Raw genomic sequence first — 57,671 nt, 5'->3', positions numbered from 1 at the left:
GTAAATCATGACCCGTATCAATCGCACAAACAGCCATACGGTGGCCATCTGTTGCTACCGAACGTAAATGTTGGCTATCGGTTTCGAACAACATTCCATTAAGGTAATAACGCACATCTTGGTTTGCCATTGAAAACTGAGTGCTATCAATCAACTGACGCATACGACCTTGTTCAATGGTAAATTCAACTTCGCTTTGCCAATCTTCAATATTAGGAAAATCAGCCGCAGGCAATGTCGTTAGTGTGTAGCGACTACGACCAGAGCGGATTAACACTCGATCACCTTCATAGATAACCGCGATGGTTGCGCTATCAGGCAAACCACGACAAATATCTAAAAATTTACGTGACGGTACCGTAACAGCACCCGCTTCGAAATCGCCCTCTAATGCAACTTTAGCAATTAATTCGACTTCAAGATCGGTACCCGTCATCGACAAGCAGCCATTCTCAACTTGCAGTAAAATGTTACCTAAAATGGGTAATGATGGGCGACCACCTAATGCACCAGTCACCTGCTGCAAAGGTTTTAATAAATGTTCACGTTCAACAGTAAATTTCATATTAAGACGACAACGTTCTAATTAGGTTTGAATAATCTTCTTTAATATCGTGGCTTTCTTCACGTAACTGCTCAATCTTACGACAAGCATGGAGCACGGTAGTATGATCGCGACCACCAAAGGCATCGCCAATCTCAGGAAGACTGTGGTTTGTCAGTTCTTTAGCCAATGCCATTGCCATTTGACGCGGACGAGCAACACTACGCGAGCGACGCTTAGACAACATATCAGCCATCTTTATTTTATAATATTCAGCAACTGTTTTCTGAATATTATCAATCGTCACCAACTTTTCTTGTAGTGCTAATAAATCACGTAACGCTTCACGTACAAAATCAATCGTGATCGCACGGCCAGTAAAGTTAGCATTGGCAATCACACGATTCAACGCACCTTCTAGTTCACGGACATTGGAACGTAACCGCTTCGCAATAAAGAATGCCACTTCATCTGCCAGACGAATATTATGATCTTCGGCTTTCTTCATTAAAATAGCGACGCGGGTTTCTAGTTCTGGTGGCTCAATGGCGACGGTTAGTCCCCAACCAAAACGAGATTTTAAGCGATCTTCAACCCCATTAATTTCACGCGGATAACGATCTGAGGTCAAAATAATTTGTTGATTACCTTCTAACAATGCATTGAAGGTATGAAAAAATTCTTCTTGAGAGCGTTCTTTATTGGCAAAGAATTGAATGTCATCAATCAATAATGCGTCAACACTGCGGTAATAACGCTTAAATTCTTCGATGGCATTATTTTGTAGCGCTTTCACCATATCTTGCACAAAACGTTCAGAGTGCATGTAAACCACTTTGGCGTTTGGCTTTCGTTTAGCAATCGCGTTACCGACGGCGTGCAATAAGTGTGTTTTGCCTAAACCAGTACCGCCATATAAAAATAACGGATTATAAGCAGCACCAGGGTTATCTGATACCTGACGACAAGCAGCAAGACCTAATTGATTTGATTTACCTTCAACAAAATTATTAAAATTATGTTTAGGGTTTACATTAGAGCGATAACCACCAGGTGATTCTGTTTGTACCGGAGAAGGTGCTGGCTCATAGCGCATGGGCTCAGGCTCTACGCGAGGTCTTGATTGTGGCAACGTAAAAACAGGTGGTGCAAGAGGTTGCGGTGGTATAACAATGCGTTTACTACCGACCTCAAAATGCAGGCTCGGTGTATCAGTACCACAAAATTCATTAAGTAGACGATTGATATTATTGAGATATTTATCACGTACCCAATCAAGCACAAATCGATTAGGAGCAAATAATGTCAATGTATGATCATTTAACTCAGCCTGAAGCGGACGCAGCCACATGCTGAATTCTGTCGCAGGGAGTTCTTCCTGAAGGCGTTGAAGGCACTGCAACCATAGCGAAGATGACAAGGTAGACTCCACACTGAATAAACAAAACATAAAAGGAAGATAATTTTATACTCGCTGAACAAGGATCACCAGTAAAGAGATCGCAGATCCAGTGAATAAGATCGAACTTATGCACATAGATCCCACAATAAAATGCAAGATCAGCACAATTTAACCCACCTTTACCCACAACTATATTAACACAGCTACCACAAATATAAGTCTTTCATTCCCCGTTTAATGCTGTTTTTACTTAATAATGACCATTAAATCGCCATCCATTATCATCCACAGGGAAAACCTCACGCTGTGGGTAACCTTTTATAACAATCACCGTTTTTTCTATGCCTTAAAAGGCATGATATTAAGCCGCAATATGCCGCTAGCCAAACAAATGGTTATTTCAAATAACTGTTAATTATTATCTTTATGATTAAATATCGAGGTAGGATGGTTTCACCAAATAAAGCCCTATAAAGGTAAGGAAAATACCGAATGAAAAACTGGATAAAAACATTAGTGATCGCAGGTACATTATTTGCGAGTACAACCGCCAGTGTCATGGCAGCTACCACCGTCAAAGTGGGAATGTCTGGTCGTTATTTCCCGTTTACTTTTGTAAGTAAAGATAAGCTACAAGGGTTTGAAGTTGATCTTTGGAATGCGATCGGTAAACATAATGATTATAACGTTGAGTTTGTTACCGCCAGCTTTTCTGGTTTATTTGGTCAATTAGAAACGGGTCGTATTGATACCATTTCAAATCAAATTGCCATCACCCCAGCCCGCCAAGCCAAATTTTTATTTAGTCAGCCTTATGTTATTGACGGTGCACAATTAGTTGTTCGTAAAGGCAATAACACCATCCACTCAACGGCTGACTTAGACGGTAAAACGGTGGGTGTAAATCTCGGTTCAAACTATGCACAACTGTTACGTAATCTGCCTAATGCCGATAAAATTAATATCAAAACCTATGACAGTGGTATTGAACAAGATGTCGCTTTAGGACGTACCGATGCTTTTGTGATGGATCGTTTATCGTCAGTTGCAGTTATTAATACTAAACACTTACCATTACAACTTGCAGGCAAACCATTTGCGACCGTTGAAAGTGCATGGCCATTTTTAAATAACGCCAAAGGTAAATTACTCCAACAACAAGTAAATCAAGCCTTAGTCGCAATGCGTAAAGACGGTACGCTCGCAGCAATATCAAACAAATGGTTCCATACTGATATCACTCAATAATTAACGTTTTCACCATCGCAACCCTTGCTGTGGTGAATTTATTTATATCGCTTACACAGCTAGAATAACGGATCACCATTATGGGTTTTGATTTTGATTATATGTTGTCGTTGATTCCTATTTTGTTGAAATACCTGCCAACGACATTACTCATGGCCTCTATTGGTGCCATTTTTGCGCTTTTACTCGGTTTAATTATTGCTTTAATTCGTATTTATAAGCTGCCGTTACTCAACCCTCTAATTCAACTTTACATCAGCTTTTTCCGCGGCACCCCACTCTTAGTGCAACTATTTTTATTGTATTACGGCTTACCGCAAGTACTGCCAAATTTAGTCGGATTAGATGCATTTAATGCCGCTGTTATTGGTCTTAGTCTCCACTTTGCCGCTTACATGGCAGAAAGTATTCGTGCCGCCATTCTGGGTGTTGATCGTAGTCAACGTGAAGCCAGCCTTTCGATAGGCATGACAGAATCACAAACTATGTGGCGAATTATTTTACCGCAAGCAAGTCGTATCGCTTTACCTTCGTTAATGAACTATTTCATTGATATGATCAAATCAACATCGTTGGCCTTTACACTCGGTGTGCCTGAAATTATGGCAAAAGCCCAAATGGAAGCATCATCTAGCTTTAAATTCTTTGAGGCTTTTCTTGCTGTTGCCATTATATATTGGGGTGTAGTGATAGTGCTTACTCGCTTACAACAATTAGCTGAAACACGCTTAGATAGGGCTTACGTACGATGATTACTATAAATAAACTCACTAAACGTTTTGGCGAACAGACCATTTTTAGCGATATTGATCTCACCATAAAGCAAGGTGAAATTGTGGCGATTATTGGCCCATCAGGCACAGGGAAATCAACGTTTTTACGTTGTATTAATTATCTTGAAAGTGCCAATAGTGGCACCATTACCATTAACGATGCGAAGGTTGACTGCCTGCAACCTAAAAAAAGTGACATTTTAGCGCTTCGACGCCAAACCGGATTTGTTTTTCAAAACTACGCGTTATTTAATCACCTTACTGCGCAACAAAATATCAGTGAAGGTTTACGCATCGTTAAAGGCCTCGACAAACAACAAGCACAACAACGCGCACTGAATATTTTAACCGATATTGGCTTGGCTGATAAAGCCAATAGCTACCCCGCCGCCCTCTCTGGCGGTCAGCAACAGCGGGTAGGTATCGGCCGAGCAATGGCATTAGATGCTGAGCTACTATTACTTGATGAACCCACATCAGCACTCGACCCGTTGTGGGTCAATGAAGTGCTAAACTTAATAAAAAAATTGGCAGCACAACAACAAACAATGTTGATCGTCACTCATGAGTTACAATTTGCGCGTGAAGTCGCCGATAGAGTGATCTTTATGGCCGACGGTCAATTTGTAGAGCAAGGGCCACCAGAGCAGATCTTTAATCACCCTAACGATCCGCGATTGAAGGCTTTTTTGACTCAAATAGGGATCTAATAAGGATCCTTGAATTTCGCGCTGTAAAACGTATAATGCAGCGCCCGTCATTAGATGTGGGTATAATTATTGACTCTTTGTTAGTCAGTGATTACAATTCCGCCTCTTTGTTCGTGGTAATTGACCAATTATGGCCAATTACGTCTAACAAACTTAAAAACTGATCAGTTAATTTAAGGTAAAACCATGAAACGCACATTCCAACCTTCTGTTCTTAAGCGTAAGCGTAATCACGGCTTCCGTGCTCGCATGGCAACTAAGAACGGTCGTGCAACAATTAATGCACGTCGCGCTAAAGGCCGTAAGCGTCTTTCTAAGTAATCATCGACGATTATTTTGAATAAGTTCGCTTTTTCTCGGGAGTTACGTTTGTTAACTCCCGAACATTATAAAACTGTCTTCCAGCAAGCTCATCGTGCTGGCTCTCCCCACTTGACTATTCTTGCCCGTTCTAACGAACTTGACCACCCCCGTCTCGGTCTGGCTGTTCCAAAAAAACAGATTAAAACTGCTGTCGACAGAAACCGTTTCAAACGCGTTGTTCGCGAAAGTTTCCGTTTAAAACAACATCAGCTTCCAGCCTGTGACTTCGTAGTCATCGCAAAGAAATCAGCCAATGGGTTGAGTAACGAAGAACTATTTACGTTGTTAGATAAGTTATGGCATCGCCTGTCTCGCCCGTCGCGTGGCTAGTCGTAAGACTAGTCCGCTTTTACCAACTGGCAATCAGTCCTCTTCTTGGACCACGCTGTCGGTTCACCCCTACATGTTCTCAATATGCGATCGAAGCTGTAAAAACGCATGGAGCGCGAAAAGGTTGTTGGTTAGCGGCGAAACGTCTATTAAGATGTCACCCTTTAAATGACGGTGGTTACGACCCCGTTCCGCCAACCAAGCATAACGACAGAGAACATTAACCATGGGTTCCCAACGTAATATTCTGTTAATTGCCCTACTGTTTGTCTCATTCTTGCTATTTCAGCAATGGCATGGCGACAAAAACCCGCAACCAACGAAGCAGGGTGTAGAGCAACAAGTCAATAACAACAGTGGTATTCCATCACATTCAAGTGATAATCAACCACTGATTGACCAGAAAACCTCAACTAATTTAATTACCATTAAAACGGATGTACTGGAATTAACAGTCGATACGCTTGGTGGTGATGTTATCAATGCAAAACTACTTAAATACGACAACACCCTAGATTCTAAAGACCCATATGTTTTATTAAGTGATGCTGATGGCCGTGATTATGTCGCGCAATCAGGCTTAATTGGAGCAAATGGTTCTGATTCACCAGCACATGGCCGCGCACAATACGCTGTGACCGCGAAAAGCTTTGTGATGGCAGCAGATCAAAACGAACTGCGTGTACCAATGACATTCACTAAAGATGGCATTAGCTACATCAAAACATTCGTTTTCACACGCAACGATTATGCAGTTAATGTTGATTACACAATCGACAACAAAACTGACAAACCAGCAACGGTACAAATGTACGCGCAGCTGCGTCACCGCCTAGCAAGTAAAACTGGCGGCGGTATTAAAGGTATGGCAATGCACACCTACAACGGTGCCGCATATTCAGCTAACGATACTAAATACAAAAAATACAGTTTTGATGACATCAAAGAGAAGAACCTTAACCAGTCAGCAAATGACGGTTGGGTTGCGATTATGGAGAACTACTTCGTATCAGCATGGATCCCTCGTGATGGCAAAGACCAAACATCTCAACTCTACAGCAGCGATAACAATGGTATAGGCTATATCGGCGTACGTATGCCGTTAGAAACTGTGGCTGCTGGTCAAACAAAAGAAATCAAAGCAACATTATGGCTTGGTCCTAAGTTGCAAAAAGAAATGGCAGCAACAGCCACTAACCTAAACCTAACGGTTGATTACGGTTGGTTATGGTTCATTGCAAGTCCATTGCATAAATTACTTTCTTTCATTCACAGCATGGTAGGCAACTGGGGTGTAGCAATCATCATCCTAACGCTAATTGTTCGTGGTGCTATGTACCCACTAACAAAAGCACAGTACACCTCAATGGCTAAAATGCGCATGCTACAGCCTAAGATTCAGGCAATGCGTGAGCGTTTAGGTGATGACCGTCAACGTCAAAGCCAAGAAATGATGGAACTGTACAAAAAAGAAAAAGTAAACCCACTCGGTGGTTGTTTACCTATCATGCTACAGATGCCAATTTTCATCGCGCTATACTGGGCACTAATGGGATCAGTTGAATTGCGTCATGCGCCATTCTTCGGTTGGATTACGGATCTATCTGCACAAGACCCGTACTACATCTTGCCAGTCCTAATGGGCGTATCAATGTTCCTTATCCAGAAGAACAGCCCATCAACTGTAACGGATCCTATGCAGCAGAAAATCATGACCTTTATGCCGGTTATGTTTACTTTCTTCTTCCTATGGTTCCCTTCAGGCTTAGTACTGTACTGGTTAGTGTCAAACTTTGTGACTCTAATTCAACAAACCATTATTTTCCGCGCGTTGGAGAAAAAAGGTTTACACAGCAAAGCTAAATAAGCGGTATCTGTGAATAAGAGGCGACCTTAGGGTCGCCTTTTTTTATGGGGCCGATTAGGCGTAAACCCGCTCTGTGGTTTACAATCATCAAGTCATTTTTAAGCAAAGCCAAGGTTATGAATCAACATATCGATACTATCGTTGCACAAGCAACACCACCGGGCCGTGGCGGCGTCGGCATCATTCGCGTTTCAGGTCCTAAAGCGAAAGAAGTAGCCCTTGCCGTTGCTGGTCGTGAATTAAAAACCCGTTACGCTGAGTATCTGCCATTTAAAAATGAAGATGGTACTGCCCTTGACCAAGGGATCGCGATATTTTTTAAAGGTCCAAACTCGTTCACGGGCGAAGATGTATTAGAACTACAAGGCCACGGTGGCCCAGTATTAATGGATATGATGATCCGTCGCATTCTTAATATTGATGGTATTCGTCCAGCACGTCCGGGTGAGTTCTCTGAACGCGCCTTTATGAACGACAAACTTGATTTAGCCCAAGCTGAAGCCATTGCCGATTTAATCGATGCTAGCTCAGAAGAAGCCGCTAAAAGTGCCTTTAAATCACTACAAGGTGTGTTCTCAAACAAGATCCATGAATTAGTCGAAGCATTAATTCATTTACGCATCTATGTTGAAGCTGCGATTGACTTCCCTGAAGAAGAAATAGACTTTCTCTCTGACGGTAAAGTCAGTGGTGATCTCAATCGCATCATGGATCATCTTGCAGAAGTACGTAAACAAGCCAACCAAGGCGCTATCATACGTGAAGGCATGAAAGTCGTTATTGCTGGCCGCCCTAACGCCGGTAAATCGAGCCTATTAAATGCCTTATCAGGTAAAGACAGTGCGATTGTGACCGATATTGCAGGTACAACGCGTGATGTATTGCGTGAACATATCCACATTGATGGAATGCCATTACACATTATTGATACCGCAGGTTTACGTGAAGCGACGGATGAAGTCGAGCGCATTGGTATTGAACGTGCTTGGGCTGAAATTGAACATGCTGATCGGGTGTTATTCATGGTTGATAGCACCACCACTGACGCTACCGATCCCAAAGATATCTGGCCTGACTTTATTGAACGCTTACCAACAAATATGGGTTTAACCGTTATTCGAAATAAAGCCGAACTAACCGGTGAAGTCACGGGAATGAGTGAAACCAACGGTTCAACGGTCATTCGCCTTTCAGCGCGCACAGGCGACGGTGTGGACAACTTACGCGAACATCTAAAGCAATGTATGGGATTTGCTGGTACGACTGAAGGCGGCTTTATGGCGCGTCGTCGTCACTTAGATGCTCTTGAGCGTGCCACCGAACATTTAGTGATCGGTAAAGAGCAATTAGAAGGCTTTATGGCAGGCGAGATTCTGGCTGAAGAATTACGTTTAGCTCAACAGCACTTAAGTGAGATCACTGGTGAGTTTACATCGGATGATTTACTCGGACGTATCTTTACTTCGTTCTGTATTGGTAAGTAAATACTAACCTAATACATTAGTAACAAAAAAAACGCCATACATCTTTGATATATGGCGTTTTTTATTATTATTTAGCGTTAGGCATAGGATAATTTATGCTGATATATTCAGGTTCTTCAATACCTGAATGCTGATTCAATACTCGCGTTAAAGCAAAAAAGTAATTCACCAATAAATTACTAAATCGCGGTAATGTTTCAGGCACCTTCTTCCCCTCTGCATCAACTTTTACTAATTGACGAACCACTTTCTTGGACAAACTACGACATTGATGTAATTGCACCACAGCCCCCACCCCTCGTGGTAACACAAAGCGCTTATTCTTATCGGTCACTTGAGCACGGAAATAATGATAATCCGCTTTAAGTTTAATAATATCGGCCTCAAAAATACCGCATTTACCACGAATAGAGCCATTAAGATTGAAAATACGCGGTTGTAACCATGATAAAGATTGGCGTATTTCATCATCGGCTAACTGTGAAATAGTCAATCCAACATAAGTACATAATTCATCAGTTAATATTTCAAAATCACATAAAGAAGAATCTTCAAAAATAAACGGATAAGCAAGCTCGTCAATATCGCCTGAAAATTTTAATACCATTGCTTTGTTATTCCTCGACAAATAAGCCCAATTCTAACAGAAGACGGTCATTGACAGCGCTCAAAAAATCACTAACTATGTTCGCAAAATTTGCTTGCCAAAGATGATGCCAGCTTACCATTAGCAGCATATGGAAAATTATGTATCAACGACTTAAAAACTTATTTTTTATAGGCTGCTTATGCACCAGTACAGCCTGTTTGAGTGCCGAAACCTCATATCCAATAACCGTCATCGATGCCAGTCAGCAATCACTGACATTAACTAAAATACCCGCTCACATTGACTCTAAAAGCATGTTCAGTGATCAAGTATTAATGGCGCTATTACCATTACAAAACATCACCAGTTTAAGTCGCTTAAGTAAGGATCCGACTTATTCAATCATTGCCGATAAAATCCCAACGACCCTGCCATTACGCGACCTGAATGTTGAACAAATTATTGCTGAACACCCAGATTTAGTATTTGTCGCTAGTTGGAGTGATGGATCTAAAATAGCCCAGTTGCGCGCTGCAGGTATCAACGTTTTTGTCATTAAAACCGTTTATAGCCTCAAGAATATTGAAAAAAATATTTTATTAGTTGGCAAACTCATTAATCAAAATACAGCAGCAATCGCGTTAGTTGATAAAATGAACGATAAACTTAAACAACAAATTATTATTCCAGAAAAACAACTGACAGCCATTGAATACACGCCATGGGGCGCATCCAGCAACCATAATTCCACCGTTAATACGATTATTAACCAAGCACAACTCAACAATGTGATTGCGTATAATAGTGGCGATAAATTTGGTCAAGTCCCGATCGCTAAAGAGCAACTGTTAGCACTTAACCCTGATGTAATTATTATTCCTGGCTCAGATAGTGATGGCTTTAGACAACAGTTATTACACGATCCCGCATTACAAACATTAACCGCTATTCGTGATCGAAAAATTATTAGTTTACCGCACGCATTACGTTCAACTGATAGCCAATATATTGCAGATGCGATCATCTACCTTAATCATAAGGTTTATCAACCCCATGATAGTTCATCAATACAGTAAACCCGCCCAAGGATTGTTAGCATTAATCGCGTTACTGGGACTGCTAATGATTTATCTTAGCTTGGGTTCAGTCGCTATTCCCATTCACGATATTTTTGCGATGTTAGTCAGTTATATCCATGGTGGAGAAGCCTTAGCACAACAGCAGTATCCGTTAGCTTCTGCCATTATTTTACAGATTCGATTACCACGAGCTTGCGCGGCAATATTAGCAGGGAGTGCGTTAGCGTTAGCGGGTGCTTGTACTCAAGGTTTATTTAGAAATCCTCTGGCAAGCCCAGATATCCTTGGCATTAGTGCAGGCAGTAGTTTTGCTGCCGTGGTGGCAATAGTCAGTGGTTTAACCGTCATCAACCCCGCATTATTACCTCTTGTTACTGCCATTGGCGCATTAACAACAGCCACGATTGTGTATTTGATAGCCCGTCAAACTCAACAACATGGATTGTTTATTATTCTCGCAGGATTAGCAGTATCAAGTTTATTGGGAGGCTTAACTATGGGGATGCTTTTGACTGCTCAGCAATATGAAGTGAGTGAGTTTGTATTCTGGACCATGGGCGGTTTAGATGGGCGTACATGGCAACAATTATTATGGCCAACCCCCATTATTATCATTGCAGCATGGATATTATTGCGCCATGGTCAAACCTTAAATTTACTCGCTTTAGGTGAACAAAATGCCCACGGAATGGGGATCAATGTTCGCAACAGCCGACGAATATTATTACTACTAGCCACCCTTCTTACCGCGATGGCGATCGCTGTTGCCGGTCCAATCGGCTTTATTGGTTTAATTGTGCCGCACTTAGCCCGGTTACTGGTAGGACCAAATAATCGTATTTTATTACCCTTTTCGGCATTATTTGGCGCTATGTTCTTACTTGCATGTGATCTTATTGCTCGAACGGTTATTGCACCGAATGAATTAAAAACAGGGATTATCACTGCAATTATTGGTGGGATCTATTTTATCGCTCTGCTAATACGCAGCCAATATAAAGGCCTACAAGCATGATCCCACCACTTGTGATCAAACAATTAAGTTATTACCAAGGATCACAACCATTATTGCAGAATATTAACTTTGCCATTAATCCAGGAGAACTCGTCGGTATTATTGGTCCTAACGGCGCAGGAAAAAGTACCTTACTTAAATGCCTCAGCGGTTTTATATCCCCTAATAGCGGTAATATTTCTTTATTTGAACGCCCTCTCAATAGTTACAGTCATCAACAGCGCGCACAGTACTTAAGTTATTTACCCCAACACACCGAACCCGCCTTTGGATTTCTAGTTCAAGATATTATTCATTATGGTCATCATCAATCAACATCGTTATCAAACCAAGAAATAACCAATATTATTAGTGAGTTAGAAATAACACCATTATTAAAACGCCCCATTAATCAACTCTCAGGTGGAGAGCAACAACGAGTACATTTTGCACGATTATTAATTCAAAATGCCACCATCATGCTGCTTGATGAACCAACAGCAAGCCTTGATATTGGCCATGAATCACTATTACTTAATATTCTTAGTCACCATTGCCAACAAGGAAAAAGTGCACTGATTGCCATCCATAACCTTAATACTGCCATTACATTTTGCGATCGTTTATTACTGCTTGAACACGGTCAACAAATTGCCTTTGATAGCCCTAAAAAAGTATTAACACCACATCAAATTACTGAACTTTATCATCATAATGTTAGTGTTATTCAACATCCAGACAATCAAAAAATCATTATTTTGCCGCGTCAACATAAGATCATTTAATCAACCTGATCAGGGTTATGATCGAAATAATTGAAGATCATAACCCTGTGTGAATAATAAGGGGATCATGTGGGTAAGATCATCATTTAAGATGGACTTCCATTTATGATTAACGACCACCAAGATCTTCTTACCCACTCTAAACCTTCATTTTTTAGTATAAATACCCACATTTTTTCCCTCTTTAATCCCCATCATTAGTTAGTGGATAAAAAAAAGCGATTTTTAGTGAATAAAAGCGATGAGTTATGCCATAAAAGCTATCTTTATAGGGTTTGATCTCAGTACAATCTCATTTAGGTATTCACTGTTTCATCACAATGATCCCATCAAACACCAATCTGAGGCCAATTATGTCAACTATTACCCTAATCACTGGGAGCACGCTTGGTAGTGCTGAATATGTCGCCGATCATTTAGCTGATTTATTAACAGCACAAGGTCATCAAGCAAATATCACTAATCAACCTCAGTTAGCACAACTAAACCAAGACACAATTTGGCTTATTATTTGCTCAACTCACGGTGCCGGTGATTATCCAGATAACTTTGTCGCCTTTGCTAACGCGCTTACCCATCAAAAACCTACTCTTAATCAGCTAAAATTCGCCGTTATAGGGCTTGGGGACAGTAACTACGATACTTTTTGTGCTGCAGGTAAAAAAATTCAAGCGCTACTACTCACATTAGGTGCAACTCAACTTGGTGAACGACTTGATATTGATGTTTCTATAACACCAGTACCTGAAGATGCCGCTGAAATATGGTTTGAAGAGTGGCAACATTCAATTAATGATTAAAAAATACTCAATAGTTACTCAATTAGTAATCCTATTTAATACTTTCATCTGTGGATAACTATAGATCTAAACGGTGATCAACCCATAGTTATCCCTTGAATAACTTATAGCCTCCTAAGCCCCTGTGCATAAGTAGCCATTTTGATCCCAGCCTATCCTCTGGAAGATCCAAGCTACTCCACAGCAAATGATCGTCCTTAAATGCATGATCATAAGGATCATTTATCGGTTATCCACACGATCAGTGGATCCTAATAGTAGATCTAATAGAAGATCTCTTTAAAAAGATCTTAAATATATTTAAGCGACGTAAATCAGTGATCAAATGATCTTGATGAAAGATTCTCTCTTGCCAAGAAACAGGATAGAATGTCCGCCCTTTGCTCTAGTTAACACATTGGCTATTTAAATACCTGAGGAAGTTCCATGTTTTACCAGGAAAAATTTGATGTCATCGTTGTGGGTGGTGGTCATGCCGGTACAGAAGCGGCACTGGCAGCTGCCCGAATGGGACAAAAAACCTTACTATTGACCCATAATATCGATACGTTGGGCCAAATGTCGTGCAACCCAGCTATCGGCGGGATCGGGAAAGGACACCTGGTTAAAGAAGTTGACGCCCTTGGTGGCTTGATGGCACATGCTATCGATAAAGGCGGAATTCAATTCCGTACGCTCAACTCTTCCAAAGGCCCAGCAGTACGGGCAACCCGTGCACAAGCAGACCGTGCACTTTACAAAGCAGCAGTACGTAATGTATTAGAAAATCAGCCAAATTTAATGATTTTCCAACAAGCTGTGACAGATTTGATTGTTGAAAACAACCGCGCAACAGGCGTAGTTACTGAAATGGGTTTAAAATTCCACGCGAAAGCGGTGGTATTAACCGTAGGAACATTCCTAGGCGGTAAGATTCATATTGGTTTAGAAAACTACAGTGGTGGTCGTACTGGTGATCCAGCATCGATTGCATTAGCGGATCGTTTACGAGAACTTCCATTACGCGTTAATCGTTTAAAAACAGGGACTCCGCCACGTATTGATGCGCGTAGTGTCGATTTTAGCGTGCTTGAAACCCAACATGGTGATAATCCAACCCCAACATTCTCGTTTATGGGTAAACAATCGGATCATCCTCGTCAAATTCCATGTTTTATTACTTACACCAATGAGCGTACTCATGAGGTTATTCGTAATAACCTTGATCGTAGCCCAATGTATGCCGGTGTAATTGAAGGTATTGGCCCACGCTACTGCCCATCAATTGAAGATAAAGTGATGCGTTTTGCAGATAAAAACAGTCACCAAATTTTCATTGAGCCTGAAGGCTTAACCACCAATGAACTGTATCCAAATGGTATATCAACAAGCTTACCGTTTGATGTTCAAATCCAAATTGTGCGTTCAATGAAAGGTTTTGAGAATGCCACAATTATGCGTCCTGGTTATGCAATTGAGTATGATTTCTTTGACCCACGCGATCTTAAACAAACCTTTGAAAATAAACACATTGATGGATTGTTCTTTGCGGGCCAAATTAACGGCACAACGGGTTATGAAGAAGCGGCAGCTCAAGGCCTGATGGCGGGTATGAACGCAGCATTGCAAACGCAAGACAAAGAAGGCTGGTGTCCTCGTCGTGATCAAGCATACATGGGCGTATTGATTGATGATCTATCAACCATCGGTACTAAAGAACCCTACCGTATGTTTACTTCACGCGCAGAATACCGCCTGTTGTTACGTGAAGATAATGCTGATTTACGTTTAACGCCAATGGGACGTGAATTAGGACTTGTTGATGATGATCGTTGGGCGCGTTTTAACCAAAAATTAGAAAATATGGAACAAGAACGTCAACGTTTGAAAGATATTTGGGTTAATCCAAATTCAGATCACATTGAGAGTTTAAATAAGATCCTTAAGTCGCCGATCGTGCGTGAAGCAAATGGTGAAGATCTTCTTCGTCGCCCCGAAGTAACTTATGCATCATTAACGACGATCGAAACGTTTGCACCAGCACACGAAGACATCGAAGCGCGTGAGCAAGTTGAAACGCAGATTAAATATCAAGGTTATATTGATCGCCAACATGATGAAGTAGAAAAATCATTACGTCATGAAACGACTAAATTACCGTTTGATCTTGATTATTCGTTAGTGAAAGGCTTATCGAATGAAGTGGTCATCAAACTGAATGATGCTAAACCGGAATCGGTGGGTATGGCATCACGTATTTCAGGTATTACACCTGCGGCAATCTCATTGCTATTGGTATATTTGAAAAAACACGGTTTGCTTAAAAAAGGCGAATAAGGGGTAAGTAATGAAACAACGTTTAATACAACTTATCGCTCAAACTGACCTACAGGTCACAGAACAACAACTCGATCAATTGATTGGTTATGTGCAACTGCTGGATAAGTGGAATAAAGCGTATAATTTAACATCTGTGCGCGATCCTAATGAAATGTTAGTTAAACACATTATGGATAGTATTGTGGTGAGCCAATATTTAGATGGTGAGCGTTACATTGATGTTGGTACGGGTCCTGGTTTACCTGGGATCCCGTTAGCGATAATGTGCCCTAATAAATCATTTACGTTACTTGATAGTTTAGGTAAGCGGATTCGATTTATTCGCCAAGTGATCCATGAGCTAAAAATTACCAATGTCACCGCAGTTCAAAGTCGAGTTGAAGAGTTTGATCCTGGTGAAGGTTTTGATGCAGTACTAAGTCGAGCCTTTGCCTCAATGTCAGACATGGTCAATTGGTGTCACCATTTACCAAAACCAGGTGGTCAATTTTTTGCTCTTAAGGGTCAATATCACCAAGAGGAAGCTTCTGAGCTACCTGAGTGGTGTACTGTCGTTGAAGTTAAATCTTTGCAAGTACCTGAGCTCGATGGTGAACGTCATTTAGTTGTTTTAACGGCAAAAGATTAATTGTTGAGGTTTTTTTGTGGGAAGAATCATAGCTGTTGCAAATCAGAAAGGTGGTGTTGGTAAAACAACATCATGCGTCAATCTGGCTGCTTCATTGGCTGCTACGCAGCGTAAAGTATTAGTGATCGATCTAGATCCTCAAGGTAATGCTACCATGGCCAGTGGGGTCGACAAATACCAAGTCGAATCCTCAGCTTATGATCTTTTAGTCGATGAAACTCCATTTAATCAAGTTGTTATCAACGAAACCACTGGTGGCTATCATCTGATAGCTGCTAATGGTGATGTTACTGCAGCTGAAATTAAATTGATGGAAGTGTTTGCGCGTGAAACTCGGTTACGTAATGCGTTAGCACCGGTGCGTGATAATTATGATTATATTTTTATCGATTGCCCGCCATCTTTAAATTTATTAACTATCAATGCAATGACGGCAGCTGATTCAGTCTTAGTCCCGATGCAGTGCGAATACTTTGCGCTTGAAGGCCTAACTGCATTGATGGATACCATCAGTAAGTTAACCGCTGTGGTTAATAGTGAACTGAAAATTGAAGGTTTATTACGGACGATGTTTGATCCGCGTAACCGCCTTTCAAATGAAGTATCACAACAGCTTAAAAAACATTTCGGTGATAAAGTCTACCGTACTGTTATTCCTCGTAATGTGCGTCTTGCTGAAGCACCAAGTCATGGTCGCCCAGCAATGTATTATGACAAATATTCTAGTGGTGCTAAGGCGTATTTAGCGCTGGCCGGTGAGATGATTCGCCGTGATGAATTAGCATTACAAGCCACTTCGGTTGAAGCGTAAGGTTTTACATGAATTTCAATAAACGAGGCTTAGGCAAAGGCCTTGATGCCCTCTTAGCCACCAGCAATGTTGCTCAAGCTAGAAAACAACAAAGTGATGATAATGCATCACAACAAGCGGCAATGGATGGCGAATTACGTCAAATTGCGGTTACTGCGCTTAGATCAGGTCAATATCAACCTCGAAAAGTGATGGCGGCGGATGCTCTTACTGAGCTCGCTAATTCAATTCGTGCACAAGGTGTGATTCAACCAATTGTTGTACGCCGTATTGATAGCCAAAGTTATGAAATTATTGCGGGTGAGCGACGTTGGCAAGCGGCTCGTCAAGCTGGGTTACAGGTTGTGCCTTGTATCATTAAAAATGTTGATGATCGTGCTACCGTTGCAATCGCGTTAATTGAAAATATTCAACGTGAAGACCTGAATGCAATTGAAGAAGCGCGTGCTTTAGAGCGTTTACAACAAGAGTTTTCATTAACTCATCAACAAGTTGCTGATGCTGTAGGTAAATCTCGCGCTGCGGTTTCTAATTTACTGCGATTGAATCAATTGTCTGATGCGGTTAAACAATTGGTTGAACAAAAACAATTAGAAATGGGTCACGCAAGGGCTTTATTGTCCTTAGATGACCAACAACAGTTAGCTGCAGCACAAATTATCATCAATAAGTTGTTAACTGTGCGTGAGGCTGAAAAGCTAGTCAAAACTCTGTTAAATCCAACTGAAACGCCAGCTAAGTTAGCACCACAACCACAGACTGTCGCATTACAGTTAAGTTTGAGTGAGCGTTTTGGTACCAAAGTTGCCGTTAACCAAAATAAAAATGGTAAAGGTAAAATCGTTATTAATTTTGATCAACAAGATAAATTAGCGCAAATTCTTGCAATGCTAGGTCACGAACTGTGATCTGCTCGCGGTAATTTTAATTCAAAAATCACCGCAAGTTGTTAGGTTATTTTGTTGTAAAATATAAATGTTTTTTTTGCTGCAATAAGATTGCATTCAATCTGTTCAGTCGTATAATTTTCGCTGTATTTCCCCTGCACTCATGTGTCGAGGAATGGACTCGAGGAACGAATACATGGTATCGGCGCTAGTGAAACCGGGACGCCAATTGGCAAAACGGTTGTTGTTACTACAATCTGGCGTCGTAGTAGCTACGGCATTAACGGCAGTCTTCGCTGTCAATGTTGACTGGGGAATCTCTGCACTTATCGGTGGTGGCATTTTTATAATTGCCAATACCGTGTTTGCTATGTGTGCGTTTATGTATAGTGGTGCCAGGAAGGCACGATTAGTCATGGCGTCATTTTATGGCGGAGAAGTGCTTAAAATCCTCATAACAGTCATCCTTTTTGCCGCGGCTTACCTGTATAAAGGGGTGGAACTTGTTCCCCTCCAACTAACCTATTTGCTGGTCCTTGGTATTAATATTTTCGGACCGGTTTTATTCATTAACAACAACAAATAGGATCAGTTATGGCTGCGCCAGGTGAAGCGCTAACGCCGTCAAGCTACATCACTCACCACTTAACTAACTTATCGACAGATAAGTTTGGTTTAGCGAGTGAAGGAAGTTTTTGGACGGTAAATATCGACAGCCTTGTTTTTTCTGTTCTGACCGGATTATTCTTTTTATGGGTATTTCGTAAGGTAGCAAAACAGGCGTCATCAGGAGTTCCAAGTAAGTTACAATGTTTTGTTGAAATGGTGGTTGAATTCGTTGATACCAACGTTAAAGATACTTTCCATGGCCGCAATCCACTTGTTGCTCCGTTAGCACTAACTATTTTCTGTTGGATTTTACTGATGAATATCATGGACCTTTTGCCCATTGATTTTCTTCCGTATGCCGCACAAAGTGTTGGGATCCCTTATTTAAAAGTGGTTCCAAGTGCTGACGTTAACATCACTATGGCAATGGCGTTAGGCGTATTCGCATTGATGATTTACTACAGCATCAAAGTGAAAGGTCTGCTCGGCTTTGCAAAAGAACTGGCTCTTCACCCGTTCAATCACCCAATTATGATCCCGTTTAACCTACTACTTGAAGTGGTCTCGTTGATTGCGAAGCCAATTTCATTAGGTATGCGTTTATTCGGTAACATGTTTGCTGGTGAAGTGGTGTTTATTCTTATCGCGGCGTTGATGCCGTGGTGGGCTCAATGGCTAGGCTCGGTACCGTGGGCTATTTTCCACATCCTAGTCATTACAATTCAAGCATTCGTATTCATGATGTTAACTATCGTGTACCTGTCTCAGGCACATGAAGACAATCATTAACGATTATTTGTAAATTTTAGATTTTTTATTGGCACTTTAGCCGAAACTATAAACTGGAGATAGTGATGGAAACTTTACTAAGCTTTTCTGCAATTGCCGTGGGCATCATTGTAGGTCTTGCTTCCCTTGGTACAGCGATCGGCTTCGCAATTCTTGGCGGTAAATTCCTTGAAGGCGCTGCACGTCAACCTGAAATGGCGCCAATGCTGCAAGTTAAGATGTTCATCATCGCAGGTCTATTGGACGCCGTTCCAATGATCGGTATCGTAATCGCGTTGCTATTCACATTCGCAAACCCATTTGTTGGCCAACTAGCTGGCTAATAAACCGCTGTGATCAGCCTTTCTCAAGAAGGCTGACTCCAGAGTTAATGGACCCTAGCAACCCTTTTTAAGGAGATGCGTTGTGAATATGAATGCAACTTTGCTGGGTCAGGCTATCGCTTTCTTCTTGTTTGTCGTGTTCTGCATGAAATATGTATGGCCGCCAATTATGGAAGCGATTGAAGAACGTCAGAAGAAAATTGCTGACGGTTTGGCTGCTGCAGATCGCGCTGCCAAAGACCTGAACCTTGCACAAGCTAATGCTTCTGATCAATTGAAAGAAGCGAAACGCGCCGCGAGTGAGCTGATTGAACAGGCAAATAAGCGTAAAGCTCAAATTGTCGATGAGGCTAAAATTGAAGCCCAAGCTGAACGTGAGAAAATTCTTGCTCAAGGTCTGGCTGAAATTGACGCTGAACGTAATCGTGCTCGTGATGAGTTAAGAAAACAAGTTGCAACTCTAGCTGTGATTGGCGCTGAGAAGATCATTGGTCGTTCCATCAATATGGAAGCGCACACGGATATTCTTAATAAACTCACTGCAGAACTGTAATTAAAGGGGCAAGCACATGTCGGATATGACTACTATCGCACGCCCCTACGCTAAAGCAGCATTTGACTTTGCGGTCGAGAAAGGCGAACTAGCATCGTGGGCAGAAATGCTAACTTTTGCTAGCGCTGTGGCAACCAATGACACTATGCAAGATATTCTTGATAGTGGCTATGCCGCTGATAAGCTCACTGAAATTTTTGTTTCAGTGTGCGGTGAGCAACTCGACGAATTCGGCCATAACTTAATTAAAGTGATGGCCGTAAATGGACGCCTCAATGCGCTACCTGATGTCTATGGTGAATTTATGCTGATGAAACATGAGCATGAAAAAACTATCGAAGCTATGGTGATATCTGCCATTGCTCTTGATGAAAGCCAATTAGATGCGATTAGCGCCAAACTTGAGCAGCGTTTAGCACGTAAAGTGATGTTGACCTGCAGTGTAGACGAGACCCTGATTGCTGGGGTCGTAATTAGAGCTGGAGACCTTGTTATCGATAACTCTGTACGGGGAAAATTGAACCGTCTGAGCGATACTTTGCTGTCTTGATTTGGGGAATTGGAGCATGCAACTTAATTCCACGGAAATTAGCGCACTGATCAAACAACGTATTGAAAACTTCAACGTTGTAAGTGAAGCGCGTAACGAAGGTACTATCGTTTCTGTAAGCGACGGTATTATTCGAATCCATGGCCTTGCCGATGTAATGCAAGGTGAAATGATTGAACTACCCGGCGGCCTGTTCGCTTTAGCACTTAACCTTGAGCGTGACTCTGTAGGTGCGGTAGTTATGGGCCCTTATGCTTCGCTACAAGAAGGCATGAAGGTAACTGGTACTGGTCGTATTCTTGAAGTACCAGTTGGTCCGGCGTTACTTGGGCGTGTTGTTAACACCCTTGGTCAACCTATCGATGGTAAAGGTTCAATTGAAACAGAGATATTCTCTCCTGTTGAAGTAATTGCACCAGGTGTAATCGATCGTAAATCTGTAGATCAACCGGTACAAACTGGTTACAAAGCAGTCGATGCGATGATCCCTATCGGTCGTGGTCAGCGTGAGCTGATTATCGGTGACCGTCAAACGGGTAAAACCGCGATGGCTATCGATGCCATCATTAACCAGAAAAATTCTGGTATCTACTCTGTGTATGTGGCTATTGGCCAGAAAGCTTCAACGATTGCGAACGTGGTTCGTAAACTTGAAGAGCACGGCGCGTTAGAAAACACCATTGTTGTCGTGGCATCTGCTTCTGAAGCGGCTGCACTACAATACCTTGCACCTTACTCAGGTTGTGCAATGGGTGAATACTTCCGTGACCGTGGCGAAGATGCACTGATCGTATACGATGACTTGTCTAAACAAGCCGTTGCTTATCGTCAAATCTCACTATTGCTAAAACGCCCACCGGGTCGTGAAGCATTCCCAGGTGATGTTTTCTACCTTCACTCTCGTCTTCTTGAGCGTGCATCACGTGTTAGTGTGCACTATGTTGAGAAATTTACGAACGGTGAAGTGACAGGTAAAACAGGTTCTTTAACCGCGTTACCTATCATTGAAACACAAGCTGGTGACGTATCGGCATTCGTACCGACTAACGTTATCTCTATCACTGATGGTCAAATCTTCCTACAAACAGAACTGTTCAACGCGGGTATTCGTCCAGCGGTTGATCCAGGTATTTCTGTATCGCGTGTAGGTGGTGCTGCCCAAACTAAAGTTATCAAGAAGCTTTCTGGTGGTATTCGTACTGCCCTAGCACAGTACCGTGAACTAGCAGCGTTTGCTCAGTTCTCGTCAGACCTTGATGATGCAACCAAGAAGCAACTTGATCACGGCCAAAAAGTGACTGAGTTGATGAAGCAAAAGCAATACTCGCCAATGTCTGTATTTGAGCAAGCTATTGTTATTTTTGCTGCTGAAAAAGGTTTCCTTGGCGATGTTGAAATTGCCAAGCTAGCTGATTTTGAAGCTGCGTTGCTTTCATTTGCCAAAGGTCAATTTGCTGAGTTAGTAGCTCAAATTGATAAAACGGGTGCTTATAACGATGAGATCGAAGCGCAGTTCTCGAAACTGCTGCAAGATTTCAAAGCGACCCAAACTTGGTAATTGGTTGGTGATCGCTTAGCGATCACCTTCTAACGGAGAGTGACGATGGCCAGCGCAAAAGAGATTCGTAATAAGATCGGTAGTGTTCAAAATACACAGAAGATCACCAAAGCGATGGAAATGGTGGCAGCTTCTAAAATGCGTAAAACGCAAGAAGCTATGGAGTCATCACGTCCATACGCACAAACTATGCGCAAAGTGATCGGTCACCTCGCCCTTGGTAGCCTTGAGTATAAACATCCTTATCTCGAAGAGCGTGAAGCCAAGCGCGTCGGTTACATCATTGTTTCTACTGACCGTGGTCTGTGTGGTGGTTTGAATATTAACTTATTCAAACAAGCCATTAATAATGTTCAGACTTGGACTGAAAAAGGTGCCGAGGTTGATCTCGCGCTAATTGGTGCGAAAGCAACGGCCTTTTTTAATAACTACGGCGGTAACGTAACGGCTCAGGTTTCTGGCCTTGGTGATTCACCAACGGTTGATGAACTGATCGGTACTGTTGGCGTAATGCTGAAGAAATATGATGAAGGTCAATTAGATCGTTTGTATCTGGTATACAACAAGTTTGTAAATACCATGGTGCAAGAACCGGTGATTGATCAATTGTTGCCTTTGCCTAAGTCAGAAGACGAAGCGATGCAGCGCAGCCATTCTTGGGATTATATTTATGAGCCCGAGCCAAAACCATTACTTGATGCCTTATTGATTCGTTATGTTGAATCACAAGTGTATCAAGGTGTGGTTGAGAACCTTGCCAGTGAGCAAGCGGCACGAATGGTGGCAATGAAAGCTGCAACGGATAACGCAGGTGATCTGATTGATGACTTGCAACTTGTGTATAACAAAGCCCGTCAGGCGGCGATTACACAAGAATTATCAGAAATCGTTTCTGGTGCATCTGCTGTTTAAGGCAAAGAATTAATAAGTTTAGAGGATTAACGATGGCTACAGGTAAGATCGTCCAGATCATTGGTGCAGTAGTCGACGTAGAGTTTCCACAGAGCTCTGTACCCAAAGTATATGATGCCCTACATGTTGATGCGATGGAAAAAGGTACGTTAGTACTGGAAGTTCAGCAGCAACTTGGTGGTGGTGTTGTGCGTTGTATCGCAATGGGTACTTCTGATGGCTTACGTCGTGGTTTGTCTGTAGAAAATACAGGCCACCCTATTGAAGTACCAGTGGGCATAGCAACACTAGGACGTATCATGAACGTTCTAGGCCAACCCATTGATGAGTGTGGTGAAATCGGTGAGCAAGAGCGTTACGCTATTCACCGTCCAGCGCCAAGCTACGAAGAGCAATCAAATGCAACCGAACTATTAGAGACTGGCGTTAAGGTTATTGACCTTATTTGTCCGTTCGCTAAAGGTGGTAAAATCGGTCTATTTGGTGGTGCTGGTGTAGGTAAGACCGTTAATATGATGGAGCTTATCAATAACATCGCCCTTCAACACTCAGGCCTATCAGTATTTGCTGGTGTAGGTGAGCGTACGCGTGAAGGTAACGATTTCTACTTTGAAATGCAGGACGCTGGGGTTGTTAACCTTGAGAAGCCTGAAGAATCAAAAGTAGCAATGGTTTACGGTCAGATGAACGAGCCTCCAGGTAACCGTCTACGTGTTGCTTTGACAGGTTTAACAATGGCTGAGCGTTTCCGTGATGAAGGTCGTGATGTACTGTTATTTATCGATAACATCTATCGTTACACCCTAGCGGGAACTGAGGTGTCGGCATTATTGGGTCGTATGCCTTCTGCGGTAGGTTACCAGCCAACACTTGCTGAAGAGATGGGTGTGTTACAAGAACGTATCACATCAACTAAGTCAGGCTCTATCACTTCTGTGCAGGCGGTATACGTACCTGCTGATGACTTGACTGACCCATCACCAGCAACAACGTTTGCTCACTTAGATGCAACGGTTGTACTTTCGCGTCAAATCGCATCGCTAGGTCTATACCCTGCGATCGATCCATTGGATTCAACATCTCGTATGCTTGATCCATTGGTAGTAGGTCAAGAGCATTACGACATCGCGCGTGGCGTTCAAAGTTTACTACAGCGCTATAAAGAGCTGAAAGATATTATCGCAATTCTTGGTATGGACGAGCTATCTGAAGTAGATAAGCAAGCTGTATCTCGTGCGCGTAAGATTGAACGTTTCCTAACGCAGCCTTACCACGTAGCAGAAGTATTTACCGGTTCACCTGGTATTTACGTATCACTTAAAGATACGTTACGTAGCTTTAAAGGTATTTTAGGCGGTGAATACGACGATATCCCTGAGCAGGCATTTATGTACTGTGGTGCGATTGAAGACGTATTAGAAAACGCCAAAAAACTGTAAGCTAATTAGGAGGCAATATGGCAGCGATAACCTTTCACTTGGATGTAGTCAGTGCTGAGAAACGTTTGTTTTCTGGCCGTGCTGAAAGTATTCAGGTAACTGGTAGCGAAGGTGAACTCGGTATTCATGCCGGTCACACGCCGTTGTTGAGTGCGATTACTCCCGGTATGGTGCGTATTATTAAGCAAGGCGGCAAAGAAGAGGTTATTTATCTTTCTGGCGGCATGCTTGAAGTACAACCTGGTATCGTAACCGTACTTGCTGACACTGCTATTCGTGGTATTGATTTAGATACTGCGAAAGCTGAAGAAGCAAAGCGCCAAGCTGAAGAGAGAATTCATAATCAGCATGGTGATATCGATTTTGCCCAAGCAGCCAGTGATCTAGCAAAAGCAATTGCTCAGCTACGCGTTATTGAATTGACCAAGCGTGCCCGCTAGTCATTTAATAGCCGCATTATAAAAAGCGACCTTAGGGTCGCTTTTTTTATATGAAAAATAATAATAACAATAGGCTATGATGATAAATGTTCTGGTTTGTTTTTAAATAGACAGCAGTAAATGTTATTTATAACGTATTTTTTAATGAGTTATTTTTTAGTTAAAACATGCAGATCATCTTAACCCTATGTGTATCTACAGGTACAATAGGAATATATAAACATATATGCATTCAGAGGAATATTCATCATGAGCTTTAGTGCTGTAATTCTTGCCGCGGGCAAAGGCACCCGTATGTACTCTAACTTACCTAAAGTGCTTCATACCCTTGCTGGTAAGCCAATGGTTAAACATGTTATCGATACCTGTAATGATATTGGTGTAAGCAGCATTAACCTTGTTTATGGTCATGGCGGCGATGCCATGCAGCAAGTGTTAGCTAACGAAAATGTTAATTGGGTACTACAAGCGGAACAACTTGGTACGGGGCACGCGGTTAATCAAGCAGTACCAAACCTTGCTGATGATGAGAAAGCATTAATCTTATATGGTGATGTACCGCTCATCAGTGCACAAACACTAGAAAACCTACTTGATGCTCAACCTAGTGGTGGTATTGCGCTACTTACTGTTGTACTCGCTGATCCAGCGGGCTATGGTCGTATTATGCGTCGTAATGGTCCGGTAGTGGCGATTGTTGAAGAAAAAGATGCCACGGAAGAGCAAAAGCTAATTAAAGAAATCAATACTGGGGTGATGGTTGCCAATAGTGGCGATCTTAAACGCTGGTTATCTTCACTTAAGAATGAAAACGCCCAAGGTGAATATTACCTGACTGATATTATTGAGATTGCCCATAACGAAGGCCGCGCTGTTGAAGCTGTGCATCCTGCGTTAGCGATTGAAGTTGAAGGGGTGAATAATCGTGTTCAATTAGCGCGTCTTGAGCGTGCATTCCAAGGCATGCAAGCTGAACGATTATTAGAACAAGGGGTGATGTTACGTGACCCTGCTCGATTTGATCTACGTGGTTCGCTACAGTGTGGAACTGATGTTGAAATCGATGTTAACGTGATCATTGAAGGTAGCGTTAGCATTGGTGATAACGTGATTATCGGTGCTGGCTGTGTGCTTAAGAACTGTGAAATTGATGATAACAGTATTATTAGTCCTTATAGCGTGATCGAAGGTGCTATCGTTGGTGAAGCCTGTACTGTTGGTCCATTTGCACGTTTACGTCCAGGTACTGAATTAATGACTGGCGCTCATGTGGGCAATTTCGTTGAAATGAAGCAAGCGCGGTTAGGTTTAGGTTCAAAAGCGGGACATCTGAGCTATTTAGGTGATGCTGAAATTGGCGCTAACGTAAATATTGGTGCAGGTACGATCACTTGTAACTATGACGGCGCGAATAAGTTTAAGACTGAGATTGGTGATAATGTATTTATCGGCTCTGATACTCAGCTAATTGCACCAGTTAAGGTTGCAGCTGGCGCAACCATTGGCGCAGGAGCAACGATTAATCGTAATGTTGGTGAAGATGAGCTTGTGATCACTCGTGTCCCCGCTCGTACGATTAAAGGTTGGAAACGACCAACCAAAAAATAGGCTTATTCTATAACTGAAAATATGTCAGTTTAACGCCTTAAAAATTATTAAGCAGAGCCTAAGCTCTGCTTTTTTATGGCTGATTTTTAGGTGTTAGTTCATGTTTTAGTACTAACAGGATGACTTATTCACTGCGTTATTTTGTGATGAAAATTATTTAAAGAGTATTGCAGGATCCTTTTTAGTGGCGTTATACTAGTTTCAATTCGAAACTTATTGTGTTGTTTAACCTTCATGTCGAAACGTAATACTCAGCAACGTCGTCATGCTATTGCCGTTATGGTCACTGAGCTAGGCGAAGTTAGCGTTGATGTTTTAGCCCATCACTTTTCCACTTCAGAAGTTACTATTCGTAAAGATCTCGCTGCCTTAGAGGTAACGGGCTCATTGTTGCGTCGTTATGGTGGCGCGATTGCGATGCCGACTGAAATTGTTACCACTGAGCAAACAGAACAAGTTTCAGTGTGTAAGTTAGCTATCGCTCAAGCCGCTGCCGATCAAATTCGCGATCATCATCGAATTATTATTGATAGTGGCAGTACCACTGTCGCATTAATTCCCTTGCTGGGTAGCAAGCAAGGTTTAATCGTAATGACCAATGCCCTGCAAGTTGCTAATGCCCTTAATGAACTTGAAAACGAACCAACGTTATTAATGACTGGTGGTACGTGGGATCCCCATTCTGAATCCTTTCAAGGCCAAGTCGCAGAATCCGTATTACGTTCATATGATTTTGATCAGCTCTTTATTGGGGCTGATGGGATTGATGTTGCGCGTGGCACTACAACCTTTAATGAATTAATGGGCTTAAGTCGAGTAATGGCAGAAGTGTCACGAGAAGTGGTGGTGATGGTCGAATCAAATAAGGTAGGCCGTAAGATCCCCAATCTTGAACTCGCGTGGCAAGGAATTAGCACCTTGATCACCGATGATGGTTTAAGTGATAACGATAAAGTAAGTATTGAACAACACGGGGTACGAGTGATTCGTGCCATCGTAAAAGCATAACCTCAGAATAACCAAAGCAGCAGTAAAGGAATTATTATGTGTGGAATAGTGGGTGCAGTAGCGCAACGTGATGTCGCTGAAATTCTAATTGAAGGTTTACGCCGTTTAGAATACCGCGGTTATGACTCTGCAGGGATTGCGATTGTAGATACTGATAATGTACTCCAGCGTGTACGTCGATTAGGCAAAGTACAAGAGTTAGCTAATGCGGTTGATAGTACGCCTTTAAGTGGCGGTACTGGTATTGCACATACTCGCTGGGCGACTCATGGCGAACCTTCTGAAGCTAACGCCCACCCGCATATTTCAGGCCAACATATTGCTTTAGTCCATAATGGCATTATTGAAAACCATCAAGCATTACGTGAATTATTGCTTGAGCGTGGTTATGTCTTTAGCTCGCAAACGGATACTGAGGTGATTGCGCATTTAGTGGATTGGGAATTACGCTCTGCTGAGACTTTACTTGAAGCTGTTCAAAAAACGGTATTGCAATTGCGAGGCGCATACGGAACCGTAGTGATGGACAGTCGTGATCCGGAACGGATTGTTGTTGCTCGCTCAGGCAGTCCATTAGTGATTGGGCTTGGCGTGGGTGAAAACTTTATCGCCTCAGATCAATTGGCATTATTAAACGTTACCCGCCGCTTTATGTTCTTAGAAGAAGGTGATGTGGCTGAAGTGACACGTCGCACAATTTCAGTCTTTGACGGTAATGGTCAAGCGGTTGAACGGGTAGTGAATGAATCGACAGTAGAGCATGATGCTGCTGATAAAGGCCAATATCGACACTATATGCAAAAAGAGATCTTTGAACAGCCAAGTGCATTGATCAACACCATGGAAGGCCGAATTAGCAATGATCATGTGATCGTTGAAAGTATTGGTAGTGATGCCACTGCGATCCTCGATAAAGTAGAACATATTCAGATCATTGCTTGTGGCACCTCATACAATGCTGGCATGGTAGCACGGTATTGGTTTGAATCGCTTGCGGGTGTCAGTTGTGATGTCGAGATAGCTTCAGAGTTCCGTTACCGTAAATTTGTCACTCGCCCCAATAGCCTGTTGATCACCTTGTCTCAATCAGGTGAAACGGCAGATACTTTAGCGGCATTGCGCTTAGCCAAACAAAAAGGCTATATGGCAGCGATGACGATTTGTAATGTCGCGGGTTCATCATTAGTGCGTGAATCTGATTTAGCCTTTATGACGCGTGCTGGTGCTGAAATTGGGGTTGCATCGACTAAAGCATTTACTACTCAGCTGGTGGCATTATTGATGTTAGTGACAGCATTAGGTAAACAGCAAGGTAGTATTGATCACGTTAAAGAACAACAAATTGTGACTGCGTTGCAGCAATTGCCGACTCAAATTGAAAAAGCATTGGCATTTGATAAACCGATTGAAGCGTTAGCTGAAGATTTTGCTGATAAACAGCATGCGTTATTTTTAGGTCGCGGTGAGTTTTATCCGATTGCAGTTGAAGCGTCATTGAAACTTAAAGAAATTTCTTACATTCATGCAGAAGCGTATGCGGCGGGTGAGCTTAAACATGGCCCGTTAGCGTTAGTGGATGCTGAAATGCCAGTGATTGTGGTGGCTCCGACCAATGATTTGCTTGAGAAATTAAAATCAAACATTGAAGAAGTGCGCGCCCGTGGTGGGTTACTGTATGTATTTGCTGATAGCGAAGCCGGCTTTGATGATTGTGAGGGTATGAAGATCATTACAATGCCTAAAGTGGATGAGATTATTGCCCCTATTTTTTACACCATTCCAATGCAGTTACTGGCTTATCACGTTGCATTGATTAAAGGTACTGATGTTGATCAACCACGTAATCTGGCTAAAGCCGTCACTGTTGAATAAAACGACTGAGTTATAATTTTCGTAATCAAGAAGGTGCTATTAATGGTACCTTTTTTTATGGTTGTAATTAATATGTGAGGTCTAGTTATATTGGCATGAGTAACGATTTTTTTGCGAAATAGGAATAACGCTCTTAAAAATCACGAACTGCAATTCAAAATAAAAATCAGCGTGATACTTAACTGTTAATTGTCTGATTTTTGTTCAGTTATAGATTGAAAAACTTGGCGTATCATCTGCAAGGGTTGTTAGTAGTAGTTACTAATGCTAACAACGGTTTTGTGGAGTAAATGATGGTTGATAGTAAACAAGAGATGGCGCTACGGATCAAAGAAGCGCGAGAATGGAAAGGTTTAACTCAAGTCTATATGGCACAGCAGTTGAAAGTGGCTCGCCAAACCTATTTGGATTTAGAAACAGGGAAAACAGAACCTAAAGTACGTCTCTTAATGGAAATATCAGAGCTAACAGAAAGACCATTAACGTGGTTTATTTATGGTGATTTAGGATTAGATATTATTGAGAGTGAGTACAAAGAAGAGATCGATAAATTAGTGCAGTGTTTTGGTTGTTTACCCCATTCTGCGCGGCAAATTATTTTACAGCAAAGCATTCAATTAGCACAATTTATGACGGAATATACGCGTACAATTATCCATCGTCGCTGATAAACCATTGTCAAATAAAAAGCAGCACTAAGGCTGCTTGATATATAGCAGATGTTGATATTATTGGGCGAGAAAGAATTTATATGCCGTGCTGTCAGTCTCGTCATGCCAATGATAGCCCAATTTACGTAGGTGACTGGTAAACGAGAGTAAATCGTGATCAGCTAACTCAAAGCCACATAACACTCGGCCATAATCAGCCCCATGGTTACGATAATTAAATAAACTAATATTCCATTGGCTGCCTAAGGTTGATAGAAACTTAGCCAGAGCGCCGGGATATTCTGGAAATTCAAAACTGTACAGGCGTTCTTGTAAGGGTTTTGATGGTCGGCCACCAATCATATAACGCACATGCACTTTGGCTACCTCATCATCAGACAAATCCATCACTGGATAACCCCCTTGATGTAGATCTGCAATTATTTGATCCAATTCAAGTTGTCCTTGCAGTAAGCGTACCCCGACAAAGACATTGGCTAATTTACTGTCGTTATAGCGATAGTTAAACTCGGTGACTGCTCGCCCGCCAATAAGGTGACAAAATTCAAGAAAGGCCCCAGGGCGTTCAGGAATAGTGACCGCTAATAACCCTTCACGTTTTTCACTTAGTTCACACCGCTCAGAAACATAACGTAAACCATGAAAGTTAAGGTTAGCCCCTGATAAAATTGCCGCTAAATGACGTTGTTGTAATTGTTGCTGCTCAGCGTATTTTTTTAAGCCCGCCAGTGATAATGCTCCTGATGGTTCAGCAATCGCGCGTGTGTCTTCAAAGATATCTTTTACTGCGGCACAAATTTCATCACTGCTTACTGTGATCACATCATCAAGATATTGTTCACATAAACGGAAAGTTTCATTGCCGATGCGTTTAACAGCGACGCCATCAGCAAACATGCCTACTTGATCAAGGGTGACAGGTTGTCCTGCATCTAGGGCTGCTTTTAAACAAGCGGAATCTTCTGCTTCGACACCGATAACTTTAATTTCCGGCAACAGTTGTTTGAGTAATACTGATACCCCCGCCGCTAAACCGCCGCCGCCAACAGGCACAAACACATAGTCTAAATGACCATTTTGTTGTACCAATTCAATCCCAATCGTACCTTGGCCGGCAATAATAGCCGGATGATCAAAGGGTGGAATAAAGGTATAGCCATGTTGCTGGGCAAGTATTTCAGCGTGAGTTTTCGCTTCATCAAAGTTGTTACCATGCAAAATTACGTTACCGCCAAAACCCCGCACCGCATCAATTTTAATATCAGGTGTAGTACGCGGCATGACGATAGTGGCATTGACCCCGAGTTTTTGACTCGATAATGCCAACCCTTGTGCATGATTCCCCGCTGATGCTGCAATGACGCCCGCTTGACGCTGAGATTCTGTCAGTTGGGTCATCATGTTATAAGCACCGCGCAGTTTAAAAGAATGCACGGGTTGGCGATCTTCACGCTTTAGCTGAACATGATTATTGATGCGAGCACTGAGGCGAGTCATGCTTTGTAATGGTGTGACTTGCGCGACTTCATAGACTGGCGCCCGTAAAATATTACGTAAGTAGTCGGCACCGCTAAGTAAATATTGGTCGCTAGCGAGTTTGATATTGGCCATGATATTATCCTTCTAGCTTGGATTTATCACGTACCGCGCCTTTATCAGCACTGGTCGCAAGTAGCGCGTAAGCTTTAAGTGCTAATGACACCTGACGGACACGATCAACCGGTTTCCAACCCCGTTGATCTGCATCAGCGCGACGACTAGCAAGGATGGCATCGTCGACTAGTAAGTTGATACTGCGATTAGGAATATCAATTGCGATCATATCGCCATTATTGATAAGGCCAATTGTACCGCCACTGGCGGCTTCCGGTGATACGTGACCAATAGATAAACCGGAAGTACCACCAGAGAAACGTCCGTCAGTGATTAGAGCGCATTCTTTACCGAGTCCCATTGATTTTAAGTAGGTGGTTGGATACAACATTTCTTGCATCCCGGGGCCGCCTTTTGGTCCTTCATAGCGGATAACAACCACATCACCCGCTTTGACTTTACCACCAAGAATACCTTCAACCGCAGTGTCTTGGCTTTCAAATACCACCGCGGGTCCGGTAAAGGTTAAGCAGCTTTCATCAACGCCTGCGGTTTTAACGATACAACCATCAAGGGCCATATTGCCGGATAATACTGCTAGCCCACCTTCGTCGCTAAAGGCAAATTCTTGGCTACGAATACACCCATGTTGGCGATCATCATCCAAGGTATCCCAGCGGCAATTTTGTGAAAACGCTTTGGTGGTACGAATACCCGCAGGGCCTGCACGGAAGAAATTTTTGACTGCTTGGGATTGGGTTTGGACAATATCGTAATGGCGTAGGCTTTCGGCAAAGGTTTCACCCAAAATATTATGACATTGGTTGTGGAACAGTCCGGCGCGATCAAGCTCACCTAAAATACTGTACACCCCACCCGCTCGGTGAACATCTTCCATATGGTATTTCGGCGTTGACGGCGCAACTTTACACAGTTGTGGCACGCGACGTGACATTTGATCAATATCAGCCATGGTGAAATCAATTCCACCTTCTTGAGCCGCGGCCAATAAGTGCAATACGGTATTACTTGAACCGCCCATCGCAATATCAAGTGCCATCGCATTTTCAAACGCTAATTTGTTGGCAATATTACGTGGTAATGCGGTGGTATCATCTTGTTCGTAATAACGTTTAGTCAGTGCAACAATACGTTTACCGGCATTAATGAATAGTTGCTCACGATCGGTGTGTGTCGCTAACATTGAACCATTACCCGGTTGGCTTAAACCTAACGCTTCGGTTAAACAGTTCATTGAGTTAGCGGTAAACATTCCCGAACAGGAACCACAGGTTGGGCAGGCGGATCGTTCGATCTGTTCGCTTTGTTCGTCAGAAACTGAAGGATCCGCACCTTGGATCATCGCATCCACTAAATCGAGTTTGATCACTTGATCTGAAAGTTTAGTTTTTCCTGCTTCCATTGGGCCACCAGAAACAAAAATCACCGGAATGTTTAATCGCAATGATGCCATTAGCATTCCGGGGGTAATTTTGTCACAGTTAGAAATACACACCATTGCATCAGCACAATGGGCATTGACCATGTATTCAACTGAGTCGGCAATGAGTTCGCGGGATGGCAATGAATACAGCATACCGCCATGACCCATTGCGATACCGTCATCAACGGCGATAGTATTGAATTCTTTGGCGATCCCGCCTGCTTGTTCAATCTGCTTGGCCACCAATTGTCCGAGATCTTTTAAGTGTACGTGGCCCGGTACAAATTGAGTGAATGAGTTCACCACCGCAATAATCGGTTTACCAAAATCTTCGTCTTTAACCCCAGTTGCGCGCCATAATGCACGTGCGCCTGCCATATTTCGACCATGGGTTGTTGTTGCTGAACGATACGTAGGCATAACAATAAAATCCTTTTTAGTTCAGCCACCATAGCGATGGCTGATGTCATTAATTAATTTAATCGACACAGTTACTTAGCTGGGTATACGTAGTCTAACCAACCCCATTTGTCGTCAGTTTCGCCATTAAATAAGCCAAAGTAATCGGTTTGTAGTTGGTGAGTGATTGGTCCGCGTTTACCTGCTCCAACCGAGATCTGATCAACACTGCGTACGGGGACAATTTCAGCGGCGGTGCCCGTCATGAATACTTCATCGGCAAGGTAGAGTGCTTCTCGAGCTATATTTTCTTCGCGTACTTCATAGCCACGTTCTTTGGCTAGCACCATAATGGTGTCGCGAGTAATACCCGGTAAGATTGCACTGGTGGTTGGTGGGGTTGAAAGGACGCCATTACGCACCACGAAAATATTTTCACCTGCACCTTCTGAAAGGTAACCGTCAACACTTAGCGCAATCCCTTCTGCATAACCGTGGCGACGGGCTTCACTGCCAACAAGCAATGATGATAAGTAGTTACCACCAGCTTTAGCTGCGGTTGGAATGGTATTAGGTGCCGCGCGGTTCCAGCTTGAAATCATTGCATCGACACCATTTTCTAACGCTTCTTCACCTAAATATGAGCCCCATGGAAAGGCCGCTACAATCAGATCCATAATGGTATCAACCGGAGGGCAGACACCTAAACCGACATTACCAACATAGCCTAATGGGCGAATATAGGCCGAATCGAGTTTATTGATGCGAATGGTTTCACGGCAAATTTCCATTAGTTGATCGCAGTGATAAGGAATTGGGAAACGATAAATTTTGGCCGAATTAAGTAACCGTTGCATGTGTTCTTTATGGCGGAAAATCGCCGGTCCTTTGGGGGTGTTGTAACAACGAATGCCTTCAAAAACAGAAGTGCCGTAGTGCATTGCATGGGTAAGAACGTGAACATTCGCTTCCGCCCAAGGAACGATATTACCGTTAAACCAAATAAAATCAGCTGTGTTTGCCATGACGAGTTCCCTTCTTAAAATTTAATCCAAATTTTCGATTTTTGAGGTGATAACGGTGGTTACATCCCAGAGTTTTTCTATTTGATTGATCAGAATGCTAATCGGACGATCACTATCAACAATAATTGCAATGGTGGCGATATTGCTATGATGGTTTTGGGTCGCATCCACTTTTTTGATCACAAATCCACGGTGGCGAATCACTCGTAAAATACGTTCAAGTAATACTGGTTTATCGTTGGCTTTGATGTCGAGTAAATATCTATCCATGATTTACGTGTTCTCCAGCATGTCTTGATTGGCAGCGCCCGGTGGTACTAATGGCCATACATTTTGTTCTTCATCAATCATCACGTGTAATAAATAGGCGCTGTCGCTAGCAAGCATTTCAACCAGTGCTGGTGCAACTTCCTCTTTGCGGGTGATGGTTTTACCAGGAATATCAAACGCCCGCGCCAGCATTACAAAATCAGGGTTATCATCCAAAATTGTTTCGCTATGGCGACCATCAAAAAACAGCGATTGCCATTGACGCACCATGCCTAAGCGTTGGTTATTAATCAGTACCATTTTGACTGGAATTTGGCGGCGTTTAAGAGTGCCAAGTTCCTGTACATTCATCATAAATGAGCCATCACCGGAGATCAGTATCGATTGAGAATCAGGGCGTGCAACACTGGCTCCCATCGCGGCGGGTAAGCCAAAGCCCATAGTGCCAAGTCCAGCAGAAGTGATGTAGTTTTGTGGCTCACGCGGTTGAATATGTTGTGCCGCCCACATTTGATGTTGCCCTACATCGGTCGAGACTATGCTGTTATCGGACATCATGTCTGACAGTTGTTTTAGTAATAGTGGCGCATAAATTAATTCACCCGGATGGTCGTAGCGCCATTTACCAATGTGGCGTAAATGTTCGCTATGGGTTAACCAGCGACTGATGTCTTGCCCTAGTTCAAGCTGCGGTAAAATAACATTAATGTCACCACGCAACGGTGCGTTGGCATAGCGTAATTTATTAAATTCAGCTGCATCAATATCAATGTGGATCACCTTCGCGAGAGGGGCAAAGGTATCCAATTTTCCGGTAACCCGATCATCAAACCGCGCGCCAACAACGATCAATAAATCAGACTCTTGTACAACTAGATTTGCCGCTTTAGTGCCATGCATTCCTAGCATTCCAAGGTAATGCGGATCGTGACGGGCGACTGAACCTAAACCTTTGAGGGTGCTGACTGACGGCATTGGGTTGAGGGTTAGAAATTGGCGCAGGGTTGCGGTTGCCTTGGCAATTTGTACACCGCCGCCAACATATAAAACGGGTCGCTGACATTGAGCTAATAACTGTTGTGCCACTTCGATAGCGGTAACAGAGGCTATCGGTAATGGTGGCGGAGTGACGCTAGGCAATACTGTTGTTGGTGCCGTAGCCAACTGTACATCTTTAGCGATATCAACAATTACTGGCCCTGGACGACCACTTTTGGCCACCACAAAAGCCTCTGCTAATGTCGGTGCAAGATCGTTGATGTCGGTTACTAGATAGCTGTGCTTGGTGCACGACAATGACATTCCAATCACATCCATTTCTTGAAAAGCATCAGTGCCAATGTGTGAGCTTGCCACTTGGCCTGTAATGGCAACCAAAGGGACTGAATCCATTAAAGCATCAGCCAATCCAGTCACTAAATTTGTTGCTCCCGGCCCTGATGTGGCCATGCAGACGGCAACACTTTGGGTTGATCGTGCCATGCCAATTGCCGCCATTGCCGCCCCTTGTTCGTGACGACATAAAATATGCTCAACATCACCATCATAAAGTGCATCATAGATGGGCATGATCGCGCCTCCCGGATAGCCAAAGATGGTTGTTATTCCCTGCTGCTGCAGCGCTTGTACGACTAACTCTGCCCCTGTCATCGCTGCTCCTTGTGTGTGGTTAAAATGCGGATTTAAATTTGTTGATTTAAAAAAGCCCCCGAACTTTTCAGTGCGGGGGCTTTTTTGTGTCTTGGTCGCGTTAACTTACGCCTGCACATCCCCTACGCGGTGAAATAATCACCACGATGACATTAATAATGAGTATTAGGGATGTTGCTGTTATGCGCATAATTGTCCAACTTTTATTGTTTAGTTGTTGCTATATATAAGTGGTAACACGGATCTCTGTCACATGACAAGAAAAAAATCTGGTTTTATTAGTAAATTCGCAGCATTAATGGTGCTTTGATGTAACACCGTATATAAATTTCATTAACCCAATGGTGTAAGTTGCCAGTCAATGGAGTCATCAATGACACTTGCTATTGTTCATAGTCGAGCTTGTGTGGGCGTAGAAGCCCCACCAGTAACCGTTGAGGTACATTTAAGTAATGGGATGCCAAGTTTTACGTTGGTTGGTTTGCCTGAAACTACCGTAAAAGAAGCCAAAGATCGGGTTCGTAGCGCGATTATTAATGCCCAATTTGAATTTCCATCACGGCGTATTACGGTTAATTTAGCCCCTGCTGATTTACCTAAAGAAGGAGGACGATTTGATTTGCCTATTGCCCTTGGTATCTTGGCCGCTTCTGGGCAAATCCCTACTGATCGATTAGCACAATATGAGTTTATTGGTGAGTTAGCATTATCAGGCGATTTGCGTGCAGTGAAAGGCGCATTACCTGCGGCATTGGCAGTATTGAAAGCCAAACGTTGTTTAATTGTACCGGATCAAAATGGTGATCAGGTGGCATTAGTGGCACAAAAACAACATAAATCAGCCCCTTCTTTGTTAGCGGTCTGTGGTTTTTTATGTGGCCAGCAACAGTTGCAATTACATCTTCAGCCACGGGTGATAACCCCATCAGTAGAGGTTAATGACCAACGTGACATGCAAGATATAATTGGTCAGCAACAAGGTAAACGGGCGTTAGAAATCGCGGCAGCAGGTAGTCATAATCTATTATTATTGGGCCCACCTGGTACGGGTAAAACAATGTTGGCATCTCGATTGCGAGATTTATTACCACCAATGACTCATCAAGAAGCTATTGAAACTGCAGCGGTTGCTTCTTTGACCCAGCAATCCTTGCACCAAGGTAATTGGCTTAATCGTCCTTTTCGGACGCCACATCATTCAAGTTCAATGGCAGCCTTAGTTGGCGGAGGATCTGTACCAAAGCCGGGTGAAATATCACTCGCGCACAATGGACTGTTATTTTTAGATGAGATGCCTGAATTTGAACGTAAGGTGCTAGATTCTCTGCGAGAGCCGTTAGAGTCAGGGCAAATTGTAATTTCACGCGCTACCGCAAAAACTACTTTTCCCGCTCGTTTTCAATTAATAGGTGCACTAAATCCAAGCCCAACAGGTTACTACGAAGGTAATCAGTCACGGACGAATCCACAGGCAATTTTGCGTTATTTAAGTCGCTTATCAGGCCCGTTGTTAGATCGGTTTGATATGTCGTTAGAAATTCCCGCTTTGCCGCGTGGTACGTTAACTACTGGCGGTGATCGTGGTGAATCAAGTGCGGTGATAAAGGCGCGGGTTGATCAAGCTCGTGAGCGCATGTTAGCCCGTTGTGGAAAAGTGAATGCGTTACTTTCTACTCGGGAGTTAGATAAATATTGCGCGTTGTCATTTAAAGATGCCGAGTTTTTAGAAAATGCATTACACCAGTTGGGATTATCAGTGCGTGCTTATCACCGAATTATAAAGGTCGCGCGCACCATTGCTGATTTAGCCGAGCAGGATCAGATTCTGCGGGTTCATTTAGCCGAAGCATTAGGGTATCGAGCAATGGATCGGTTATTGAAACAACTGAGTTGTCAGGTAATTTAAAGCAATAAAAAAGAGGCTAATTAAAGCCTCTTTTTTTGATGGTCATTATTGCTGATTGAGTAATGTTATTTCTTGAGTAAGAAGTTAACTAACTCAAAATATTCATCAGCAGATTTGATTTTTCCTGTTTTTACTAAGTATTTATTATTGACGATAACCGCGGGAACACCTGTTAAGCCAGCATCTTCAAAAGATTTATCAAAACGAGTCACCATTGAGTTAACCGCAAAACTATTAAATGCGCCATCAAACTCTGCCGCAGGGACACCTTCATCTATAAAAATTTGACGAACTTCTGCTTCATTACGTGGTGGTTGATTAAGCGTATGAATACGGTTAAATAATACTGGTACCATTTTATCGGTAACATTTAATACTACTGCGGTTGCAAATGCTTTACTCATGACTTTACCCATAGGGCCGCCCATAAATGACACATGCATTTTTTGGAGTTTAACGTTATCTGGCAGTTTGGTTTTTAACTCATGCATCATCGGCTCAAATTGAAAACAATGTGGGCAGTACAGTGAAAAAAATTCGGTCACAATAGGTGTTGTTGATTGTGGTTGGTCTAATACCTTGTAGTAATCGCCTTCCGTAAATTTGGCAGCGTGAACAGAAAAAGACAATAAAGCAGCGCTGACTAGCGCAAGTAAGTTCTTCATCATTTGGGGTTCCTGATTATCCGTGTCGTTAATTAGATATTAGCTGAGTATAGTGATTAATAGTGTTGTTTTATAGTCAATTACCATTGAGGCATTAACTGTAATGGTGCTTCATTTAAGGTAAAAATTTGTTCTTTAAAGGCTAAAACCTGACCTTCCCAATATTTTGCATCGCCAAACCACGGAAATGCGCGTGGAAATGCTGGATCTTGCCAACGTTTTGCCAACCAAGCCATATAGTGCACCATTCTTAGAGCACGTAAAGGTTCAATTAATTTAAGTTGGCGTGGGTCAAAATCAGCAAATTCATTATAAGCTTCGAGAAGAGTATCGAGTTGTGCCAATTGATCATGACGCTCACCATTAAGCATCATCCATAAATCTTGGATTGCGGGACCATTGCGAGCATCATCCAAATCGACAAACATCGGCCCATCACGCCATAAAATATTGCCAGGATGGCAATCACCATGAAGGCGTAAAGCTGGCCAATCTGTTGACCAATGTGATTCAATTTCAGTGATTAAGCGATCAAGATCGGCAAAAAATGCTTTTTTAAGGTAATCAGGAATGAAGTCGCTATTGGCGAGTATTTTTCGAGGCTGATAAACGTATTCTTCTAAGCCTAATGTTGGGCGATGGACAAACGGTTGGCGTTGACCCACTTGGTGAATGCGGCCTAAAAATCGTCCTACCCACTCTAATTGATTAAAGTTATCGACTTCAAATTGTCGACCACCGACGCTTGGAAATACCGCAAATCGATAGCCATTATAATGGTGCAATGTATTGCCATTGATCGCTATAGGTGAGGCTACCGGAATATCTTGTTGTTCAAGCTCAAGCGTAAACTGGTGCTCTTCATTTATTTGGTCATCACTCCATCGGGCTGGACGATAAAATTTAGTCACATAACGTTGACCATCTTCCGCTTTAAATTGATAGACGCGATTCTCATAGCTATTAAGTGCCAATAAACCGGACTCAGCATGTACTTCGACGCTATCCAGTGCATCGAGCAGTACATCTGGGCTGAGATCTGCAAAACTAAAACATTGTTTTTCCATGACTGAATCCTGAATCTGGCTTGGAATAGAGACTTAGCTTAACCGCGAATGGAATTAAAACAAATCAAACCTGATCGCTATTATTCGTAAGGATGATTTTCGCTCAAAAAAAAAGCCAGTTATTAATAACTGGCTTCATAAATAAGGTAAAACGATTATTTGGTCATTATTTGATGATGCCGCGGGCACGTAAGATCGCTGTTTTAAAATCGTTTTCGCAATCTTTAGCAAGGCCGGGGATCATGGCATCTTTATCACTATTGCGCATTTTTAAATGATAAATCAATACATCATCAGTTAATGACTCTAGTGGACCTTGGTATTTTGCTTCTGCAGCTAATTTTAGTAAGAATTCGACTAAGTTAAGGTCTGGGTCTTTTTTCCACTCGGGGTGCAGTAGTTCAATCAGTTCATTAACGCGATGGGTTTTCATTGTTAACTCCGTAGCTTGGGCTGAATCAATCGTTATACGATTGTATTATCATTATTTTAGTGCGGATAAATTATAACAAACCTTGCTGAGTTACAATGTATGTGTCGAGCCAAAATAATGTTAATAAAAAAGCAGCCTTAGCTGCTTAATATCAGGACTAACGTTGTTGCTGTTGGCTGAGAAGAAGTTCAGGCACTATTTGTTGCTGATCTAATTGTGGATCTGCACCGGTTAAATGTATTTCAGTCGTTGGTGTTTTTTTAACACTGACCTTAAACTGTGGTGCGTGAGAGCTAGCACGTAAACGTGATGGACTTCGAGGGGTACTTGCATACCTGACGGGGGATGCTGGGCGCATATATCACCTATTGTCAGGCTCATCCATGGCCAAAAAATTAAAAATATATCTGAAGGGAAAATCCCTGTTGGGTAGAACCCATCCACCAGAATAGTGTTTGGTTATTAATCAAATCGTGCAAAGGATAACAACCTGATTATTAAAAGTCGAGCATAAAATAAGCAATAAAATGCTAATATTTAATTATTACATTGTTTATATAGTAACTATTGCAATAATTGACCCCTTGATGCACCGTGTCGTTCGATCTCTATCGAAATAAAGACGGCAGCAATGATAGGCATTACACTATTTTAACGTTAGTTAGTAGTACAACAGAAGCCTTGGGAGAGGATCTATGGAGCAGGAGCAGCAACGTATTGTTGCCAATCGTAACTTATCGTACCGATTAGCAGAGTCTATTGGTCGCCGAATATTAATTGGCGATCCAGCTCCTGGCTGTATTTTACCGGGTGAAGTTGAGTTAGGCGAAATGTATGGCGTGAGTCGCACTGCCGTACGTGAAGCAATAAAGATGTTAGCGGCTAAAGGCATGGTATTGCCTCGTCCACGTATTGGCACTCGAATAATGCCAAAGAAAAATTGGAATTATCTTGATCAAGATTTACTGGCTTGGTTAGATTTTGATGCTGATTCTCAACTGATTATCGAGTATCAAAAAGTACGTCTGACGCTAGAACCTGAAGCTGCCGCTTTGGCTGCTATACATGCGACAATAGAAGATCGGCTTGAGTTCGAACAATTAATGTTGCAAATGCATCAGATGAAAGATGATTTTAATCAAGAGCGCTGGATTGAAATTGATACTCGCTTCCATCAATTAGTGTATTTTTCTTCTGGTAACCATTTTATTAGTCCATTTGGAAACTTGTTCAAAGCGGTGTTTGAAAATTATTTTCGAGTTGTTACCCGTGAGCAAGTGATGAAGCTTGATGTTCATCAGCGGATTGTAGATGGCATTTTACAGCGTGATCCAGACGTTGCCCGTCAAGCAACGTTAGAGTTATTACAATAGTTGATAAATGACACAACGGAGCCAAATGGCTCCTTTTTTTTATCAATTATAAAACCAACGTAAAGTGACCAACAAAAGGTTGCTTAATTTAAGCTTACAAGTGTAAGCTGAAAAAATAGCAGTTATTAAATTAAGTGTCTTTTGGGATATATAAATCATGAATAATGTGATCAAACGTGAGCTTGGTTATTCAACCACAGAAGAAGTCGCGAATAGTGTCAGTCACGGCCTTGGACTGCTATTTTCAGTGTTTGGTCTGTATTTGTTGTTAGATAAAGCCTTTGCTTTACATGCGGATACGCTAAGTATTATCAGCTATTTTGTTTATGGCGTGAGTATGATTTTATTGTATCTCGCCTCAACCTTATACCATGCAATTCCAAGTGTGACGGCTAAAAAGTCATTAAAAATCTTTGATCATTGTGCTATTTATTTATTAATTGCCGGCACCTATACCCCATTTTTATTAATCGCTTTACGTACACCTTTGGCGTTGGGATTAATGGCGATACTATGGGGATTAGCTCTGATTGGTATTGTCGCTAAAATCGTTTTTATTCATCGTTTTAAGAAATTGTCATTATTTACTTATTTAGCGATGGGTTGGTCATCTGTAATTGTGGTTTACCAATTAGCAATGGCATTAGCACCTGGTGGTTTAGTTCTATTAGCATTGGGTGGCGTGATCTATTCGCTCGGTGTGGTGTTTTACGTCAATAAGCGTATTCCGTATAACCATGCTATTTGGCATTTGTTTGTTTTAGGTGGTTCAATTTGTCATTTTTGTGCGATTTATTTTTATATTAAGCCGCTATAAATTGTGACAAAAATCAAATAAAAAAAGAGAGCGCTACGCGCTCTCTTTTTGTTTTTATCGTTTACGTTAATTGGGTATCAATCACGCCAAAAAGCAGGAGCAAAAACCACTAACACGGTTAATATTTCTAAGCGTCCCATTAGCATTCCTAAGCTTAAGGTCCATTTTGATAAATCAGGTAAACTAGCAAAATTACCGGTTGGACCAATGATCGTTCCCATTCCCGGACCCACATTAGCGACTGCCGTTACCGCACCAGTAATACTGGTGATAGGATCTAAACCTTGTAGTGCTAACACTGAAGCAATCACAATAATAGTCATGATAAAAGTAAACACTAATGCCACCACTGAACGGACGATGTCATCGGTAACTGGGCGACCGTTATAACGTTGAATGAACAGCGCTGATGGGTGAATAGATTGCATGATGTGCTTACGTAATAGCGCAAAGGCAATTTGGAAGCGGAAGATTTTAATACCACCACTGGTTGAGCCAGAACAAGCACCGACCAGTAATGTGAACGCAAAAATGATCGTCGGTAATGGACCCCACGCGGTAAAGTCGCCCAGACCAAAGCCAGTCGTTGTTACTACTGAAATGATATTAAAAAATGATAATCGCATTGCATCAAGGACGGAATAACCTTTATTAAAGATTAAACAGGCCGCGACAATTAAACTCGCTACTACTACAAATAAGGTATAACCCTTAACTTGAGCATCACCAAACAAAGTTCGAGGATGGCGCTTTCTTAATGCTTGGACAAATAATAAGAATGGCAGTCCACCAGCAAACATAAAGAAGGTTGCTACCCATTGTGCGCTGTGTGAAAAGTGATTCATTGAACCGTCAGAGGTTGAATAACCCCCCGTTGAAAGTGTCGTAAAAGCGTGGTTAATAGCATCAAAGGTATTCATGCCTGCGAACATAAACGCGATGATACATAACACCGTTAAAATCAAATAAACGTTGATGATATTTTTAGCGACACTTTTAGTGCGGGGTGAGCTTTTATCTGACCAATCTGATGATTCTGTTTGGAATAATCGCATTCCGCCGACATTAAGCATCGGTAAAATAGCCACCCCCATAACAATAAATCCGACCCCACCCAACCATTGCAACGTTGATCGCCATAGTAAAATACTGGGTGCCATTTGATCGAGACCGCTTAATACTGTTGAGCCGGTTGTCGTGATGCCTGACATGGTTTCAAAATACGCATCAGTAAAACTGATGTGATTAATAAACACAAATGGCAGCGCGGCAAACGCACTCGCAACAGTCCACACTAAGGTGGTGATCAGGAACATGTCCCTTACACTGAGCTTAAACTCATCGGTTTTACCGTAGGAAAGTAACAAAAATGCTACTGAGTGGGTGATAACCACTGCTGCAGCAAAATCCATGAAACCTTCGGTGCCAGTAAAAAAAGCAACTAAAGTGGGTACATACATAAACAGGGCTATTTTAGATAGCACCAGTCCGAGTACAAATAATATTGGACGTAAATTAACCATAAGCAGTTACAGAAAGAAGGGGCTCGGTTGGAAAAGACGTTCAACGTCTGGAATATATTTCTTATCAACTAAGAACATAACGACGTGATCATTTTGCTCAATCATGGTGCGATCGTGCGCAATAAGCACTTCTTCTCCTCGTACAACAGCACCAATGGTGGCACCTGGAGGAAGTTTAATTTCACTAATAGTGCGGCCAACAACTTTAGATGTGCTGGAATCACCATGAGCAATCGCTTCAATCGCTTCAGCAGCACCGCGACGTAATGATGATACGTTAACGATATCAGCTTTACGAACATGGGTTAACAACGCTGAAATGGTCGCTTGTTGCGGAGAAATTGCGATATCAATGGTGCCACCTTGCACTAAATCGACATATGCGCCCCGTTGGATCAGCACCATTACCTTTTTCGCACCTAAGCGTTTAGCTAACATTGCTGACATGATATTGGCTTCATCATCATTGGTAACCGCAATAAACACATCAATTTGTTCGATATGTTCTTCGCTGAGTAATTCTTGATCGGAAGCATCACCACAAAAGACGATAGTATCTTGCAGCATTTCAGATAAATTTTCGGCACGTTGTTGATTATGCTCGATTAATTTTACACTGTAGTTTTGTTCTAAGCGACGAGCTAAGCCTGCGCCAACATTACCACCACCAACAATCATTAATCGTTTATATGGTTTTTCTAATCGCTGCAATTCACTCATTACCGAACGAATATGGTTACTTGCTGCGACAAAGAACACTTCATCGTCCGCTTCTATAATAGTGGTACCTTGGGGGCGAATCGGTTGACCTTGACGGAATATTGCTGCAACACGGGTATCAATGTGTGGCATGTGTTCTCGTAGGGCTGATAATGCGTTACCCACCAGTGGGCCACCGTAATATGCTTTTACTGCCACTAAGCCGACTTTTTCTTCAGCAAAGCTCACCACTTGTAATGCGCCTGGGTATTCGATTAAACGTTCAATGTAATCGGTAACCAATTCTTCTGGGGCAATTAAGTGATCAACCGGAACTGCATCAGATTGAAATAACTGCTCTTTTTCTCGTAAGTATTCAGGAGATCGAATACGAGCCACACGGTTAGGGGTGTTAAATAATGAGAACGCGATCTGGCACGCGATCATGTTAGTTTCGTCTGAATTGGTGACTGCAACTAACATATCAGCATCTTGAGCACCAGCATCACGAAGTGTTTGCGGGTGGCTCGCAAAGCCTTGTACAACTCGAAGGTCATATTTATCTTGCAGTTCACGAAGACGTTCTGGGTTCTTATCAACGATGGTTATATCGTTATTCTCGCCAACAAGATTTTCAGCAAGAGTGCCGCCAACTTGTCCAGCACCGAGAATGATGATTTTCATAGCCTATGCCTGATGAGTAATGCCAACTAACAGTCACTGTGTCATAAATCGACAGTAAGTGGCGCATAAAAGAGACTAAAAAGCGGAACTTGACGTCAAGTTCCGCTATCGTTAGTAATTTATCTTAGTTTGCTTTGGTTAATACTGCATAGTAAAAACCATCCATCGCTTCTTCACCGGGTAAAATTTGACGGCCGGGAGATGCAGGATCGCTATCGATTAAGGTTGCGTCAACAGTACGGCTTAAGAATGCTTTTACTTGATCACAGTTTTCTTGAGGTGTGATTGAGCAAGTCGCATAAACTAAGGTACCGCCAGGTTTTAATTGTAACCACATTGCATCAAAAATCTCAGCCTGTAGCAATGCTAGCGCCGCGATATCTTCGCCGCGACGTAACCATTTAATATCAGGGTGACGACGAATAACCCCTGTTGCCGAGCAGGGTGCATCAAGCAAAATGCGATCAAATTTTTCTCCATGCCACCATTGTTCAGGGTAGCGCGCATCAGCACATAATACTTGGGCGGTTAGGTTTAAACGCTCAAGGTTTTCATGCACACGTTTAAGACGATTTTCGTCACAGTCAATCGCAACTACTTGTGCCGAGGGTACGCGCTCCATGATATGAACCGTTTTACCACCGGGGGCAGCACAACAATCAAGAATTAACTCACCCGCTTGAGGTTGTAGATAATCAACCGCAAGTTGCGCCGCCGCATCTTGGACTGATACCCAACCATCGCTAAAGCCCGGTAGTTTAGTGACATCGCACGGTGAAATTAAGCGTAATGCATCTGCCGCTTGTGGGTGTAATTCAGTGGCAATACCTTCCGCATCTAATAATACGCGGTAAGTGTCACGATCATGATGTTGACTGTTTACCCGTAACCACATTGGTGCTTTGGTGTTATTGGCTTCACAGATGGCGGCGTAGTCATCAGGGTAGCTCGCTTTAAGTAATTTCAATAACCAGCTTGGATGACCATATTTACCCGCGTCATGACTTACCGCTTGCTCATCAAGTGCGTCTTTTTGGCGTTGGTAGCTACGTAAAACAGCATTAATTAAACCACGCAACTGGGTTTTTTTAAGGGTTTTAGTGGCATCAACTGTTTCAGCAACCGCAGCATGAGCAGGAATGCGCATATAACCTAGTTGATATAAGCCAACTAAAATTAGATGATGGAAAACCCGTTGTTTACCCTTTAGAGGCTTGTCCATTAATGCGTTCGTAATTGACTCTAATCGAGGTAGCCAGCGTAATACGCCATAGCAGATTTCCTGCAATAAAGCGTGATCGCGTTCTTTGATATCTTGCTGCGCTAACGGTAGCGCGGCAGACAATGACTGCCCTTGATCGACGACCTGATAAATTACTTTGGCCGCTGCGGCTCTTACATTCATAGCTGTTTCCTGAGCGCCGTTGATGCTGGCGCTACGTGGTTAATCTGAAAAAGAAAAGCCAGAGACTTAACCCTGGCCTTGATGTTTAAAGTTGAGTACCGACTTGGAACCATTCTCGACGCGAGTTTAATAAGTCCGCGACTGACATGGCTTTTTTACCTGGAGGTTGCAGTGATAATAGACGCAATGCACCCTGTGCTGTTGCGACGACGATACCGTGTTTATCCGCCGCTAAAATCGTACCCGGTAATTGGCCTTGATTGTCATCTTCAACGCTGGTTTGCCATACTTTGATTGTTTGCTCAGCAACAGTGAAGTGACTCATTGGCCATGGATTGAAAGCACGTACACAACGCTCAATGGTTGTTGCGTCCATGGTCCAATCAATTTGGGCTTCTTCTTTGGTTAATTTCTTAGCGTAGTTTGCTTGGGCATCATCTTGTTTGGTCGCAACCGCAGTGCCATTCGCAATATCGGTTAAGCAATTAATCAATGCATCAGGACCAAGATCTGCCAGTTTGTCATACATGGTTGCACTAGTATCAGTAGCCGTGATCGGTAACGTAGTGACGTGTAACATATCACCCGTATCAAGGCCGATATCCATTTGCATGATAGTGACGCCAGTTTCTTTATCACCCGCCCAAATTGAACGTTGAATCGGTGCCGCACCACGCCAACGTGGCAAAATTGAACCGTGAACATTAATACAACCGAGTGGTGGTGTATCAAGTGCTTCTTGAGGCAATAATAAACCGTAAGCCACAACAACCATGATATCTGCATCAATAGTGGCTAGTTGTTGTTGAGCTTCAAGGTTACGCAACGAGGCGGGTTGAAATACCGGAATATCGTGTTCGACAGCGATATTTTTGACCGGGCTTGCGGTGAGTTTTTTGCCGCGACCTGCTGGGCGATCGGGCTGGGTATAAACTGCAACAACTTGATGCTGTGAAGACAATAACGCCGCCAAATGACGGGCGGCGAAGTCAGGCGTACCTGCAAAAATAATACGTAATGGTTTACTCAAGATAACCTCGAATGGTGGATGTTGTTAGAGTGAACGCTTTAGTTTTTCTAATTTGCTTTTAATGCGTTGGCGTTTCAGTGGCGATAAGTAATCAACAAACAGTTTACCGGCAAGGTGATCTAATTCGTGTTGAATACAGATGGCTAGTAGGTCATCTGCGTCAAAGGTGATCTTGTTACCATTGCGGTCTAATGCTGAAACAGTAATTGTTGCTGCACGTGGTACAAAACCACGAGCACTCGGTACGGAAAGACAACCTTCCTCAATACCATCATCGCCATGGGCAGCTGTGATCTCTGGGTTGATTAGTACCATTGGTTGATCGCGTTGCTCAGAAACATCAATAACCACAATTTGTTGATGAATATCGACTTGAGTTGCCGCAAGGCCGATACCTTCTTCTTCATACATGGTTTCAAGCATGTCATCAATGATCTGCTGAATTTGTGGCGTAATCGCCGCAACGGGCTTGGCTACAGTACGTAGACGGTCATCTGGAAAGATTAAAACTGGCAATAGCGACATAAGGGCTCGAATTCGTTAACGGTTACTAGAAAGATACAGCGTTGTTGGTCTAATTCTAGTCATTTTAGCTCTCAAAGAACAGTACCTAATGCGAGTGGTGGTGGTTAACCGAAATTAGAGTAACGAAATGAAGACCTCTTTTCGCTAAAAAATTAATGTTAGTTGTTCGCAAAGTTAAAGCGTCTTCGATGTAACAGTGATTATTAAATCGTGATATAAGCCGAAAAGCGTTGGGTAGTGATAGTTAAACAGTCGACATATCAAATGGCTAATGCCAACCTCTGCCAATATGAGTGATTATTTTATTATCGCTAGGTAGCTATTTGTGTAATCGAAGGAACGGATCACATGAAGCAATGGGTTATTATCGTTAGTTTTATTCTTTTTATGCCGTCGTTGTTTGCCGCATCGCAGCCACAGCTAAAAAATAGTCATCCTGAAATTTATGTGGTTAAAAAAGGGGATACGTTATGGGATATTTCGGCCGTATTTCTAGATAATCCATGGTCATGGCCACAGTTATGGCAAAAAAACAGTTATATAAAAAATCCGCATTTAATTTATCCAGGTGATCGACTACATCTTATTTGGGTGAATGGTAAACCGCAGTTAAGTCTTAAAAAGTACCTCAAATTATCCCCTCAAATGCGGGTTGTTCGTCAGCCTATTACCTCATTACCTGGTTATTTAATGTTGGCATATGTGGCTCAAGATAAGTTGATCAGTGCTGAAGCGCTTCCAACCCAACCGCAAATTATGGGTACCAGTGAAGAGCGTGGTTATCTGTCTGTTGGTGATGTGTTGTGGGCTGATCAGTCATTAGTTCCGACTAGTCAGTGGCGAGTATATCGTTTAGAGCAAGATTTTGATCGTGATGATAGTAAAGATAAAGTCGCTAACTCTGCGATTAAAGCCACCATCTCAACGTTGAAAGAGATTGCAGATGTCACTGTTATTGCAAGTGATGGTGCGATGAGCCAGTTGAAAGTTGATGACTTTCAGCAGGAAATTATTCCAAATGATATTTTATTACCTTTATTAGGCATTGATGGCCAAGCTGATCTGTCATTTTCGCCAACTACTCCGCCAGCGTCGTTATCCGCGACCGTATTAGGTCAAATTAGTGGTTATAGTTATATTTCCAATTACGATGTGATTGTGCTCGACCGAGGTCATCTTGATGGCATGATTGCTGGGCAAGTGTTTGAGTTGTTTAAGCCTGGTGCGCAAGTTCAAGGTAAAAAAGGTCAATATCATTATCAAGCGAGTACGTTATTAACTGATAGTACTCAATTAGGAACAGTTGCAGTAGCGCAAGCGATGGTACTACGTCCTTATGAATATTTTAGCTTGGCGGTAGTACTTAATAATCAACAACCCTTTAAACCTGGAGTGGTTGCTCAAGCACCACGCTTATAGTGGTTATGACAGAAACAGAGCTTATTGCATGGTTACAACTTGCGGCTGTTCCCTCTCTTGGTGGCAGTCGTATTCAGCGTTTACTCTCTCATGCGAGTCCATCACAGTTAGTGGTAATGACGACTGAACAATTACAACAATGTGGTTTAACGGCGAAACAAATACAGGCTTTACATCATCCGAATCAAGCGCGGATCCAACAGGCATTACAATGGCAACGCGCTCCGCAACAACATATATTGACCCTCGATTCACCGCATTATCCCCATTTGTTAAAACAGATCGCTTCACCGCCACCGATATTATTTGTACGTGGCGATATGGTTTGTTTAGGCGCACCTCAAATTGCCGTTATTGGTAGTCGTTCCGCATCGATTGATGGCCGCGAATCCGCGTTTTATTTTTCAAAAGCTCTCGCGGCTAATAATTATGTGGTCACAAGTGGATTAGCATTAGGCATCGATGGTCAAGCACATCAAGGCGCATTGCAAGGCGGTGGATTAACCATTGCAGTGTTAGGTTCTGGGCTCGATCAAGTTTATCCGGCTCGACATCGTTCATTAGCTGCGAGTATTGCTGAACAGGGCGCGTTAGTGTCAGAGTTTTGGCCGCAAGAACAACCGCGACCGCAAAACTTTCCGCGGCGTAATCGCATTATTAGTGGTTTATCTGCTGGTGTATTAGTGATTGAGGCCGCGCAAAAAAGTGGATCATTAATTACTGCGCGTTATGCTCTAGAGCAAGGACGAGAGGTTTTTGCGTTGCCTGGTTCGATTCATAATCCCGCCAGTCGTGGCTGTAATGCGCTGATTAAATCCGGTGCTAAACTGGTAGAAAGTCCTGCTGATATTTATGAAGAGGTAGGAAGCCTGACAGAATGTGCAATAAACAATCAAATAGGCGTGCCTTTAGTAATGAAGGAAAATGAAGAATTGCCATTTCCCGCTCTGTTGGCTAACGTAGGCACCGAAGCAACACCCGTAGATGTCGTTGCTGAACGCTGTAAACAACCCATCCACCAAATTTTACCGCAATTATTAGAATTAGAACTGTCTGGTTGGGTGACTGCAGTGCCCGGTGGTTATATCAGAACGAGGAGGGGCTAGTTATGATGGATATTCTTATGTATCTATTTGAAACCTACATTCAAAGCGAAGCCGAGCTGTTAGTGGATCAAGAAGAGCTCTCTGAAGAGCTTTTGCGTGCAGGTTTTCATCAGGATGATATTTACAAGTCATTAGAGTGGCTTGAAAAACTGGCGGCTTTACAAGAAACAGAAAATACACCGTATGTTAACCACAGTGCGATAACATCGATGCGCATCTATACCGCTGATGAAATGTTGCGGATGGATACGGCTTGTCGTGGTTTTTTACTTTATCTTGAGCAAATCGATGTATTAAATACTGATACTCGTGAAATGGTGATTGATCGGGTGATGGAACTCGATACTCAAGAGTTTGTACTTGATGATCTAAAGTGGATTATTCTGATGGTGTTATTTAACGCCCCAGGAAACGAAGCTGCATATGATAAAGTAGAAGAATTATTATATGGCGCAGAAGATGGAGGTCTACATTAATAATGACAACTCATCATGATTCATTATTTTCTGCCCATGAAGAAGCGTTACAGCATCAATCATGCCCGCAATGTGAGGCTGATTTAGTGATGCGGTTTGGTAAACATGGTCCATTTTTAGGCTGCGATCATTACCCTGAGTGTGATTATATTCAGCCACTAAAACAAAATGATGGTCATATTGTTAAACAGTTAGATATGCCCTGCCCAGAATGTGCGCAACCGTTGGTATTACGCCAAGGTCGTTATGGCATGTTCATTGGGTGTTCGGCATACCCTGAGTGCCATTACCTTGCATCACCAGAAAAAAAACCGCAACAAACCCATATTGATTGTCCTGAGTGTCATCGGGGTCATTTAGTCGAGCGTAAATCACGCTATGGCAAACTGTTTTATGCGTGTGATAAATATCCGCAATGCCGCTTTGCTGTCAACAATCAGCCGGTTGTTGGTGTGTGTCAGCAGTGTGGTTTTGGGCTGTTGATAGAAAAAAAATTAGTCAGTGGTATTAAATTACAATGTGCTGACCGTAAGTGTAATGCTTATCAGAATGCTGAAAAATAGTGACTATATTGAATAACATTAATAAGCCTGCATTACGATGCAGGCTTTTTTGTGAGTGGTGTTTAGCGTGGTAATGTCGGGAAATATTGTTGCGATAATATTTGGCCTAACAACATTAATTGATATTGCAGTTGTTCTGGAGTGGCCGCGCAAACATTAATATGCCCCATTTTACGTCCCGCTCGTTTTTCTTTGCCGTACCAATGTACGTGGCAACTTTCTAATGCTAATACTGCCCGTGGCACACTATCTTGACCTAAAATATTAATCATCGCACTCGGACGAATGAGTGCAGTACCACCCAATGGTAAATCACATACTGCACGCAGATGGTTCTCAAATTGACAGGTTTGTGCTCCTTGCTGAGTCCAATGTCCTGAATTATGAACGCGAGGTGCTATTTCATTGACTAACAACGCACCATTCACTTCAAAAAACTCCAGTGCCAGCACACCTATATAATTGAGTTGTTCAGCAACTGCGGTAAACATCTGCTGTGCTTGTTGTTGCAGGATGGTATCGCCAACAATGGCTGTTGATAAGCTGAGTACGCCGTCAGTGTGTACATTTTCACTGAGGGCATAGGTTTTAACATCACCATTGGCATTACGGACGCCAATTAAAGACACTTCGCGATCAAAACCAATAAATTTTTCTGCCACAATCGCTTGGTTATTAGTCACAGCAATGCAGTGCGCCATTTCGGCCCATACTGATTCAATTTGATCGCGGGTTTTTAAGCGCCATTGACCTTTACCGTCATAACCACCGAGCGCTGTTTTTAATACCATCGGTAGGCCCAGCGTGGTGATTGCTGCGTCTAAATCGGTACGAGTATTAATGATATGGTGCGGTGCATTAGCAACTTTCGCGAGATCCAATAAGGTTTTTTCGATACGACGATCGCCGCCGGCTTTTATGGCTTCTGGGTGAGGCTTAAATTTACCACTCGCGGCGCAGAGCGATAAAATATCTGTGGGTATATGTTCAAACTCGGCGGTGATCACATCGACAGCAGCAATTGCTTCAATCAGTGAGAGTGATTGGCACTGTTGAGTGAGAGGGTGTACAACATTAGTGCTGACAACATCATAGGCGATGACATCAATATTCAGTGGTGCTCCGGCTAACGCCATCATTCGTGCCAGTTGCCCAGCGCCAAGGACCAATACTTGATTCATTATGCATCCTCAGCCGGATTTGGGTTATCAAGTACGGTATCTGTTTGTTGTTGACGGAACGCTTCTACTGCGGCTAAAACTTCTGGGTTATGTGTCGCAATGATTTGAGCTGCTAATAAACCAGCATTAGCGGCACCCGCTTCACCAATCGCGAGTGTCCCTACAGCAATACCTTTAGGCATTTGCACAATCGATAATAATGAATCCATACCTTTTAAAGCGCGAGATTGAATAGGAACGCCAAGGACGGGCAAACTGGTAAATGCGGCAGTCATACCGGGTAAATGTGCCGCCCCGCCAGCACCAGCAATAATGACATTGATGCCACGACTGCGTGCTGTTTCAGCGTATTCCGCTAATAAATGAGGAGTACGGTGAGCTGAAACCACTTTAGTTTCGTAAGCAACATTAAAACGCTTCAGCATTTCTGCTGCATGTTGCATGGTTGGCCAATCAGATTTTGATCCCATGATAATTCCAACTTTCATTCCAATCTCCTATAGGTAATGAACAACTAAAGTGTAATTTTCGCCATTATACGGTGATTTAACTCAAAGGAAAACGTTTGCGTAGCGAAAGTTACGCTATGATTAACCTTCAATGGTGTTGTTCCGTATGTGTCGGTATGATGATTACCATAACTAAAAATAGAATATCAGCTGAATACAAAACAGGGGAATTTGTGGCAAATATTACGCAAGTGGTTACAGCGCTAAAGCAAGGTCAAGTAATTGGTTATCCAACAGAAGCGGTGTTTGGTGTCGGTTGTGATCCTGATAATCAACAGGCCGTTAATAAACTATTGGCACTGAAACAACGCCCAATGGAAAAAGGTTTGATCTTAATTGCTGCTGATTATGAGCAGTTATTGCCGTATATCGATGATAGCCAATTAACACCGCAACAAAAGCAAACGGTTTTAGCCTCATGGCCAGGACCTGTCACTTGGGTAATGCCAACCAAAGCCAACATCCCTGTTTTTTTAACGGGTCAGTTTTCTACCATTGCCGTTCGTGTTACCGCGCATCCGTTAGTTCAGCAACTATGCCGTGAATTCGGTAAGCCAATAACCTCAACTAGCGCTAATTTAACCGGACTTGAGCCGGGGCGTACTGTGGCAGATGTAGAACAACAGTTGGGGGATCAATTAGCTGCAATATTGAATGGTGAGACGGGCGGACGCAATAATCCTTCTGAAATTCGTGATGCCCAAACGGGTAATATTTTCCGTCAGGGGTAATCAATGATTAATCGTAACCAGATAGATATTAATAAGAACGCTGTAAAAACATTCCTGCTCCAATTACAAGACACCATTTGTCTGGCATTAGCACAACAAGATAACGGTGCTGAGTTTGAACAAGATCAATGGCAACGTGAGCAAGGTGGCGGAGGTCGTAGTCGCGTATTACGTAATGGTGCAGTGTTTGAACAAGCCGGCGTTAATTTCTCTCATGTCTATGGTGATGAGATGCCAGCTTCTGCGACAGCGCATCGTCCGGAACTTGCTGGACGACGGTTTGAGGCGATGGGGGTATCATTAGTGATTCATCCTCATAATCCTTATGTGCCGACATCCCATGCCAATGTGCGTTTTTTTATTGCAGAAAAAGATGGTGAAGCACCGGTGTGGTGGTTTGGTGGTGGGTTTGATTTAACGCCTTTTTATCCGTTTGATGACGATTGTCAGTATTGGCATGATACCGCGAAAGCGATTTGTGCGCCGTTTGGTGATGATGTCTATGCACAACACAAAGCATGGTGTGATAAATATTTCTTTTTACCTCATCGTGATGAAACCCGCGGTATCGGTGGACTGTTTTTTGATGATCTCAACCAATGGGGTTTTGAAAAAAGCTTTGCTTATACTCAAGCGGTCGGTAATGGTTTTATTGATGCTTATGTACCGATTGTTGCTCAACGGTATGGGTTACCTTATGGCGAGCGCGAGCGTGAATTTCAGCTTTATCGTCGTGGGCGCTATGTTGAATTTAACTTAGTGTATGATCGCGGTACCCTGTTTGGTTTGCAAAGCGGCGGTCGTACCGAATCGATCTTAATGTCGATGCCACCTTTAGCGCGTTGGGAATATTGTTATCACCCCGATCCTGATGCCGCAGAAGCACGTTTGAGTCGTGATTATCTTCACCCTCGAGAATGGTAAATTGGCAGCAGCAATGTTTGGCAGTTATTTCATCCAGTGGTAGGGTCGATATATCGGCCCTTTTATTTGAGTAATGGACTATGGACAAATATATCGTGGTGGGCAATCCCATCAATCACAGTAAATCCCCTTTCATTCATACCCTTTTTGCCCGTCAAACCAGCCAGAAGATGGAATACTGTAGTCAGTTAGTAGCACTCGATGGCTTTGTAACTGCAATGGATGCTTTTTTTGCCGAGGGTGGTAAAGGCTGTAATATTACGGTGCCGTTTAAAGAGCAAGCCTTTAAGTACGCGACCCGACTTACGCAACGGGCTCAATTAGCGGGCGCAGTAAACACGCTAAAACGTTTAGATGATGGCGGTGTATTAGGTGATAACACGGATGGTGAAGGCTTGGTGCAAGATTTATTGCACCAACAGGTCACACTGAAAGATAAGCGTATTTTATTAATCGGTGCTGGCGGCGCTGCACGAGGGGTGATTCTACCTTTATTAGCCCAGCAGCCACAGACACTCATTATAACTAATCGCACCTTGACCAAAGCCCAACAGTTAGCCACATTATTTGCTGAATATGGTGATGTTGAAGCGTTATCTTTTGATGCTTTAGGTGAGCAGAGTTTTGACGTGGTGATTAATTCAACATCAGCGAGTTTGAGTGGTCATGTGCCAGCCGTGCCAACATCTGTTATCGGTCAACAGACTTGTTGTTATGATATGGTCTACGGTTCCAGCGTTACGGCTTTTAATCAATGGGCACAACAACAAAATGCGCTTAAAACGATTGATGGTTTAGGAATGTTAGTTGGGCAAGCCGCAGAGAGTTTTATGCTGTGGCGAGGATTACGCCCAGGCGCTAAACAAGTACAACGTGAATTAAGACGCCTTTTACAAGAGTAAAAATCACATGAACCAAAATATATTATTTGCTGATATTCAAACTTGGAACTCAGATCAGCAAGCGATTCACTTTCCAGCCCAGCAAGGTGGCGCGCTGATCAATTGCTGGTTGCCATTATCATGGCTACAACAACAAAGTGAGCAAGCATTATCGACGCCAGAAGATATCATTGCGACCTTTATTGAATATCGATTTGATATTGAAGATATTGCCGAAGCAATGATTGATAATGAAGACTTTAATGATAATGGCGATATCATTGTTAATGAATAGCATCGCCGTGATCAGATGTAATCATCCGTTAAGGTATTCATCTTTTAAGTGCACATAATTAATTGCTGATTGGGTTAATGACATTAACTCTACAGCTGTTAATGGGCGGATTTGTTTAACTGGGCTTCCTATATAAAGGAAGCCAGAACAAAGCTGCTTCTTTGGCGGTACTAAACTGCCCGCTCCAATAATGACATCATGCTCAATAATAGCCCCATCTAAAATAATGGTTCCCATACCGATTAAGACACGATCTTCAATCTTGCAGCCATGTAACATCGCTTTATGACCCACAGTTACATCATTACCTATAATAAGTGGATATCCATCAGGGTTTGTAATGCTAACTCGACTAACGTGAAGTATTGAACCATCTTGAATATTACTGCGTTGGCCAATGCGAATGTGATTAACATCCCCACGAGCAACAACCAAAGGCCACAAACTACTGTCTGTTCCGATGTTAACCTTACCGATGACGACCGCTGTAGTATCTATATAGACATTATCGGCAAGCTGCGGCGTGTGATTTTGATAATGGCGAAGAGGGAAGGACATAAGAAGGCTTATCTGAACGAAGTTATTCTTCCACCATAACGAAACTTTCGTGTGATTAACAACCAAAACATTAGGGGTTGATCGTTATTTGGACGTTCGGGTAAATATGACAAATTTATTGCAATTTAGCCCTTGCTAATGTGATCGAACTCTCTATACTACGACCTCACTGACACGGAGCAAGCCATTGGCTAGCAACGAAATCAGTATGTTCTTTAACAATTTGACCATGCAATCTGTGTGGGCACTCACTGAATAGTTAAGTCGAAAGATTTATCAATAAACTGAGTGACCAATACAAAATGACCCAATCTATTTATAGAGAAGATTATTTTGGCACAGTTATTTAATTATCATTTTTTAAATGATAAAAAGCTTTAAAATTACACTCTTTATTTATAAAGAGTTGGTATTAAAGTCAGTATTTATTGAGCCGTCTCGAAAGAGACAACAAAACTTTAATTGAAGAGTTTGATCATGGCTCAGATTGAACGCTGGCGGCAGGCCTAACACATGCAAGTCGAGCGGTAACAGAAAGAAAGCTTGCTTTCTTTGCTGACGAGCGGCGGACGGGT

The 57,671-nt window shown here is 42.5% G+C and carries 60 protein-coding genes and 1 rRNA gene (1 of these 61 running past the window's edge); 41 read left to right on the top strand and 20 right to left on the bottom strand.

The genetic code is table 11. The annotated features are described in order from the left end of the window. Positions 1-565, bottom strand: the 5' portion of a protein-coding gene (gene dnaN / locus CIK00_RS16265; RefSeq protein WP_101769711.1) for a DNA polymerase III subunit beta. It extends 536 nt beyond the left edge of the window; 565 of the gene's 1,101 nt are visible here — the first part of the coding sequence; its start codon is at positions 563-565; its stop codon lies off the left edge, out of view. A 1-nt stretch (position 566) separates the two neighbouring features. Then, entirely contained in the window at positions 567-1,964 is a 1,398-nt protein-coding gene (dnaA, locus tag CIK00_RS16260; protein WP_101769710.1) for a chromosomal replication initiator protein DnaA, read from the bottom strand. A 474-nt stretch (positions 1,965-2,438) separates the two neighbouring features. Here dnaA and CIK00_RS16255 point away from each other — a divergent pair, with 474 nt between their 5' ends. From CIK00_RS16255 to mnmE, 8 genes are all read left to right on the top strand, one after another. Continuing rightward, positions 2,439-3,194 (top strand): amino acid ABC transporter substrate-binding protein, encoded by a 756-nt coding sequence (locus tag CIK00_RS16255; RefSeq protein ID WP_101769709.1) that lies wholly within the window; start codon positions 2,439-2,441, stop codon positions 3,192-3,194. Between the two features lie 80 nt (positions 3,195-3,274). Beyond that, on the top strand, positions 3,275-3,946 hold the full coding sequence (locus tag CIK00_RS16250; protein ID WP_101769708.1) for an amino acid ABC transporter permease: 672 nt from the start codon (positions 3,275-3,277) through the stop codon (positions 3,944-3,946). Beyond that, positions 3,943-4,677: an amino acid ABC transporter ATP-binding protein gene (locus CIK00_RS16245; RefSeq protein ID WP_101769707.1), complete on the top strand. Its 735-nt coding sequence runs from the start codon at positions 3,943-3,945 to the stop codon at positions 4,675-4,677. Before CIK00_RS16250 ends, CIK00_RS16245 begins: the two co-directional genes overlap by 4 nt. 186 nt (positions 4,678-4,863) lie before the next feature. After that, complete coding sequence (rpmH, locus tag CIK00_RS16240) at positions 4,864-4,998, top strand: 50S ribosomal protein L34 (RefSeq protein WP_045037224.1); 135 nt, start codon at positions 4,864-4,866, stop codon at positions 4,996-4,998. Positions 4,999-5,013: 15 nt separating this feature from the next. Then, a complete protein-coding gene (rnpA, locus tag CIK00_RS16235) occupies positions 5,014-5,370 on the top strand; it encodes a ribonuclease P protein component (RefSeq protein ID WP_080159045.1) in 357 nt (118 codons plus the stop codon). Continuing rightward, the gene (yidD, locus tag CIK00_RS16230; protein WP_082056862.1) at positions 5,337-5,594 is read left to right on the top strand and encodes a membrane protein insertion efficiency factor YidD; all 258 of its coding nucleotides are present in this window, start codon (positions 5,337-5,339) and stop codon (positions 5,592-5,594) included. Before rnpA ends, yidD begins: the two co-directional genes overlap by 34 nt. Before the next feature lie 2 nt (positions 5,595-5,596). Then, positions 5,597-7,237, top strand: a complete 1,641-nt coding sequence (yidC, locus tag CIK00_RS16225) for a membrane protein insertase YidC (protein ID WP_101769706.1) — start codon at positions 5,597-5,599, stop codon at positions 7,235-7,237. 116 nt (positions 7,238-7,353) lie between these two features. Beyond that, positions 7,354-8,721 carry a tRNA uridine-5-carboxymethylaminomethyl(34) synthesis GTPase MnmE gene (mnmE, locus tag CIK00_RS16220; RefSeq protein ID WP_101769705.1) on the top strand — a complete coding sequence of 456 codons (1,368 nt, stop codon included), beginning with the start codon at positions 7,354-7,356 and terminating at the stop codon, positions 8,719-8,721. A gap of 67 nt (positions 8,722-8,788) precedes the next feature. Here the strand turns inward: mnmE and CIK00_RS16215 are convergent, their stop codons facing one another. Further along, positions 8,789-9,328, bottom strand: coding sequence for a cobalamin adenosyltransferase (locus CIK00_RS16215; RefSeq protein ID WP_101769704.1), 540 nt, complete (start codon positions 9,326-9,328; stop codon positions 8,789-8,791). A gap of 140 nt (positions 9,329-9,468) precedes the next feature. Here CIK00_RS16215 and CIK00_RS16210 point away from each other — a divergent pair, with 140 nt between their 5' ends. The 21 genes from CIK00_RS16210 to CIK00_RS16110 all read left to right on the top strand — a co-directional run bounded on the left by CIK00_RS16210 (position 9,469) and on the right by CIK00_RS16110 (position 29,942). Then, the gene (locus tag CIK00_RS16210) at positions 9,469-10,386 is read left to right on the top strand and encodes an ABC transporter substrate-binding protein (protein ID WP_101769703.1); all 918 of its coding nucleotides are present in this window, start codon (positions 9,469-9,471) and stop codon (positions 10,384-10,386) included. Further along, complete coding sequence (locus tag CIK00_RS16205) at positions 10,364-11,404, top strand: FecCD family ABC transporter permease (RefSeq protein ID WP_101769702.1); 1,041 nt, start codon at positions 10,364-10,366, stop codon at positions 11,402-11,404. Before CIK00_RS16210 ends, CIK00_RS16205 begins: the two co-directional genes overlap by 23 nt. After that, complete coding sequence (locus tag CIK00_RS16200; protein ID WP_101769701.1) at positions 11,401-12,168, top strand: ABC transporter ATP-binding protein; 768 nt, start codon at positions 11,401-11,403, stop codon at positions 12,166-12,168. Before CIK00_RS16205 ends, CIK00_RS16200 begins: the two co-directional genes overlap by 4 nt. A gap of 353 nt (positions 12,169-12,521) precedes the next feature. Continuing rightward, the gene (mioC, locus tag CIK00_RS16195; protein ID WP_101769700.1) at positions 12,522-12,968 is read left to right on the top strand and encodes an FMN-binding protein MioC; all 447 of its coding nucleotides are present in this window, start codon (positions 12,522-12,524) and stop codon (positions 12,966-12,968) included. 426 nt (positions 12,969-13,394) lie between these two features. Further along, positions 13,395-15,284 (top strand): tRNA uridine-5-carboxymethylaminomethyl(34) synthesis enzyme MnmG, encoded by a 1,890-nt coding sequence (gene mnmG, locus CIK00_RS16190; protein WP_101769699.1) that lies wholly within the window; start codon positions 13,395-13,397, stop codon positions 15,282-15,284. Between the two features lie 10 nt (positions 15,285-15,294). Then, the gene (gene rsmG / locus CIK00_RS16185; RefSeq protein WP_080176188.1) at positions 15,295-15,915 is read left to right on the top strand and encodes a 16S rRNA (guanine(527)-N(7))-methyltransferase RsmG; all 621 of its coding nucleotides are present in this window, start codon (positions 15,295-15,297) and stop codon (positions 15,913-15,915) included. A 16-nt stretch (positions 15,916-15,931) separates the two neighbouring features. Further along, complete coding sequence (locus CIK00_RS16180; protein WP_080176187.1) at positions 15,932-16,726, top strand: ParA family protein; 795 nt, start codon at positions 15,932-15,934, stop codon at positions 16,724-16,726. Positions 16,727-16,734: 8 nt separating this feature from the next. Next, the gene (locus CIK00_RS16175) at positions 16,735-17,634 is read left to right on the top strand and encodes a ParB/RepB/Spo0J family partition protein (protein ID WP_101769698.1); all 900 of its coding nucleotides are present in this window, start codon (positions 16,735-16,737) and stop codon (positions 17,632-17,634) included. A gap of 175 nt (positions 17,635-17,809) precedes the next feature. After that, positions 17,810-18,199 (top strand): F0F1 ATP synthase subunit I, encoded by a 390-nt coding sequence (locus tag CIK00_RS16170; protein WP_045029754.1) that lies wholly within the window; start codon positions 17,810-17,812, stop codon positions 18,197-18,199. Between the two features lie 8 nt (positions 18,200-18,207). After that, a complete protein-coding gene (gene atpB / locus CIK00_RS16165; RefSeq protein WP_101769697.1) occupies positions 18,208-19,011 on the top strand; it encodes a F0F1 ATP synthase subunit A in 804 nt (267 codons plus the stop codon). 65 nt (positions 19,012-19,076) lie between these two features. Further along, a complete protein-coding gene (gene atpE / locus CIK00_RS16160) occupies positions 19,077-19,334 on the top strand; it encodes a F0F1 ATP synthase subunit C (protein ID WP_012551447.1) in 258 nt (85 codons plus the stop codon). A gap of 82 nt (positions 19,335-19,416) precedes the next feature. Continuing rightward, positions 19,417-19,887 carry a F0F1 ATP synthase subunit B gene (atpF, locus tag CIK00_RS16155; RefSeq protein ID WP_101769696.1) on the top strand — a complete coding sequence of 157 codons (471 nt, stop codon included), beginning with the start codon at positions 19,417-19,419 and terminating at the stop codon, positions 19,885-19,887. A 16-nt stretch (positions 19,888-19,903) separates the two neighbouring features. Next, positions 19,904-20,437, top strand: coding sequence for a F0F1 ATP synthase subunit delta (atpH, locus tag CIK00_RS16150; RefSeq protein WP_101769695.1), 534 nt, complete (start codon positions 19,904-19,906; stop codon positions 20,435-20,437). A 16-nt stretch (positions 20,438-20,453) separates the two neighbouring features. After that, a complete protein-coding gene (gene atpA / locus CIK00_RS16145; protein WP_101769694.1) occupies positions 20,454-21,995 on the top strand; it encodes a F0F1 ATP synthase subunit alpha in 1,542 nt (513 codons plus the stop codon). A gap of 45 nt (positions 21,996-22,040) precedes the next feature. After that, positions 22,041-22,907, top strand: a complete 867-nt coding sequence (atpG, locus tag CIK00_RS16140) for a F0F1 ATP synthase subunit gamma (RefSeq protein WP_045037208.1) — start codon at positions 22,041-22,043, stop codon at positions 22,905-22,907. A gap of 32 nt (positions 22,908-22,939) precedes the next feature. Then, positions 22,940-24,346, top strand: a complete 1,407-nt coding sequence (atpD, locus tag CIK00_RS16135) for a F0F1 ATP synthase subunit beta (RefSeq protein ID WP_101769693.1) — start codon at positions 22,940-22,942, stop codon at positions 24,344-24,346. A 17-nt stretch (positions 24,347-24,363) separates the two neighbouring features. Then, complete coding sequence (locus CIK00_RS16130) at positions 24,364-24,786, top strand: F0F1 ATP synthase subunit epsilon (protein WP_101769692.1); 423 nt, start codon at positions 24,364-24,366, stop codon at positions 24,784-24,786. Between the two features lie 249 nt (positions 24,787-25,035). Continuing rightward, the gene (glmU, locus tag CIK00_RS16125; RefSeq protein ID WP_101769691.1) at positions 25,036-26,394 is read left to right on the top strand and encodes a bifunctional UDP-N-acetylglucosamine diphosphorylase/glucosamine-1-phosphate N-acetyltransferase GlmU; all 1,359 of its coding nucleotides are present in this window, start codon (positions 25,036-25,038) and stop codon (positions 26,392-26,394) included. A gap of 234 nt (positions 26,395-26,628) precedes the next feature. Continuing rightward, a complete protein-coding gene (locus CIK00_RS16120; RefSeq protein ID WP_101769690.1) occupies positions 26,629-27,402 on the top strand; it encodes a DeoR family transcriptional regulator in 774 nt (257 codons plus the stop codon). 36 nt (positions 27,403-27,438) lie between these two features. Further along, positions 27,439-29,274, top strand: coding sequence for a glutamine--fructose-6-phosphate transaminase (isomerizing) (gene glmS / locus CIK00_RS16115; protein ID WP_101769689.1), 1,836 nt, complete (start codon positions 27,439-27,441; stop codon positions 29,272-29,274). Between the two features lie 293 nt (positions 29,275-29,567). Next, positions 29,568-29,942 (top strand): helix-turn-helix transcriptional regulator, encoded by a 375-nt coding sequence (locus CIK00_RS16110; RefSeq protein WP_101769688.1) that lies wholly within the window; start codon positions 29,568-29,570, stop codon positions 29,940-29,942. A gap of 60 nt (positions 29,943-30,002) precedes the next feature. Here the strand turns inward: CIK00_RS16110 and ilvA are convergent, their stop codons facing one another. The 5 genes from ilvA to ilvG form a co-directional block, all read right to left on the bottom strand. Continuing rightward, positions 30,003-31,556 (bottom strand): threonine ammonia-lyase, biosynthetic, encoded by a 1,554-nt coding sequence (gene ilvA / locus CIK00_RS16105; protein ID WP_101769687.1) that lies wholly within the window; start codon positions 31,554-31,556, stop codon positions 30,003-30,005. A gap of 4 nt (positions 31,557-31,560) precedes the next feature. Then, positions 31,561-33,402, bottom strand: a complete 1,842-nt coding sequence (ilvD, locus tag CIK00_RS16100) for a dihydroxy-acid dehydratase (RefSeq protein WP_101769686.1) — start codon at positions 33,400-33,402, stop codon at positions 31,561-31,563. A 71-nt stretch (positions 33,403-33,473) separates the two neighbouring features. Beyond that, positions 33,474-34,406: a branched-chain-amino-acid transaminase gene (gene ilvE / locus CIK00_RS16095; RefSeq protein ID WP_101769685.1), complete on the bottom strand. Its 933-nt coding sequence runs from the start codon at positions 34,404-34,406 to the stop codon at positions 33,474-33,476. 21 nt (positions 34,407-34,427) lie between these two features. Continuing rightward, positions 34,428-34,676, bottom strand: a complete 249-nt coding sequence (gene ilvM / locus CIK00_RS16090) for an acetolactate synthase 2 small subunit (protein ID WP_101769684.1) — start codon at positions 34,674-34,676, stop codon at positions 34,428-34,430. A gap of 3 nt (positions 34,677-34,679) precedes the next feature. Then, positions 34,680-36,326: an acetolactate synthase 2 catalytic subunit gene (gene ilvG, locus CIK00_RS16085; RefSeq protein WP_101769683.1), complete on the bottom strand. Its 1,647-nt coding sequence runs from the start codon at positions 36,324-36,326 to the stop codon at positions 34,680-34,682. A gap of 373 nt (positions 36,327-36,699) precedes the next feature. On the opposite strand from ilvG, the gene CIK00_RS16080 reads away from it, so the two are divergent. Then, complete coding sequence (locus CIK00_RS16080) at positions 36,700-38,232, top strand: YifB family Mg chelatase-like AAA ATPase (RefSeq protein WP_101769682.1); 1,533 nt, start codon at positions 36,700-36,702, stop codon at positions 38,230-38,232. Between the two features lie 65 nt (positions 38,233-38,297). Here the strand turns inward: CIK00_RS16080 and CIK00_RS16075 are convergent, their stop codons facing one another. The 4 genes from CIK00_RS16075 to CIK00_RS16060 form a co-directional block, all read right to left on the bottom strand. Next, the gene (locus CIK00_RS16075; RefSeq protein WP_101769681.1) at positions 38,298-38,900 is read right to left on the bottom strand and encodes a thiol:disulfide interchange protein DsbA/DsbL; all 603 of its coding nucleotides are present in this window, start codon (positions 38,898-38,900) and stop codon (positions 38,298-38,300) included. Positions 38,901-38,977: 77 nt separating this feature from the next. Continuing rightward, positions 38,978-39,964, bottom strand: a complete 987-nt coding sequence (locus CIK00_RS16070; protein WP_101769680.1) for a serine/threonine protein kinase — start codon at positions 39,962-39,964, stop codon at positions 38,978-38,980. A 166-nt stretch (positions 39,965-40,130) separates the two neighbouring features. Further along, positions 40,131-40,397, bottom strand: coding sequence for a YihD family protein (locus tag CIK00_RS16065; protein ID WP_080159077.1), 267 nt, complete (start codon positions 40,395-40,397; stop codon positions 40,131-40,133). A gap of 157 nt (positions 40,398-40,554) precedes the next feature. After that, positions 40,555-40,755 (bottom strand): hypothetical protein, encoded by a 201-nt coding sequence (locus CIK00_RS16060; protein ID WP_101769679.1) that lies wholly within the window; start codon positions 40,753-40,755, stop codon positions 40,555-40,557. A 337-nt stretch (positions 40,756-41,092) separates the two neighbouring features. On the opposite strand from CIK00_RS16060, the gene CIK00_RS16055 reads away from it, so the two are divergent. Together CIK00_RS16055 and trhA are read left to right on the top strand one after the other, a co-directional pair. Further along, a complete protein-coding gene (locus CIK00_RS16055) occupies positions 41,093-41,770 on the top strand; it encodes a FadR/GntR family transcriptional regulator (protein WP_101769678.1) in 678 nt (225 codons plus the stop codon). 157 nt (positions 41,771-41,927) lie between these two features. After that, entirely contained in the window at positions 41,928-42,587 is a 660-nt protein-coding gene (trhA, locus tag CIK00_RS16050; protein ID WP_101769677.1) for a PAQR family membrane homeostasis protein TrhA, read from the top strand. A gap of 77 nt (positions 42,588-42,664) precedes the next feature. On the opposite strand, the gene CIK00_RS16045 is transcribed toward trhA, so the two are convergent. The 5 genes from CIK00_RS16045 to def form a co-directional block, all read right to left on the bottom strand. Then, a complete protein-coding gene (locus CIK00_RS16045; RefSeq protein WP_101769676.1) occupies positions 42,665-44,110 on the bottom strand; it encodes a TrkH family potassium uptake protein in 1,446 nt (481 codons plus the stop codon). A 6-nt stretch (positions 44,111-44,116) separates the two neighbouring features. Further along, positions 44,117-45,493, bottom strand: coding sequence for a Trk system potassium transporter TrkA (trkA, locus tag CIK00_RS16040; protein ID WP_101769675.1), 1,377 nt, complete (start codon positions 45,491-45,493; stop codon positions 44,117-44,119). Between the two features lie 124 nt (positions 45,494-45,617). After that, positions 45,618-46,898: a 16S rRNA (cytosine(967)-C(5))-methyltransferase RsmB gene (gene rsmB, locus CIK00_RS16035; RefSeq protein ID WP_101769674.1), complete on the bottom strand. Its 1,281-nt coding sequence runs from the start codon at positions 46,896-46,898 to the stop codon at positions 45,618-45,620. Positions 46,899-46,983: 85 nt separating this feature from the next. Further along, positions 46,984-47,928, bottom strand: a complete 945-nt coding sequence (fmt, locus tag CIK00_RS16030; RefSeq protein ID WP_101769673.1) for a methionyl-tRNA formyltransferase — start codon at positions 47,926-47,928, stop codon at positions 46,984-46,986. A gap of 24 nt (positions 47,929-47,952) precedes the next feature. Further along, positions 47,953-48,453 carry a peptide deformylase gene (def, locus tag CIK00_RS16025; RefSeq protein WP_101769672.1) on the bottom strand — a complete coding sequence of 167 codons (501 nt, stop codon included), beginning with the start codon at positions 48,451-48,453 and terminating at the stop codon, positions 47,953-47,955. 348 nt (positions 48,454-48,801) lie between these two features. On the opposite strand from def, the gene CIK00_RS16020 reads away from it, so the two are divergent. Genes CIK00_RS16020 through CIK00_RS16005 form a run of 4 tightly spaced genes read left to right on the top strand, consistent with a single transcriptional unit; the run spans position 48,802 to position 52,017 of the window. Further along, positions 48,802-49,872, top strand: a complete 1,071-nt coding sequence (locus CIK00_RS16020) for a LysM peptidoglycan-binding domain-containing protein (protein WP_101769671.1) — start codon at positions 48,802-48,804, stop codon at positions 49,870-49,872. A gap of 5 nt (positions 49,873-49,877) precedes the next feature. After that, positions 49,878-50,978, top strand: coding sequence for a DNA-processing protein DprA (gene dprA, locus CIK00_RS16015; RefSeq protein ID WP_101769670.1), 1,101 nt, complete (start codon positions 49,878-49,880; stop codon positions 50,976-50,978). A 2-nt stretch (positions 50,979-50,980) separates the two neighbouring features. Then, positions 50,981-51,454: a DUF494 family protein gene (locus CIK00_RS16010; RefSeq protein ID WP_101769669.1), complete on the top strand. Its 474-nt coding sequence runs from the start codon at positions 50,981-50,983 to the stop codon at positions 51,452-51,454. A gap of 2 nt (positions 51,455-51,456) precedes the next feature. Beyond that, positions 51,457-52,017, top strand: a complete 561-nt coding sequence (locus CIK00_RS16005) for a DNA topoisomerase family protein (RefSeq protein WP_101769668.1) — start codon at positions 51,457-51,459, stop codon at positions 52,015-52,017. Between the two features lie 62 nt (positions 52,018-52,079). Here CIK00_RS16005 and CIK00_RS16000 read toward each other — a convergent pair whose 3' ends face one another. Both CIK00_RS16000 and purE read right to left on the bottom strand, forming a co-directional pair. Further along, the gene (locus CIK00_RS16000; RefSeq protein ID WP_101769667.1) at positions 52,080-53,198 is read right to left on the bottom strand and encodes a 5-(carboxyamino)imidazole ribonucleotide synthase; all 1,119 of its coding nucleotides are present in this window, start codon (positions 53,196-53,198) and stop codon (positions 52,080-52,082) included. Continuing rightward, on the bottom strand, positions 53,198-53,686 hold the full coding sequence (purE, locus tag CIK00_RS15995) for a 5-(carboxyamino)imidazole ribonucleotide mutase (protein WP_045037180.1): 489 nt from the start codon (positions 53,684-53,686) through the stop codon (positions 53,198-53,200). The genes CIK00_RS16000 and purE overlap by 1 nt, the downstream gene beginning before the upstream one ends. Before the next feature lie 194 nt (positions 53,687-53,880). Between purE and tsaC the strand changes: the two genes are divergently transcribed. From tsaC to CIK00_RS15975, 4 genes are all read left to right on the top strand, one after another. Then, complete coding sequence (gene tsaC / locus CIK00_RS15990; protein ID WP_101769728.1) at positions 53,881-54,438, top strand: L-threonylcarbamoyladenylate synthase type 1 TsaC; 558 nt, start codon at positions 53,881-53,883, stop codon at positions 54,436-54,438. A gap of 3 nt (positions 54,439-54,441) precedes the next feature. Continuing rightward, a complete protein-coding gene (hemF, locus tag CIK00_RS15985; protein WP_101769666.1) occupies positions 54,442-55,362 on the top strand; it encodes an oxygen-dependent coproporphyrinogen oxidase in 921 nt (306 codons plus the stop codon). 80 nt (positions 55,363-55,442) lie between these two features. Then, positions 55,443-56,264 (top strand): shikimate dehydrogenase, encoded by an 822-nt coding sequence (gene aroE, locus CIK00_RS15980; RefSeq protein WP_101769665.1) that lies wholly within the window; start codon positions 55,443-55,445, stop codon positions 56,262-56,264. Between the two features lie 7 nt (positions 56,265-56,271). Further along, positions 56,272-56,538 (top strand): DUF1488 family protein, encoded by a 267-nt coding sequence (locus CIK00_RS15975; RefSeq protein ID WP_101769664.1) that lies wholly within the window; start codon positions 56,272-56,274, stop codon positions 56,536-56,538. A 21-nt stretch (positions 56,539-56,559) separates the two neighbouring features. On the opposite strand, the gene CIK00_RS15970 is transcribed toward CIK00_RS15975, so the two are convergent. Beyond that, complete coding sequence (locus tag CIK00_RS15970; RefSeq protein WP_101769663.1) at positions 56,560-57,096, bottom strand: gamma carbonic anhydrase family protein; 537 nt, start codon at positions 57,094-57,096, stop codon at positions 56,560-56,562. Between the two features lie 459 nt (positions 57,097-57,555). Here CIK00_RS15970 and CIK00_RS15965 point away from each other — a divergent pair. Further along, positions 57,556-57,671: ribosomal RNA gene (locus CIK00_RS15965) — 16S ribosomal RNA — on the top strand; the annotation flags it as partial.

The organism is Photobacterium carnosum, from assembly GCF_002849605.1.
Lineage (GTDB): Bacteria > Pseudomonadota > Gammaproteobacteria > Enterobacterales > Vibrionaceae > Photobacterium > Photobacterium carnosum.
Note: the sequence above shows the minus strand (reverse complement) of the source record. Positions and strands in the feature narration are given on the sequence as shown.

Coding starts and splice junctions, on each gene's coding strand:
- CIK00_RS16255 (WP_101769709.1), top strand. CDS start 2,439: ATGAAAAACTGGATAAAAACATTAGTGATCGCAGGTACATTATTTGCG.
- CIK00_RS16250 (WP_101769708.1), top strand. CDS start 3,275: ATGGGTTTTGATTTTGATTATATGTTGTCGTTGATTCCTATTTTGTTG.
- CIK00_RS16245 (WP_101769707.1), top strand. CDS start 3,943: ATGATTACTATAAATAAACTCACTAAACGTTTTGGCGAACAGACCATT.
- rpmH (WP_045037224.1), top strand. CDS start 4,864: ATGAAACGCACATTCCAACCTTCTGTTCTTAAGCGTAAGCGTAATCAC.
- yidD (WP_082056862.1), top strand. CDS start 5,337: ATGGCATCGCCTGTCTCGCCCGTCGCGTGGCTAGTCGTAAGACTAGTC.
- yidC (WP_101769706.1), top strand. CDS start 5,597: ATGGGTTCCCAACGTAATATTCTGTTAATTGCCCTACTGTTTGTCTCA.
- mnmE (WP_101769705.1), top strand. CDS start 7,354: ATGAATCAACATATCGATACTATCGTTGCACAAGCAACACCACCGGGC.
- CIK00_RS16215 (WP_101769704.1), bottom strand. CDS start 9,328: ATGGTATTAAAATTTTCAGGCGATATTGACGAGCTTGCTTATCCGTTT.
- CIK00_RS16210 (WP_101769703.1), top strand. CDS start 9,469: ATGTATCAACGACTTAAAAACTTATTTTTTATAGGCTGCTTATGCACC.
- CIK00_RS16205 (WP_101769702.1), top strand. CDS start 10,364: ATGATAGTTCATCAATACAGTAAACCCGCCCAAGGATTGTTAGCATTA.
- CIK00_RS16200 (WP_101769701.1), top strand. CDS start 11,401: ATGATCCCACCACTTGTGATCAAACAATTAAGTTATTACCAAGGATCA.
- mioC (WP_101769700.1), top strand. CDS start 12,522: ATGTCAACTATTACCCTAATCACTGGGAGCACGCTTGGTAGTGCTGAA.
- mnmG (WP_101769699.1), top strand. CDS start 13,395: ATGTTTTACCAGGAAAAATTTGATGTCATCGTTGTGGGTGGTGGTCAT.
- rsmG (WP_080176188.1), top strand. CDS start 15,295: ATGAAACAACGTTTAATACAACTTATCGCTCAAACTGACCTACAGGTC.
- CIK00_RS16175 (WP_101769698.1), top strand. CDS start 16,735: ATGAATTTCAATAAACGAGGCTTAGGCAAAGGCCTTGATGCCCTCTTA.
- CIK00_RS16170 (WP_045029754.1), top strand. CDS start 17,810: ATGGTATCGGCGCTAGTGAAACCGGGACGCCAATTGGCAAAACGGTTG.
- atpB (WP_101769697.1), top strand. CDS start 18,208: ATGGCTGCGCCAGGTGAAGCGCTAACGCCGTCAAGCTACATCACTCAC.
- atpE (WP_012551447.1), top strand. CDS start 19,077: ATGGAAACTTTACTAAGCTTTTCTGCAATTGCCGTGGGCATCATTGTA.
- atpH (WP_101769695.1), top strand. CDS start 19,904: ATGTCGGATATGACTACTATCGCACGCCCCTACGCTAAAGCAGCATTT.
- atpA (WP_101769694.1), top strand. CDS start 20,454: ATGCAACTTAATTCCACGGAAATTAGCGCACTGATCAAACAACGTATT.
- atpG (WP_045037208.1), top strand. CDS start 22,041: ATGGCCAGCGCAAAAGAGATTCGTAATAAGATCGGTAGTGTTCAAAAT.
- atpD (WP_101769693.1), top strand. CDS start 22,940: ATGGCTACAGGTAAGATCGTCCAGATCATTGGTGCAGTAGTCGACGTA.
- CIK00_RS16130 (WP_101769692.1), top strand. CDS start 24,364: ATGGCAGCGATAACCTTTCACTTGGATGTAGTCAGTGCTGAGAAACGT.
- glmU (WP_101769691.1), top strand. CDS start 25,036: ATGAGCTTTAGTGCTGTAATTCTTGCCGCGGGCAAAGGCACCCGTATG.
- CIK00_RS16120 (WP_101769690.1), top strand. CDS start 26,629: ATGTCGAAACGTAATACTCAGCAACGTCGTCATGCTATTGCCGTTATG.
- glmS (WP_101769689.1), top strand. CDS start 27,439: ATGTGTGGAATAGTGGGTGCAGTAGCGCAACGTGATGTCGCTGAAATT.
- CIK00_RS16110 (WP_101769688.1), top strand. CDS start 29,568: ATGGTTGATAGTAAACAAGAGATGGCGCTACGGATCAAAGAAGCGCGA.
- ilvA (WP_101769687.1), bottom strand. CDS start 31,556: ATGGCCAATATCAAACTCGCTAGCGACCAATATTTACTTAGCGGTGCC.
- ilvD (WP_101769686.1), bottom strand. CDS start 33,402: ATGCCTACGTATCGTTCAGCAACAACAACCCATGGTCGAAATATGGCA.
- ilvE (WP_101769685.1), bottom strand. CDS start 34,406: ATGGCAAACACAGCTGATTTTATTTGGTTTAACGGTAATATCGTTCCT.
- ilvM (WP_101769684.1), bottom strand. CDS start 34,676: ATGGATAGATATTTACTCGACATCAAAGCCAACGATAAACCAGTATTA.
- ilvG (WP_101769683.1), bottom strand. CDS start 36,326: ATGACAGGGGCAGAGTTAGTCGTACAAGCGCTGCAGCAGCAGGGAATA.
- CIK00_RS16080 (WP_101769682.1), top strand. CDS start 36,700: ATGACACTTGCTATTGTTCATAGTCGAGCTTGTGTGGGCGTAGAAGCC.
- CIK00_RS16075 (WP_101769681.1), bottom strand. CDS start 38,900: ATGATGAAGAACTTACTTGCGCTAGTCAGCGCTGCTTTATTGTCTTTT.
- CIK00_RS16070 (WP_101769680.1), bottom strand. CDS start 39,964: ATGGAAAAACAATGTTTTAGTTTTGCAGATCTCAGCCCAGATGTACTG.
- CIK00_RS16065 (WP_080159077.1), bottom strand. CDS start 40,397: ATGAAAACCCATCGCGTTAATGAACTGATTGAACTACTGCACCCCGAG.
- CIK00_RS16060 (WP_101769679.1), bottom strand. CDS start 40,755: ATGCGCCCAGCATCCCCCGTCAGGTATGCAAGTACCCCTCGAAGTCCA.
- CIK00_RS16055 (WP_101769678.1), top strand. CDS start 41,093: ATGGAGCAGGAGCAGCAACGTATTGTTGCCAATCGTAACTTATCGTAC.
- trhA (WP_101769677.1), top strand. CDS start 41,928: ATGAATAATGTGATCAAACGTGAGCTTGGTTATTCAACCACAGAAGAA.
- CIK00_RS16045 (WP_101769676.1), bottom strand. CDS start 44,110: ATGGTTAATTTACGTCCAATATTATTTGTACTCGGACTGGTGCTATCT.
- trkA (WP_101769675.1), bottom strand. CDS start 45,493: ATGAAAATCATCATTCTCGGTGCTGGACAAGTTGGCGGCACTCTTGCT.
- rsmB (WP_101769674.1), bottom strand. CDS start 46,898: ATGAATGTAAGAGCCGCAGCGGCCAAAGTAATTTATCAGGTCGTCGAT.
- def (WP_101769672.1), bottom strand. CDS start 48,453: ATGTCGCTATTGCCAGTTTTAATCTTTCCAGATGACCGTCTACGTACT.
- CIK00_RS16020 (WP_101769671.1), top strand. CDS start 48,802: ATGAAGCAATGGGTTATTATCGTTAGTTTTATTCTTTTTATGCCGTCG.
- dprA (WP_101769670.1), top strand. CDS start 49,878: ATGACAGAAACAGAGCTTATTGCATGGTTACAACTTGCGGCTGTTCCC.
- CIK00_RS16010 (WP_101769669.1), top strand. CDS start 50,981: ATGATGGATATTCTTATGTATCTATTTGAAACCTACATTCAAAGCGAA.
- CIK00_RS16005 (WP_101769668.1), top strand. CDS start 51,457: ATGACAACTCATCATGATTCATTATTTTCTGCCCATGAAGAAGCGTTA.
- CIK00_RS16000 (WP_101769667.1), bottom strand. CDS start 53,198: ATGAATCAAGTATTGGTCCTTGGCGCTGGGCAACTGGCACGAATGATG.
- purE (WP_045037180.1), bottom strand. CDS start 53,686: ATGAAAGTTGGAATTATCATGGGATCAAAATCTGATTGGCCAACCATG.
- hemF (WP_101769666.1), top strand. CDS start 54,442: ATGATTAATCGTAACCAGATAGATATTAATAAGAACGCTGTAAAAACA.
- aroE (WP_101769665.1), top strand. CDS start 55,443: ATGGACAAATATATCGTGGTGGGCAATCCCATCAATCACAGTAAATCC.
- CIK00_RS15975 (WP_101769664.1), top strand. CDS start 56,272: ATGAACCAAAATATATTATTTGCTGATATTCAAACTTGGAACTCAGAT.
- CIK00_RS15970 (WP_101769663.1), bottom strand. CDS start 57,096: ATGTCCTTCCCTCTTCGCCATTATCAAAATCACACGCCGCAGCTTGCC.